At 41.5% G+C, this 56314-nt stretch carries 61 protein-coding genes and 3 rRNA genes (2 of these 64 running past the window's edge); 44 read left to right on the top strand and 20 right to left on the bottom strand.

What is annotated here, in order from left to right; translation table 11 throughout:
* Nucleotides 1–330, top strand: the 3' portion of a protein-coding gene (locus ACXADT_RS01575; RefSeq protein WP_270182662.1) for a flavodoxin family protein. The gene continues 222 nt to the left of window position 1, outside the view; 330 of the gene's 552 nt are visible here — the last part of the coding sequence; its start codon lies off the left edge, out of view; its stop codon occupies nucleotides 328–330.
* A 51-nt stretch (nucleotides 331–381) separates the two neighbouring features.
* On the opposite strand, the gene ytvA is transcribed toward ACXADT_RS01575, so the two are convergent.
* Nucleotides 382–1170: a YtvA family blue-light photoreceptor gene (gene ytvA, locus ACXADT_RS01570; RefSeq protein ID WP_270182661.1), complete on the bottom strand. Its 789-nt coding sequence runs from the start codon at nucleotides 1168–1170 to the stop codon at nucleotides 382–384.
* 237 nt (nucleotides 1171–1407) lie between these two features.
* Here ytvA and ACXADT_RS01565 point away from each other — a divergent pair, with 237 nt between their 5' ends.
* The 6 genes from ACXADT_RS01565 to ACXADT_RS01540 all read left to right on the top strand — a co-directional run bounded on the left by ACXADT_RS01565 (nucleotide 1408) and on the right by ACXADT_RS01540 (nucleotide 5703).
* Nucleotides 1408–2622 (top strand): EAL domain-containing protein, encoded by a 1215-nt coding sequence (locus ACXADT_RS01565; protein ID WP_270182660.1) that lies wholly within the window; start codon nucleotides 1408–1410, stop codon nucleotides 2620–2622.
* A 30-nt stretch (nucleotides 2623–2652) separates the two neighbouring features.
* Nucleotides 2653–3054, top strand: a complete 402-nt coding sequence (locus tag ACXADT_RS01560; RefSeq protein ID WP_270182659.1) for a secondary thiamine-phosphate synthase enzyme YjbQ — start codon at nucleotides 2653–2655, stop codon at nucleotides 3052–3054.
* Between the two features lie 2 nt (nucleotides 3055–3056).
* The gene (locus ACXADT_RS01555; RefSeq protein WP_270182658.1) at nucleotides 3057–3527 is read left to right on the top strand and encodes a low molecular weight protein-tyrosine-phosphatase; all 471 of its coding nucleotides are present in this window, start codon (nucleotides 3057–3059) and stop codon (nucleotides 3525–3527) included.
* Nucleotides 3524–4387, top strand: a complete 864-nt coding sequence (locus tag ACXADT_RS01550) for a fructosamine kinase family protein (RefSeq protein WP_474833024.1) — start codon at nucleotides 3524–3526, stop codon at nucleotides 4385–4387. Before ACXADT_RS01555 ends, ACXADT_RS01550 begins: the two co-directional genes overlap by 4 nt.
* A gap of 65 nt (nucleotides 4388–4452) precedes the next feature.
* On the top strand, nucleotides 4453–4854 hold the full coding sequence (locus tag ACXADT_RS01545) for a YtxH domain-containing protein (RefSeq protein ID WP_270182656.1): 402 nt from the start codon (nucleotides 4453–4455) through the stop codon (nucleotides 4852–4854).
* An 18-nt stretch (nucleotides 4855–4872) separates the two neighbouring features.
* Nucleotides 4873–5703: a YihY/virulence factor BrkB family protein gene (locus ACXADT_RS01540; protein ID WP_474833023.1), complete on the top strand. Its 831-nt coding sequence runs from the start codon at nucleotides 4873–4875 to the stop codon at nucleotides 5701–5703.
* 36 nt (nucleotides 5704–5739) lie between these two features.
* On the opposite strand, the gene ACXADT_RS01535 is transcribed toward ACXADT_RS01540, so the two are convergent.
* Entirely contained in the window at nucleotides 5740–7650 is a 1911-nt protein-coding gene (locus ACXADT_RS01535) for a heavy metal translocating P-type ATPase (RefSeq protein WP_474833021.1), read from the bottom strand.
* 301 nt (nucleotides 7651–7951) lie between these two features.
* On the opposite strand from ACXADT_RS01535, the gene ACXADT_RS01530 reads away from it, so the two are divergent.
* Nucleotides 7952–8749, top strand: coding sequence for a VLRF1 family aeRF1-type release factor (locus tag ACXADT_RS01530; RefSeq protein WP_474833020.1), 798 nt, complete (start codon nucleotides 7952–7954; stop codon nucleotides 8747–8749).
* Between the two features lie 37 nt (nucleotides 8750–8786).
* Here the strand turns inward: ACXADT_RS01530 and ACXADT_RS01525 are convergent, their stop codons facing one another.
* Nucleotides 8787–9959 carry a class I SAM-dependent methyltransferase gene (locus tag ACXADT_RS01525; protein WP_474833018.1) on the bottom strand — a complete coding sequence of 391 codons (1173 nt, stop codon included), beginning with the start codon at nucleotides 9957–9959 and terminating at the stop codon, nucleotides 8787–8789.
* Between the two features lie 101 nt (nucleotides 9960–10060).
* Here ACXADT_RS01525 and ACXADT_RS01520 point away from each other — a divergent pair, with 101 nt between their 5' ends.
* Nucleotides 10061–10522 (top strand): VanZ family protein, encoded by a 462-nt coding sequence (locus tag ACXADT_RS01520; RefSeq protein ID WP_474833016.1) that lies wholly within the window; start codon nucleotides 10061–10063, stop codon nucleotides 10520–10522.
* A gap of 33 nt (nucleotides 10523–10555) precedes the next feature.
* Here ACXADT_RS01520 and ACXADT_RS01515 read toward each other — a convergent pair whose 3' ends face one another.
* A complete protein-coding gene (locus ACXADT_RS01515) occupies nucleotides 10556–11014 on the bottom strand; it encodes a TlpA disulfide reductase family protein (RefSeq protein WP_270182650.1) in 459 nt (152 codons plus the stop codon).
* Between the two features lie 141 nt (nucleotides 11015–11155).
* Complete coding sequence (locus ACXADT_RS01510; RefSeq protein ID WP_474834624.1) at nucleotides 11156–12328, bottom strand: MFS transporter; 1173 nt, start codon at nucleotides 12326–12328, stop codon at nucleotides 11156–11158.
* A 133-nt stretch (nucleotides 12329–12461) separates the two neighbouring features.
* Between ACXADT_RS01510 and ACXADT_RS01505 the strand changes: the two genes are divergently transcribed.
* Nucleotides 12462–12848: an OsmC family protein gene (locus ACXADT_RS01505; protein WP_270182747.1), complete on the top strand. Its 387-nt coding sequence runs from the start codon at nucleotides 12462–12464 to the stop codon at nucleotides 12846–12848.
* 85 nt (nucleotides 12849–12933) lie between these two features.
* On the opposite strand, the gene ACXADT_RS01500 is transcribed toward ACXADT_RS01505, so the two are convergent.
* Nucleotides 12934–13356 (bottom strand): pyridoxamine 5'-phosphate oxidase family protein, encoded by a 423-nt coding sequence (locus ACXADT_RS01500; protein WP_270182746.1) that lies wholly within the window; start codon nucleotides 13354–13356, stop codon nucleotides 12934–12936.
* 172 nt (nucleotides 13357–13528) lie between these two features.
* Between ACXADT_RS01500 and ACXADT_RS01495 the strand changes: the two genes are divergently transcribed.
* The 5 genes from ACXADT_RS01495 to rlmD all read left to right on the top strand — a co-directional run bounded on the left by ACXADT_RS01495 (nucleotide 13529) and on the right by rlmD (nucleotide 19056).
* On the top strand, nucleotides 13529–14878 hold the full coding sequence (locus ACXADT_RS01495) for an MATE family efflux transporter (RefSeq protein WP_474833015.1): 1350 nt from the start codon (nucleotides 13529–13531) through the stop codon (nucleotides 14876–14878).
* Nucleotides 14879–15024: 146 nt separating this feature from the next.
* Nucleotides 15025–15819 carry a YfkD family protein gene (locus tag ACXADT_RS01490; RefSeq protein WP_474833013.1) on the top strand — a complete coding sequence of 265 codons (795 nt, stop codon included), beginning with the start codon at nucleotides 15025–15027 and terminating at the stop codon, nucleotides 15817–15819.
* An 82-nt stretch (nucleotides 15820–15901) separates the two neighbouring features.
* Nucleotides 15902–16690, top strand: coding sequence for a delta-lactam-biosynthetic de-N-acetylase (pdaA, locus tag ACXADT_RS01485; RefSeq protein WP_474833011.1), 789 nt, complete (start codon nucleotides 15902–15904; stop codon nucleotides 16688–16690).
* A gap of 98 nt (nucleotides 16691–16788) precedes the next feature.
* Nucleotides 16789–17652: a DNA-3-methyladenine glycosylase family protein gene (locus ACXADT_RS01480; protein ID WP_474833010.1), complete on the top strand. Its 864-nt coding sequence runs from the start codon at nucleotides 16789–16791 to the stop codon at nucleotides 17650–17652.
* Nucleotides 17653–17670: 18 nt separating this feature from the next.
* Entirely contained in the window at nucleotides 17671–19056 is a 1386-nt protein-coding gene (gene rlmD / locus ACXADT_RS01475) for a 23S rRNA (uracil(1939)-C(5))-methyltransferase RlmD (RefSeq protein WP_474833008.1), read from the top strand.
* A 298-nt stretch (nucleotides 19057–19354) separates the two neighbouring features.
* Here rlmD and ACXADT_RS01470 read toward each other — a convergent pair whose 3' ends face one another.
* The 5 genes from ACXADT_RS01470 to ACXADT_RS01450 form a co-directional block, all read right to left on the bottom strand.
* Nucleotides 19355–19522 (bottom strand): hypothetical protein, encoded by a 168-nt coding sequence (locus ACXADT_RS01470; protein ID WP_270182644.1) that lies wholly within the window; start codon nucleotides 19520–19522, stop codon nucleotides 19355–19357.
* A gap of 84 nt (nucleotides 19523–19606) precedes the next feature.
* Nucleotides 19607–19723 carry a YfhE family protein gene (locus tag ACXADT_RS01465; protein ID WP_270182643.1) on the bottom strand — a complete coding sequence of 39 codons (117 nt, stop codon included), beginning with the start codon at nucleotides 19721–19723 and terminating at the stop codon, nucleotides 19607–19609.
* Nucleotides 19724–19807: 84 nt separating this feature from the next.
* Nucleotides 19808–20362 (bottom strand): GNAT family N-acetyltransferase, encoded by a 555-nt coding sequence (locus tag ACXADT_RS01460; RefSeq protein ID WP_270182642.1) that lies wholly within the window; start codon nucleotides 20360–20362, stop codon nucleotides 19808–19810.
* A 216-nt stretch (nucleotides 20363–20578) separates the two neighbouring features.
* Entirely contained in the window at nucleotides 20579–21703 is a 1125-nt protein-coding gene (locus ACXADT_RS01455; RefSeq protein ID WP_474814897.1) for an amidohydrolase, read from the bottom strand.
* Between the two features lie 100 nt (nucleotides 21704–21803).
* A complete protein-coding gene (locus tag ACXADT_RS01450; RefSeq protein WP_270182641.1) occupies nucleotides 21804–22706 on the bottom strand; it encodes a TIGR01777 family oxidoreductase in 903 nt (300 codons plus the stop codon).
* A 135-nt stretch (nucleotides 22707–22841) separates the two neighbouring features.
* Between ACXADT_RS01450 and recX the strand changes: the two genes are divergently transcribed.
* Nucleotides 22842–23648 (top strand): recombination regulator RecX, encoded by an 807-nt coding sequence (gene recX, locus ACXADT_RS01445; protein ID WP_474833007.1) that lies wholly within the window; start codon nucleotides 22842–22844, stop codon nucleotides 23646–23648.
* Here the strand turns inward: recX and ACXADT_RS01440 are convergent.
* The gene (locus ACXADT_RS01440) at nucleotides 23635–24306 is read right to left on the bottom strand and encodes an SDR family NAD(P)-dependent oxidoreductase (RefSeq protein WP_474833005.1); all 672 of its coding nucleotides are present in this window, start codon (nucleotides 24304–24306) and stop codon (nucleotides 23635–23637) included. The two genes, recX and ACXADT_RS01440, sit on opposite strands and share 14 nt — an antisense overlap.
* Before the next feature lie 98 nt (nucleotides 24307–24404).
* Here ACXADT_RS01440 and ACXADT_RS01435 point away from each other — a divergent pair, with 98 nt between their 5' ends.
* Complete coding sequence (locus ACXADT_RS01435) at nucleotides 24405–24725, top strand: YfhH family protein (RefSeq protein ID WP_474833003.1); 321 nt, start codon at nucleotides 24405–24407, stop codon at nucleotides 24723–24725.
* A gap of 21 nt (nucleotides 24726–24746) precedes the next feature.
* Here ACXADT_RS01435 and ACXADT_RS01430 read toward each other — a convergent pair whose 3' ends face one another.
* Nucleotides 24747–24905 carry a YpzG family protein gene (locus ACXADT_RS01430; RefSeq protein ID WP_224885074.1) on the bottom strand — a complete coding sequence of 53 codons (159 nt, stop codon included), beginning with the start codon at nucleotides 24903–24905 and terminating at the stop codon, nucleotides 24747–24749.
* A 28-nt stretch (nucleotides 24906–24933) separates the two neighbouring features.
* The gene (gene sspK / locus ACXADT_RS01425) at nucleotides 24934–25089 is read right to left on the bottom strand and encodes a small, acid-soluble spore protein K (RefSeq protein ID WP_270182637.1); all 156 of its coding nucleotides are present in this window, start codon (nucleotides 25087–25089) and stop codon (nucleotides 24934–24936) included.
* Between the two features lie 137 nt (nucleotides 25090–25226).
* Here sspK and ACXADT_RS01420 point away from each other — a divergent pair, with 137 nt between their 5' ends.
* Nucleotides 25227–25496, top strand: coding sequence for a YfhJ family protein (locus tag ACXADT_RS01420; RefSeq protein WP_270182636.1), 270 nt, complete (start codon nucleotides 25227–25229; stop codon nucleotides 25494–25496).
* A gap of 45 nt (nucleotides 25497–25541) precedes the next feature.
* On the opposite strand, the gene ACXADT_RS01415 is transcribed toward ACXADT_RS01420, so the two are convergent.
* Nucleotides 25542–26522 (bottom strand): metal-dependent hydrolase, encoded by a 981-nt coding sequence (locus tag ACXADT_RS01415; RefSeq protein ID WP_474833002.1) that lies wholly within the window; start codon nucleotides 26520–26522, stop codon nucleotides 25542–25544.
* Between the two features lie 208 nt (nucleotides 26523–26730).
* Between ACXADT_RS01415 and mutY the strand changes: the two genes are divergently transcribed.
* Nucleotides 26731–27819: an A/G-specific adenine glycosylase gene (gene mutY, locus ACXADT_RS01410; RefSeq protein WP_474833000.1), complete on the top strand. Its 1089-nt coding sequence runs from the start codon at nucleotides 26731–26733 to the stop codon at nucleotides 27817–27819.
* 4 nt (nucleotides 27820–27823) lie between these two features.
* Entirely contained in the window at nucleotides 27824–28585 is a 762-nt protein-coding gene (locus ACXADT_RS01405; protein WP_270182633.1) for an SDR family NAD(P)-dependent oxidoreductase, read from the top strand.
* Between the two features lie 281 nt (nucleotides 28586–28866).
* Here ACXADT_RS01405 and ACXADT_RS01400 read toward each other — a convergent pair whose 3' ends face one another.
* A complete protein-coding gene (locus tag ACXADT_RS01400; RefSeq protein WP_474814323.1) occupies nucleotides 28867–29061 on the bottom strand; it encodes a hypothetical protein in 195 nt (64 codons plus the stop codon).
* Nucleotides 29062–29219: 158 nt separating this feature from the next.
* Between ACXADT_RS01400 and ACXADT_RS01395 the strand changes: the two genes are divergently transcribed.
* The 10 genes from ACXADT_RS01395 to nikC all read left to right on the top strand — a co-directional run bounded on the left by ACXADT_RS01395 (nucleotide 29220) and on the right by nikC (nucleotide 38972).
* A complete protein-coding gene (locus ACXADT_RS01395; RefSeq protein WP_270182631.1) occupies nucleotides 29220–29453 on the top strand; it encodes a gamma-type small acid-soluble spore protein in 234 nt (77 codons plus the stop codon).
* 116 nt (nucleotides 29454–29569) lie between these two features.
* Complete coding sequence (locus ACXADT_RS01390) at nucleotides 29570–30244, top strand: SOS response-associated peptidase (protein WP_474832999.1); 675 nt, start codon at nucleotides 29570–29572, stop codon at nucleotides 30242–30244.
* Nucleotides 30245–30341: 97 nt separating this feature from the next.
* On the top strand, nucleotides 30342–30560 hold the full coding sequence (locus tag ACXADT_RS01385) for a hypothetical protein (RefSeq protein ID WP_270182629.1): 219 nt from the start codon (nucleotides 30342–30344) through the stop codon (nucleotides 30558–30560).
* A gap of 197 nt (nucleotides 30561–30757) precedes the next feature.
* Nucleotides 30758–31285, top strand: coding sequence for a nucleoside tri-diphosphate phosphatase (gene ntdP / locus ACXADT_RS01380; protein WP_224885093.1), 528 nt, complete (start codon nucleotides 30758–30760; stop codon nucleotides 31283–31285).
* A gap of 98 nt (nucleotides 31286–31383) precedes the next feature.
* The gene (locus ACXADT_RS01375; RefSeq protein WP_474834621.1) at nucleotides 31384–33126 is read left to right on the top strand and encodes an ABC transporter ATP-binding protein; all 1743 of its coding nucleotides are present in this window, start codon (nucleotides 31384–31386) and stop codon (nucleotides 33124–33126) included.
* Nucleotides 33127–33312: 186 nt separating this feature from the next.
* On the top strand, nucleotides 33313–34317 hold the full coding sequence (locus ACXADT_RS01370; RefSeq protein WP_270182627.1) for an ABC transporter ATP-binding protein: 1005 nt from the start codon (nucleotides 33313–33315) through the stop codon (nucleotides 34315–34317).
* Between the two features lie 14 nt (nucleotides 34318–34331).
* A complete protein-coding gene (locus ACXADT_RS01365; protein ID WP_270182626.1) occupies nucleotides 34332–35312 on the top strand; it encodes an ABC transporter ATP-binding protein in 981 nt (326 codons plus the stop codon).
* Between the two features lie 27 nt (nucleotides 35313–35339).
* Nucleotides 35340–36959, top strand: a complete 1620-nt coding sequence (locus tag ACXADT_RS01360; RefSeq protein ID WP_270182625.1) for an ABC transporter substrate-binding protein — start codon at nucleotides 35340–35342, stop codon at nucleotides 36957–36959.
* Between the two features lie 96 nt (nucleotides 36960–37055).
* Nucleotides 37056–38060 carry an ABC transporter permease gene (locus tag ACXADT_RS01355; protein ID WP_270182624.1) on the top strand — a complete coding sequence of 335 codons (1005 nt, stop codon included), beginning with the start codon at nucleotides 37056–37058 and terminating at the stop codon, nucleotides 38058–38060.
* A 12-nt stretch (nucleotides 38061–38072) separates the two neighbouring features.
* Nucleotides 38073–38972 carry a nickel transporter permease gene (gene nikC, locus ACXADT_RS01350; protein ID WP_270182623.1) on the top strand — a complete coding sequence of 300 codons (900 nt, stop codon included), beginning with the start codon at nucleotides 38073–38075 and terminating at the stop codon, nucleotides 38970–38972.
* A 26-nt stretch (nucleotides 38973–38998) separates the two neighbouring features.
* On the opposite strand, the gene ACXADT_RS01345 is transcribed toward nikC, so the two are convergent.
* On the bottom strand, nucleotides 38999–40081 hold the full coding sequence (locus tag ACXADT_RS01345; protein WP_270182622.1) for an FUSC family protein: 1083 nt from the start codon (nucleotides 40079–40081) through the stop codon (nucleotides 38999–39001).
* A gap of 168 nt (nucleotides 40082–40249) precedes the next feature.
* Nucleotides 40250–41545, bottom strand: coding sequence for a glutamate-1-semialdehyde 2,1-aminomutase (locus ACXADT_RS01340; protein WP_474832997.1), 1296 nt, complete (start codon nucleotides 41543–41545; stop codon nucleotides 40250–40252).
* A gap of 132 nt (nucleotides 41546–41677) precedes the next feature.
* Between ACXADT_RS01340 and ACXADT_RS01335 the strand changes: the two genes are divergently transcribed.
* The 3 genes from ACXADT_RS01335 to ACXADT_RS01325 are packed head-to-tail and all read left to right on the top strand — an operon-like array spanning nucleotide 41678 to nucleotide 44264.
* Complete coding sequence (locus tag ACXADT_RS01335) at nucleotides 41678–42691, top strand: ABC transporter ATP-binding protein (RefSeq protein WP_474832995.1); 1014 nt, start codon at nucleotides 41678–41680, stop codon at nucleotides 42689–42691.
* Entirely contained in the window at nucleotides 42684–43475 is a 792-nt protein-coding gene (locus ACXADT_RS01330; protein ID WP_270182619.1) for an ABC transporter permease, read from the top strand. Before ACXADT_RS01335 ends, ACXADT_RS01330 begins: the two co-directional genes overlap by 8 nt.
* Nucleotides 43476–43478: 3 nt before the next feature.
* Nucleotides 43479–44264, top strand: coding sequence for an ABC transporter permease (locus ACXADT_RS01325; RefSeq protein WP_270182618.1), 786 nt, complete (start codon nucleotides 43479–43481; stop codon nucleotides 44262–44264).
* Between the two features lie 27 nt (nucleotides 44265–44291).
* Here ACXADT_RS01325 and ACXADT_RS01320 read toward each other — a convergent pair whose 3' ends face one another.
* On the bottom strand, nucleotides 44292–44843 hold the full coding sequence (locus ACXADT_RS01320; protein ID WP_270182617.1) for an RNA polymerase sigma factor: 552 nt from the start codon (nucleotides 44841–44843) through the stop codon (nucleotides 44292–44294).
* 169 nt (nucleotides 44844–45012) lie between these two features.
* Between ACXADT_RS01320 and ACXADT_RS01315 the strand changes: the two genes are divergently transcribed.
* From ACXADT_RS01315 to perR, 7 genes are all read left to right on the top strand, one after another.
* Complete coding sequence (locus tag ACXADT_RS01315) at nucleotides 45013–45822, top strand: DUF4397 domain-containing protein (RefSeq protein ID WP_474832994.1); 810 nt, start codon at nucleotides 45013–45015, stop codon at nucleotides 45820–45822.
* Nucleotides 45823–45845: 23 nt separating this feature from the next.
* Nucleotides 45846–46451, top strand: coding sequence for a class F sortase (locus ACXADT_RS01310; RefSeq protein ID WP_474832992.1), 606 nt, complete (start codon nucleotides 45846–45848; stop codon nucleotides 46449–46451).
* Between the two features lie 49 nt (nucleotides 46452–46500).
* Nucleotides 46501–46929: an ion channel gene (locus ACXADT_RS01305; RefSeq protein ID WP_270182614.1), complete on the top strand. Its 429-nt coding sequence runs from the start codon at nucleotides 46501–46503 to the stop codon at nucleotides 46927–46929.
* Between the two features lie 62 nt (nucleotides 46930–46991).
* Nucleotides 46992–47462, top strand: coding sequence for a thioredoxin-dependent thiol peroxidase (bcp, locus tag ACXADT_RS01300; protein ID WP_474814303.1), 471 nt, complete (start codon nucleotides 46992–46994; stop codon nucleotides 47460–47462).
* A 205-nt stretch (nucleotides 47463–47667) separates the two neighbouring features.
* A complete protein-coding gene (locus ACXADT_RS01295; protein WP_474832990.1) occupies nucleotides 47668–48618 on the top strand; it encodes a D-2-hydroxyacid dehydrogenase in 951 nt (316 codons plus the stop codon).
* A gap of 2 nt (nucleotides 48619–48620) precedes the next feature.
* Entirely contained in the window at nucleotides 48621–49175 is a 555-nt protein-coding gene (locus ACXADT_RS01290) for a cob(I)yrinic acid a,c-diamide adenosyltransferase (RefSeq protein WP_474832989.1), read from the top strand.
* 106 nt (nucleotides 49176–49281) lie between these two features.
* Nucleotides 49282–49716: a peroxide-responsive transcriptional repressor PerR gene (gene perR / locus ACXADT_RS01285; protein WP_270182611.1), complete on the top strand. Its 435-nt coding sequence runs from the start codon at nucleotides 49282–49284 to the stop codon at nucleotides 49714–49716.
* A gap of 61 nt (nucleotides 49717–49777) precedes the next feature.
* Here the strand turns inward: perR and ACXADT_RS01280 are convergent, their stop codons facing one another.
* Nucleotides 49778–50137 carry a YgzB family protein gene (locus ACXADT_RS01280; RefSeq protein ID WP_270182610.1) on the bottom strand — a complete coding sequence of 120 codons (360 nt, stop codon included), beginning with the start codon at nucleotides 50135–50137 and terminating at the stop codon, nucleotides 49778–49780.
* Between the two features lie 184 nt (nucleotides 50138–50321).
* Between ACXADT_RS01280 and ACXADT_RS01275 the strand changes: the two genes are divergently transcribed.
* The 4 genes from ACXADT_RS01275 to rrf all read left to right on the top strand — a co-directional run.
* Nucleotides 50322–51188 (top strand): nucleotidyltransferase-like protein, encoded by an 867-nt coding sequence (locus tag ACXADT_RS01275; protein ID WP_270182609.1) that lies wholly within the window; start codon nucleotides 50322–50324, stop codon nucleotides 51186–51188.
* 273 nt (nucleotides 51189–51461) lie between these two features.
* A 16S ribosomal RNA gene (locus ACXADT_RS01270) occupies nucleotides 51462–53011 on the top strand.
* Nucleotides 53012–53224: 213 nt separating this feature from the next.
* A 23S ribosomal RNA gene (locus ACXADT_RS01265) occupies nucleotides 53225–56154 on the top strand.
* A gap of 129 nt (nucleotides 56155–56283) precedes the next feature.
* A 5S ribosomal RNA gene (gene rrf, locus ACXADT_RS01260) occupies nucleotides 56284–56314 on the top strand (it continues 86 nt past the right edge of the window).
* The 16S, 23S and 5S rRNA genes sit together here, the layout of an rRNA operon.

Genomic DNA, 56314 nt, shown 5'->3' with positions numbered 1-56314 from the left:
TTCTCCACGCCAATTTATTGGTACGGCATGTCAGGGACGATGAAGAATATGGTCGATCGATTTTCGCAGGCAATGCGCGATGAACGGTTTGATTTAAAGAGTAAGCTAGCAGATAAAGAAGTTTATGTGGTGTCATGTGGCGGCGACAATCCAAGAATCAAAGGATTGCCTCTTATTCAGCAATTTCAATACATATGCGACTTTCTCGGAATGAAAATGGTCGATTACATCATCGGTCAAGCTGTTAAGCCTGGTGAGATAGAGGAAGACCACAGAGCGCTCTCAGATGCGAAGTCATTGAATGCATCTATAAAAGAAAGACTTAAGTAAGTCTGCTAAAAAGCTTTCGAGAAAACAATCTCGAAAGCTTTTTTCCTATTCTTATTGAATTGTTTTCAAGGCTTGTTTAACAGATGGAAAGCTTTGAATCGATGACAATGTTAAATCCGAACGTACACTTTCAAGAACAAATTCTGGCCGAACCCCAGACATCATTAGCGTAGCTCCCATTAATTTGATGAGCTGATCGAGTTGATAAATACCGTTGTGAAGTTGAGTTGTAAAGTGACTCACTCCAGAAAGGTCTAGGATCAAATACTGATCACCGCTTTTTTGAATGTGTCTACTCACGTTGTGATGCAGAAGCTCTAGTCGCTCATCATCGATTTCACCGACTAGTGGTACGATCGAAACACCTCTATCGATCGGAACGATCGGAGTAGATAGTGCTTTTACTTGTTGTAAATAATGATTGGAACGTTCTTCCGCATATTTACGTTTCGTTACGTCCTGTTGGACACCTACAAAATAGGACTGCTTTTCACTTTCAATGTAAACGGGGAAAATTTGCAGCTCGTTCCAAAATGGTTCTCCGTTTTTACGATAGTTTTTTACTTCTACTTTCATTTTTTCTTTCTTCTGAATGGCAGACTTAATCTGATTTAATACTGTTCTGTCCGTGTCTTCGCCCTGAAGGAACCGGCAGTTAAACCCGATGACCTCTTCTGCTGTGTATCCGCTCAATTGCTCAAAGCCTTTATTCGTATATATGATGGGGTTGTCAGGTAGTTCAGGGTCTGTGATGACGACTCCTGTATCGACGTACTCAATCGCAGTTCTGATGAATTCATTTTTCTTCATTCGTTTGATTTGTTCTTTATTAGCTCTCATTTTGTTCGCCCCGTGTCTGTCTTTCCCTCATTCAAATCATCACCTTTTATACTAATTGTTACTACTAGTATAAATCTCAAACTCATAAAAACCAATAATTAACCAATTATTCATAGGATTTATGCTTAGAATTAAGAGAGTAACTGACATAATTGGGAGGGGACAAGCCTCTAAAAAAGTTATATGTTCATGCTATAATAATAGTATTTAAATCGACATAGGAGAGGGGGATAAGCGGTGGATGCACTAGATGTCATGGGCAATAAAGAGAACGTGTTTCCATATTTTCAACCGATCATCAGCGCTGATAAAAAACAAATTATTGGATATGAAGTATTGGGAAGAATCCAAACAGAAAAAGGTGCTGAAGACCTTAGTTTCTTCTTTGAAGATACTTCGATACCAGAAGAGTACATATTGGAAATCGATACGATTGTTCGAGATTTAGCGATCGAGTATTACAGTAATTATGGGACAGGTGAATGTTTGTTTTTTAACTGCAATGCCAGTCATTTGTTGTTTGATCGAGGAGAGACGATCACGTCATCATTAGAGGGATATGCTAATCTCGGAATTCCATATGAGCGAATCGCGTTAGAGGTGTCTGATTATGATGTGGATGAAAGTGATTTAAAGAAGCTTCAACATCTTCTAACTTATTATAGAAGTCTCGGCGTGCAAATAGCTGTTAGCCATTCTGGAAATAAGATGAGCAATATCGAAAAGATTGCGATTTTAAATCCAAATATTATTAAAGTAAATCTTTTTAGTCTTAAAGATAAAGGCATGCCTCAAGAATATCGAGATGTGCTTTACGCATTATCGATGCTTGGGCGTAAAATTGGTGCTACCTTACTGTTTGAAGGAATCGAAGGACATGGTCAGATGAAGTATGCTTGGGAAAACGGTGGTCGCTATTATCAAGGTGATTACATTAAAGAACCAGGTCCAGAATTTTTAGAAAGAGATCAATTCAAACCACTGCTTTCTAAGGAGTTTCATCAGTTTATCAATCATGAACAAAATCGGCTTCTATCGCTTTATCATTTATCCAAAAGGTTTAATGAGCATCTACAAAAACAGGTTAAGATGATGAAGCAAAACGATTGGGATGACATTGTCTCACAAGCTTCAAGATCCTTGAATGACGCTTGCTTTAGAGGTTATATATGCAATGAGGATGGGAATCAGGTGTCCTCGAACTACTACCGTAACGATGATGGGAGCTGGGAACTTCAACCAGAGTATGTGGGGAACAACTGGAGTTGGAGACCGTATTTCTTAGAAAACATTATGAGAATGAAACATGAAGGGATAGGGAACCTCTCAGATATGTACAGTGATATCGAAACAAATGAATTGATAAGGACATATTCGTACCCTATTAACGAGACGCATTATTTGTTTCTTGATATTCCTTATTTGTATTTGTACGATCGAGACCATCATTGAGATTTTAAAAATCACTAGGAGGGCTCAGAGATGTTAAAGAAAACGACCGTTAACACAACACAGCGAGACGAAATGATCGATATTACGTCAACTGTACAGAACGCCATTGAAGAAGAAGGAATCAAAAATGGAATGGTAGTGGTGTTTTCAGCGCACACTACGGCTGGAATAACGATTAATGAAAATGCAGATCCTGACGTCAAACATGACATGTTGATGAGGCTTGATGAAGTATATCCATGGGAACATCCGAAATATCGGCATGCAGAAGGAAATTCTGCTTCTCATTTGAAGACGAGTACTGTAGGAGCTTCACAAACGATTTTAATTCAAGACGGAAAAATGATTCTTGGTACATGGCAGGGGATTTATTTTTGTGAATTTGATGGCCCACGAAACCGAACTGTGTACATCAAAACGATGGAGGGATAAGTATGATTCGAGTATTGTTTGTCTGTCTCGGTAATATTTGCAGATCTCCAATGGCTGAAGCGGTCTTTCGAGATAAGGTTGCACATGCTGGTCTTTCAGATATGATTAGCGTCGACTCGGCAGGTACTGGTGATTGGCACATCGGAGAGCCTCCGCACGAAGGGACTGCAGACCTTTTAAATAAGAAGAACATTCGTATGGATGGGATGCAGGCACGTCAAGTCAAAAAGAGTGATCTAGAGGAATTCCAATATATCGTCGCAATGGATGCAGGAAATTTAGGTGAATTGCATAAACTGGCGGGTCTGACGAATACGAGTTCAATCTCTAGGCTGATGGACTACGTAGAAGATTTTGAAATTGAAGATGTTCCTGATCCGTATTTCACAGGTAATTTTGATGAGGTTTATGAGATGGTAGAAAAGGGCTGCGATCAGTTACTTCAACACATTAGAGAAGAAAGCGGGCTATGATTTCTCAAGTGCGGTCCGCCCTTCAAGCTTATGGAGATGATGGGAAGATCGATCAGTGGGATCGTGTTACAGGTGGCTCCATCAACCATACGTTTTATGCAAAAACGAGTGAAAGGGACTATTTTGTTAAGTACAACCCTTCAGCTGGTCAAGAGTTTTTTCAGGCAGAAGTAAATGGGCTTACACTTTTAGGAGAAAATGGGGTCCCTGTACCTAAACCTCTTTATCATCATGATGGTGGAGTAGGAAATAACGTCCTTTTATTAGAATGGATTCCTCCATTTGAAAGCGGTGAAGCTGATAAAGAACTAGGTAGTGTCGTTGCGAATATGCATGCCCACTTTAGTAAAAAGGCGGGTTTAGAACATAATAACTTTATAGGGGAACTCCCACAAACAAACGAACGGAATGATTGGGTACAGTTTTATCGTGATCAACGGATAGGCTTCTTACAATCCTTAGCTGAAGAAAAAGGAGTCCTCACGAAAGAACGTAATCGACTTCTGACGAAGCTTAGAGACAATCTTCACTCTATCCTGAACCATACTCCAAAAAACTCATTGCTGCATGGTGACTTTTGGGGAGGAAACTGGATAAGTAGTAAAGAAGGACCTTTCTTGATAGATCCTGCGGTATACTATGGCGATCGGGAAGTGGATATCGCATTTACATATTTATTCGGAGGGTACTCAGAAGCTTTCTATAGAAGATATGAAGAAGAATACCCATTAGAGGATGGATACAAAGATCGTTTTCCGATTTATCAGCTTTATTATCTTCTTGTTCATCTTGTGATATTTGGGGAAAGCTATGGAAGTGCGGTAGACCGAATTCTTCGCCGCTACACCACTGCTCGTTAGGTTTGAGCGCACCTATTATAGGGAAAATAATCGCAACTTTGTGAAATTAAAGGAGGCAATTTTCAATGAATGAGACATATCAGAAGAAGAGTGAAAATAAACTTTTTAAAGCTGTCCTAATCGGTGGTCTAGCGGGGGCTCTTATTTCTCTTTTAGATCGAGGGACAAGGCAATCGATCAAAGAAGGATCGAAGCGTACTGGAGAGGTTCTTCGAGAAGTTAAGAACAACCCTTCTTATTATTCGAATAAGGTAAGACAAACGGTTGAAGATGCTGGTGATTTGATGAAAGAGGTCCAGGATGACATCACGACACTTTCTAAGAAGTTCAGCGGTTTAAAAGAAAGCTCGGTCGAAGCACTTAACATTGTGAAAGAAACGCAAAAAGATATTAAAGAAATTGGTTCTAGGGTTGTAGAAGCAGGTGAAGAATTAACGAAAGACCATAACCGCGAGATCACGCACTAGATTACTTCAGGAGGGTATATGGTGAACTTATCTCTAGTTAGTTTTAGTAAGCAGCTTTTCTCGAGTATAAAGGAACATCAGGTGACAGATTTAGCTGCGCAGCTCGCGTACTATTTCTTACTGTCGCTTTTTCCTTTCCTCATTTTCGCCATTACCCTTCTGGCTCATTTTGATTTCTCTAAGGATCAAATTCTTGATTTGATTTCTCAATATGCTCCATCAGAGTCTCTTATTACGATACAAGAAAATCTCATTCTTGAGGACGGCGCACGAAAGGGATTACTTTCGTTTGGAATTATCGCTACGATTTGGTCAGCTTCAAATGCCATCAATGCCATAATTAAGTCACTCAACCGAGCTTATAACGTGGATGAAAGCAGAAATTTCCTTCTTGCAAGAGGGCTGTCGATTTTATTGTCACTAGCAATGATCTTCGTCATCGTCGTTGCATTGATATTGCCTGTTTTTGGAGAAATGCTATGGCGATTTTTCGTTGATTTCTTTATGATTCCAGAGACCTTTAGCTTTATGTTTTCACTGATTCGCTGGCTGTTGAGTCTCACGATCATGATCATCGTTTTTATGTTTATTTACTATTACGCACCTAATAAGCGTTTGCACTATAAAGATGTAATCATAGGGTCAATTACAGCCTCGGTGTTATGGCAGGCCGTTTCTTTTGGTTTTTCATATTACATAAATAACTTTGGGAACTACTCTGCAACTTACGGTAGTTTAGGTGGCGTAATCGCATTGATGCTATGGTTTTACTTAACTGGCCTCGTCATTGTTGTAGGAGGAGAAATAAACGCCACTTCCAACTACTTCAGGAGGAATAAGTCTACATAAATAAAAACAGCAGTCTTGGACTGCTGTTTTTACTTATTATTTTAATAAACGTAAGCCGTTCAATATAACGAGGATGGTGCTTCCTTCATGACCTAGCACACCTAGAGGCAGCGTTAGGAACTGGAAGAAGTTAGATAAGATCAATACGAGAATTACTGCAATAGAAAAGGTGACATTTTGTTTTACGATACCATTCAATCGATTTGATAAGCTCACTGCACGAGTTAGTTTAGACAGGTCGTTCTTCATCAGTACAACATCAGCTGTGTCTAATGCCACATCAGTCCCCTGACCCATAGCGATTCCAACATCAGCTGTAGCAAGAGCTGGTGCATCGTTGATGCCGTCTCCAATCATTCCAACAGAGCCGCATTCTTCTTTTAACTGTTTGATCCTTGTTACTTTATCTTCAGGTAAACAGTTTGCATAGTATTTTTCAATTCCTACTTCATTGGCGATCGCTCTAGCCGTTTCTTCACTGTCTCCAGTAATCATGACAGGTTCGATGCCTAGTTTCTTTAATTCTTTCACAAGCTTAGAGGATTCTGCTCTTACTTGATCCTTTAGCGCGATCATTCCAGCAATACCTGCTTCATCAGCTGCAAGTACGATCGTCTTACCTTCTTGTTGAAGTTGCTTGTAACGTTGTTCAAAACGATCAAAACCAATTACATCTGAGAAAAATTCACGTTTACCGACTTTCCACTGTACTCCAGAGATTTTTGCTTTAACGCCCCATCCAGAATGGTCTTCCATTTCGTCTGGTAAAAACCAATTCGTCTCCCCAGCAAAATGAACGATCGCTTTCGCTAATGGATGCGTTGATTGTCTCTCAATCGAAGCGACGTTTCGGATCAATGTGTCTTCTTCGATGTCTTCCCTTGTAATTACATCTGTTACTTCTGGATTTCCCTGAGTTAGAGTACCGGTTTTATCAAGTGCAACGGCTCGAACGGTACTAAGCTGTTCGAGATGTATGCCACCTTTAAACAATATCCCGTTCCTTGCTCCAGCTGAAATAGCTGACAGCGTAGCCGGCATAATTGAAGCAACGAGCGCACACGGGGAAGCTACAACTAGAAAAACCATCGCTCTATAGATCGTTTCTTCCCACGTCCACCCAACGAGGTAATGGGGGAGAACCATAAGAAGAGCTCCCGTAAGTAATACGATCTTAACGTACCAGCCTTCTAATCGTTCGATGAACAATTGTGAAGGAGCTTTTTGATCTTGTGCTTCTTGAACGAGAGCGATAATTTTTTGGAAAACGGTATCTTCGTTCCGTTTCGTCATTCGAATCGTTAGATGGCCGGATATATTAAGCGTACCAGCAAACACTTCATCATCGATCCGCTTGATCACTGGAATAGATTCACCAGTAATTGCTGATTGATCGAGTGACGTTTGACCCTTCAAGATCACTCCGTCAGCAGGAACGCGTTCGCCTGGTTTAATTAGTATTGTACTATCGATCGTTAGCTCCGAAGCTTGAACAACTTTCTCGATTCCATCCTCTAAGATGGTAGCTGTTTCGGGTTGTATGTCCATGAGTGACTGAAGTTCCCGTTCACTCTTATTTAACGTATATGTTTCAAGTGCACCACTGACTGCAAAGATAAAGATTAGAATGGCCCCTTCTGTCCAATATCCAATGGAGCCGGCACCAATTGCAGCTATAATCATTAATAATTCCACGTTCACATCTTTATCTTCTAGCGAATCCTCAATGCCTTCTTTTGCTTTCGCGAATCCCCCAATAATAAAAGCAGTTATATAAAGCCCAGCTTCTATGGATGAAGAAAATTCGCCCTCCATCAACCACGTGAAAGCAATGATCAAGCCACTTACCAAGGCAGCAAGTAACTCGCTATGTCGTTTGAAAGAATTCCACCAAAAGGAAGTTTGAGTGGTATAAGTACTGTTTTGAACATTCAACTGTTGCATCATCATTCCTCCTTGTTAATTTCTAATTGAGAAAGATATTCATACTCAACGTTCTTATATGTCTCATTTCATGCTAAGAAAGATCGTTTGAAGCCCGAAAATACGGTTTTAATGACTTCTAAATGAGAATGCATTTCATTAAATTAGAATTATTATTATATTTTAATGATTTTATTCTATCACAAAGTCTTCATCGTTACTATCATAAAGAAATGAAATATGCTACATAATTTTATGTTTAATCCTTACAAAAAACAGGGAATCCATTTTATAAGTAACAAAAAGTGAAGGAGGACACGATGACATGCTATTAACTGAAAAACTAGATCAAATTAAACGAGCTCAAGTACAAAAGCCAGATAAGGTGTTTACTCTATACTTAAATACAGACCGACGTGATCCAGACCGTCAACATGGTGAGTGGAAGATTCAATTAAAGAATGGTTTCCGAAACTTTGAAGATTACTTAAAAGAAAGTGGCAATAAAGATGAGCAAGAGAATTTTGAAAAGGTAAAAGAAAAAGTGCAGGATGAAATCAATTCGATTGAAAATGACTTAAAACGGGGTCTCGTGATCATCGCTTCATCTGATGATCAAATCTGGTTCGTTGAACGTACTCAGGTACCGGTTAAGACGAATCTTTATTGGGAAGAAGAACCACAGCTTGACCAACTCGAACAATTAAGTAAGGATTATCCAAACACTGGAATAATTCTTGTGCATTATGATTATGTACGTATTTTAGAAACGGAACTTGGTTTCTTAACGAAGAGTGAAGAATACGCGTGGGACCCGGACGAAGATAATTGGAGAATTTATGAAGGTACGACTGGAAGCGAGAACACGCCTGGTAACGGAAGTACTGCACAAAGAGAGCTATACGAAGACAGAATTAAAGCGAATCGAGAAAGATGGTACAAATCGATGGCATCAAAACTAGATAAAAAGTCTAAAAAGCGCGAGTGGGAAAAGATATTTGTAGCTGGTGAAAAAGAGGAAGCAGAAGAACTAGCTAATCTGATGAATAAACAAACCGAAATTGTAGGCAAGAACTTCTCCGATAAACGAGATGACGAAGTACTAGAATCGCTCGTTTCGTAATAAGACGTAAGAAAAAGCACCTCTGAAGGTGCTTTTTCTAATTTAACCGTTCTGCTTTTACAGTGAACAGTTTAGGGATGCCACGGTCGTTGACCTTGATATTAGGTTCTTCTACGACTTGTTTTATGATGAGGTCTTCATTTGCAATACTTGTTAGAACTTCTCCAAGCGTCCACTTTCTTTGAAGAACGGCGTTGGTATTTTGTTGTTCGTTCAAGTGCTTTTTGTAAGCAACATTCGTTTCTTGAATCGTTGGATCAAAGTAGTTCCCATCTACTTTATGCTTTTTACCCTTCGATGTAATCAATTTAGTTGAGATCGGGTGAAACTCTTGAAGAATAAATTGACCTCCAGGTTTGAGAATGTGATGTACGATTCGAAATAGTGGATGTAGATCCAGGAAGTAGTGAAGGATACCAAGTTCCATAACCACGATATCGTATTTGCTATGATGCTCAGTCCCTAATTTTAAAATATCTGAAAGGTAATAGGTCAGATCAACCGATGCTGCATCTGCAAGTTCTTTTGCATAGCGCTCATTTTCATAAGAGAAGTCGATCACTGTGACATCTGCACCTAATAAACCCATGGCAGTTGCTTTCATTCCATGAGAGCCCATCAGGTTAGCAATACGTTTCCCCTTTAGATCTGGCAAGTAAGGAAGGAGAGATCTTAGTTTTCCATTAGGATTTAACTTGAGTTTGTCTGCTACCTGCTCGGGAGTTCCATGCCTATTTAGTAAGGCTTCGTAGTTTTGCTGGTTCCAGGCTTGCTCGTTTTGTTCCGTTATTCTCTGTTGTACCTTTCTTAGATGATCGTTGATCAGCGGTGCCCATTCTACGGAGCGTTGATAGTGATAAAGGGATAGAGTGGGAACCGTTTTGTTATTTAGAGAAACATCTATTAAATAGGGATTCGTTCTGATAACCGTGTTATATTCACATTCGATGGTTACTGGATTCCCATCTATTTCGTAGGTCGCCAAGGACTTTTCATCCGTATGTTTCGGTGTAGCTTGCCCATAATGGTTATTGAAATAAGAAATTACGGACTCAAAATTGTCCCACTGTACCGAAACAGTTATAGAATTACAATCATCTAATACACCTTGCAGCCATAAAGCGGTTTGGTTTATATAGAAATAGGGAATTGCTTGATCGTCTAGTGCTGATGATAGGGTAAGCACTGTGCTTGTTAATGTGTTGGGCATCTTACCACCTCAATTTAGTTACATGAACTTAGTTTGTATAGAATACTATAGCATAACGGTCGCTCGTAAGCATATGGAGGATAGGGAGAGATATAGGAATCATGCAAACCAAAAACGAAGACATTCAAACAGATAACAAGTGGATGAGAAGGGGCGGAACGTTCGCACTCTTTATCTATTTGCTCACTCTCTTTTACACGACTCTATTTATTTACAATTACTATCCATATGGAAAATCCGTCAATCTTGTATTGTTCGATAGCATTAAGTTGATGTGGGAGAGTGGGAGTTACTGGCTGATCATTAAGAACATAATAGGAAACGTTCTACTCTTTATGCCACTGGGCTTTCTCGTGCCTCTTGTGCACCGAAAGTGTAGGTCAGTTATTGTCATAACGTTAATCGGGTTATTGATCAGTACGAGTATCGAACTGCTTCAATACCTTGCTGCGCAACGAATATTCGATATCGATGATATTTTATTGAATGGTTTCGGTGCTGTAGTAGGGTATGGCGTATACAGAATTTGTTTCTTTATCTACAAAAAAATAAAGAGAAAATAAAAAGGCAGCTTATTGTAAGCTGCCTTTCGTTCTTTATTCTGCTTTTTTCGCTTTGTCTAGAAGCTTCGTGATACGCTTCGTTAACATTTTGCGTCCTTCGCCTCCAGCTTGGAAATGACGGAGTTTACCTTCTGAATCAAACACATAGTATGCAGGTACATATTGATTATCAAAAGCATCCGTTAATTTATGATCACTATCGACAAAGATTGGTTGAGAGATATCGTGCTGATCAGCCACCTGTTTGATTTCATCTAGATCAAGGTCTTTTTCAGAACGAGGCATATGAACAGCAATAACGTTCATGTCTTCTGCATATTCATCACGGAATTCATTCACCATTGGCATAGCTTCTTTACATAGGCCACAGCTGATGGACCAGAAATGAATAAGAGTAAGAGGCTTGTCTCCTACTAAATCACTTTTGGAAACTTCTCCATTAAACCAGGTTTTAGCACCTTCAAGTTCTGGCATTTCTTCGCGTAGTTTCATAAGGGGATCGACTCCTTTTATTGTAATTTGTTTATAATAATTATTAGTTAATCACAATTATCATTATAGTATATTCATATGATAAGTCAATAACGACGCTTTCTATATACTATTAAAGTGGCTTTAAAAGTTTCAGTTTACTCATAAATTAGTCGAATAACGCGGTTCGTTTTGTTGAGTAGTCGTATGAAGCGCAATTCCTACGAATAAGATGATTAGCATTCCGCTGATCACATAGAAGATACTTCCCTTTTCCAAAAGGTCGATAAACATCCCGCCGAGAAAAGGGCCGAGGATACTACCGACTCCAAAGAAAATACCAGCTAAGATATTGCCAGTTGGTAAGAGGTCAGTAGGGAGGAGGTCAGCTAAGTACGTGATGCTCAGTGAAAAAAGCGATCCAACCGTCATCCCCGAGATGAATAGTAAGATGAATAACATCGATAGTGACGTTGTGAAAATCGCAGCAGATAGACAGAGCCATCCACAGAAGATACTTATTAACAGAACGTTTTTTCGTCCATATTTATCACTTAATATTCCGAGCGGCATTTGAAAAACTAAGCTTCCCACAACAAACGAAGGAAGAAGGATGGAGACTGCATTAACATCAAGTCCAATACGTAACGCATATACCGGAAAGCTTCCATGCAAAGACGCTTCTAAAAATCCGTATCCGAATGAAGGGAGTAAAGCTGCCCATCCAATTTTCAGGACATTCCAATACTTTATCAGAACCCGATCTGAACCCGTATCGATGGAATCTGGAAATTCGTTACGTATTCTAATTAACAGTCCCCAGGTTATGAGTGCAAGCCCTGAAGCAAGTAAGAACGGAAGGTAAATCGATAGATCGACTAACCTTGTTGAAAGCGGACCTGCAGCAAAGCCAAGCCCAAACGAAGAGCCATAAATCGCGATGTTTCTTCCGCGCTTTTCTTTTGGAGTGCTCGTTGTAATCCATAGCTGAGTAGCGAAATGTAGGAGGTTGTCTCCTATGCCAACAATCACTCGAAGGATAAACCAAAACCAGAAGGCTTGCCAGATCGGTATAAGGGTGATAGAAATTGCTACTAACACTAATCCGAACGAGATGGCTGGCTTATATCCATATTTCCTAACCGGTTTTTCGATGAAAGGTGAGGCAAAAAGTATTCCTATATAGAGGGCTGATGCATTTAGACCGTTCATGCTCGATGAAACGCCAGCTTCTTCAAGTAAAATCGATAAGAGCGGTAAAAGCATGCCTTGAGAATAGCCAGATATAAAAACGATTGTAATCAATATTAAAAATCTGTAGCGGTATTGATTCATCAACTTCTTCACACTCCGTCAAGACGATCATATGAGTGCCATTATAATGGATAGGGCAGAAAAGAACCACCATTCGCATTTCGGCGAACTCTCATTTAAAATAAAGATATTGAACGTAAAGGGAGTGGAAAAGATGGAATTCAATATGAAAAAAGAAGAGACTGGTTTTACAGCGGACTTCGAATACGGAACATTACATATTTCTGGTGATGAGCAGTCCGGTTTTAGACCATATCAACTTCTCGTTTCTTCGATCGCAGTATGTAGTGGTGGAGTGCTTCGTCAAATTTTAGATAAAAAGCGCATGAAATATGAAGATATCCACATCAGTGCTGATGTTACGCGTAATGAAGAAAAAGCGAACCGAGTAGAGAAGATTCACCTTCATTTCACGTTAGAAGGAGATCTTGATGAGCAAAAGGTTGAAAAAGCTCTTGAATTAACGAAAAAACATTGTTCGATGGCTCAATCCGTAATCGATAGCATCGAGCTTGAAGAGACATTTGAAATTAAGAAGTGACACCAGATTTCTGGTGTCACTTTTCTTATTGGGAAGCCTAAAATATCGAGCTCCCTACACCAGGTACCTGGTGTCACTTCTATTGTTATAGTTCTAGCGTCTCTGGCGTATTTTCTCCCTCATTCATAAGACGAATGGTTTCTGGAGTAATTCTTAACACGATGTAGTTCGGGTCTTCGGGAGAATCGAACCATCTTTTTAACGTATCTCCCCAGATTTTTTCCTTTGTTTCTTTTGAGTCATCGATCTTAACGGTACCTTGAATTTCTACATAGCGGTCATGCCAACCTTCACCGTCATATCCAAGTAATACATGTACATTATGGTTTTCTTCAATATCTTCTACTTTATGTGTTTCTTTGCTCGTCGGAGTCATCAATGTAAGATCGTCATTAAAGAATGTCATGAAGCGAGAGTGCGGTTTGTTATCCTTTATCGTACTGAGTGTGCCTACATGGTGAGATTCTAGAATTTCTAACACTTTGTCCTTCAATTCTGTTTGAGTCATCGTCATCATCATTCTCCTTTCAATATCAACGCTAATCTTAATCTTCCTTTATTGAGCAATTCTAAAACAAGATAATATGCCATTATTTGCAAAGTGTGCCATTCTGTTTTTCAATGACGCTCCAGGGGTATACCATAAAGAGACTTAATTCAAATCAAAGAAGGTAATAAAAATGAATAACACCTATGATTTTACTCAGGGGAACATCACGAAACAGATGATTTTTTTCTCGCTCCCCATATTTTTTACCAACATGCTACAAACATCCTACCAATTTATTGATAGTCTCTGGGTTGGGAATTTACTCGGTTCAGATGCGCTTGGAGCAATCTCACTCGCAGCTCCTGTAATCTTTACCGTTTTATCTTTTATTATCGGTGTTAACAGTGCAACGCTTACTGTGTTATCTCAAAGAAAAGGATCAGGTGACGACGAAGGGTTAATCGAATCATTAAATGCTTTTGTAGTTGTTCTCACAGTGTTATCTGTAACGTTTGGAATCATTGGTTTTATATTTACAGACGCGATATTAACATTCTTAGGAACTCCTGAGGATATATTTGAGACGACGAAGCTGTATTTGCGTATCAACTTCTTAGGGATACTTTTTTTGTTTGGATACAATTTTATTGGGACAGTGCTTCGAGCATTAGGAGATAGTAAGACGCCAATTCGATTTGTACTTGCTGCTGTCATTTTAAACGCAGGATTAGACCCTTTGTTTATAAGTTACTTTGACTGGGGGATCGAAGGTGCTGCATATGCAACCATCATTGCTCAAGGAGCAGCATTCCTTTATGGTGTGATCTATTCAGTTTGGAAATCCAAAGTGCCTTTTACAGTGCCGCACTGGCCTGATGGTAAAGAGACGAAGCGAATCACGAAGCTTGGTGTGCCTGCAGGTCTGCAAATGATGACGATCTCAGCGGGAGTAACCGCCATAATGGCAATCGTTGCAAGTTTCGGTACTCAAGTTGTAGCTGGGTTTGGAGCAGCACAAAGATTAGACAGGGTAATCATGCTTCCTGCCTTTACGCTTGGAGCAGCCGTTAACAGTATGGCTGGTCAGAACATTGGTTCAGGGTTGTGGGATCGTGTTTCTGAAATAGCAAGAAATGGTATCATCCTTATTCTAAGTGTCTCGTTTACGATTAGTGCTATCATCTTCTTTAGTGCAGAAACGCTTGTCTCACTCTTTATTAATGATGCAGAAACGATCGCATTCGGAACGACATATTTAAAAACGATTGCGTTCTTTTACCCGTTTCTAGGTATTAATTTCGTTTTGAATGGGGTAGTAAAAGCTGCAGGTGCGATGGTCCAAGTATTGGTGTTAAATATTATATCGTTCTGGATTTTAAGAGTGCCGTTAACATACTTATTATCTGATTGGATTGGAGAAGAAGGGATCGCTTATGGCATCGGAATCAGCTTCGTTTTATCGAGCATCTTTGCCATTGGGTATTATAAGTACGGAAAGTGGAGAGATATTGAGATTTTTGAACAGGAAGTTGATAAGTAACGTAAGCTGCCGAGCATCGGCGGCTTTTTTTGGTAGTGTATGGGGTAGAAGATTTATGTGATGTTGGATAAAAGGACAACAACTTGAAAAAAATACTCATAAGAGTCTGCTGTATAAAAAGATACAGATAAAAGGAGAATCTAGAAATGAAGAAAATAGCTCTTATGATTATCCTTCTTACAGTCATCTTACCAATGAATACGATGGCGAAGGAAGCGACACAAGTTTCTAAAAAACATGCGATTCAAATACCGGATTCGGTAGTGAATATCTCTAAAGAAAACACTTATCCAAATCCGACACAAGATCAACCAACACTTCAACCGAGTGAGCTAACAAGAGAGTTAATTGATTCCACTGATATCAAAATCGAGAACCCTCAGCTTATTCAAATTCTAAATGATTCACATATCTCTCCGTCCAAAGTCGCGATCGGGTATCGTGCAAGTATTTATTTAGGGAAATGGCCTTTGATGTATGATTCACAAGAAACAAATGTTAATTGGCAGTACAAGCAAGCAAACGTTAACCGCTACGACAATAGAGGTGGAAAAGGCACTGCTAAGATGTCGTATCGTCAAGAAGAGGAGAAGAGTGTGAGTGGAGGGTTAACAGCTTCAATTCCTTCAAGTGATGATGTTAAGAAAATGATGCTCATGAAGGCATCAGAAAAAACGAAGCTTTCTCTCGCTTTTCAAACTATTATTGGAAAAGGTACAAGGAAAACAAACGTTTATAACATAGCTCCTCTACATTACGGTACGCTCTCGAGTTATGTGCCTGCTGTAAACGAAAAAGGAAAAGTAACATATGGAGAAGTGTACCTTGTACTAAAAGGTAGTGAGAAAGGCATTGAGGTAAGGAACGTAACCCAGCAAGGGATCGGGGCATGGATTCCGGTTCAAGATTATTTAAGCTTTGAGTTTAATACGCAAAAATAACCAGCAGAAATGCTGGTTTTTTTACAGAATAGAATCGTGATGTCCAAGCAAACTATAGAAAAGCGCACAAAAGGAGGGTAACATGAAAACTATTGCGGCTATAATAGCACTTGTGTTTGTCTTCATTTCTTCAGAAGCATCAGCAATCGATAATCAATCACATGACTGGTACTTTAAGAAAAGTAAAGACCATGCTCCAGCAACAACTGAACCTGAGTTCGAACAGATGCTGAAAAAGTATGGAGGGTACTTTATCGGGGATACAGACAAGAAAGAGCTTTACGTCACATTTGATAATGGCTATGAGAATGGCTATACCGTTCAAGTGCTGGATGTATTGAAGAGAGAAAAAGTCCCTGCTGCTTTTTTCGTAACAGGATACTATTTAGAAGATCAACCTGATCTTATTAAACGAATGGTGAAAGAAGGGCACATTGTCGGGAATCACTCATGGAATCATCCAGACATGACGAAGATCCCTGATGAACGAGTAAAGAAAGAACTGAAGCGAGTGAAGGAAGAATACACGCGCATCACCGGAGATAAAACGATGCTTTACTTAAGACCACCACGTGGTGTTTTTAGCGAAAGGTCACTCGCTATTTCTCGTGATGAAGGTTACATCAATGTTTTTTGGTCACTTGCCTATAAAGACTGGGAAACAAATAGGCAAAAGGGTAGTCAATATGCGTATGATTCCATCATGAAGCAAGTACACCCTGGAGCCATTCTTCTCCTCCATTCTGTTTCAAAAGACAATGCAGAAGCGTTAGAGAGTGTGATTAAAGATCTTAAGAAAGAAGGCTATACCTTTAAGAGCTTGGATGAATTAGTGTTTAAACGGACACTACCTAGCTTATTAGCACCTTAAAGCTGCCAGTAGGGTAGCTTTTTTTGTTTTATCTTGGTAGGTGGTATTGATTCCTTTTGTCTGCGATAATGAAGCTAATAAAAGACTGGAGGAATTTCATGTGGTCAGAAGTCGTACGTCCAGAAGCTCCATATGCTATTGATCGGTTGTTCGGTCGGCTACGCATGGATCCGCTTCAAGCGATTAATTCGAATGAGATTAAGGTGCCAATTACAATCGATCGAACAAAAGAGGTACTCACGATAAAAGCTGTGGGAGATGAACTCGACCCTTCCTTTCATGTTAGTGGGGAAATAGAGGATCTTAAACCAGTATCATTAAGAAAAGTAACCGAGATGTTTGATCTGAACATGGACACAGAAAGAATCAAGAGGCACTTTGAAGGCACGGAACTACAGGGTCTTGTAGAAAAATATGTAGGGATGCCGATCATTTGTGAGCCAGATGCTTACAGTGCCCTCATGAAAAATATTGTTCATCAACAGTTAAATATGAAATTTGCATACACGCTCACCTATCGGTTTGTAACAAAATATGGAGAACAAAAAGATGGGGCTTGGTTTTATCCTACTCCTGATGTCGTTAGTGAACTTCGAGTAGAAGAATTGCGAGAGCTCCAGTTCAGTAATAGAAAAGCAGAATATCTGATAGGTATCGCAAAGAACATTCAAGATGGAACCCTAGATCTCCATCGGTTGAATGAACTTACGAACCAAGAAGTGTATGAGACATTATTGCCTCTTAGAGGTGTTGGTCCATGGACGATCGAATGCGTCCTTTTATTTGGACTAGGGAGAAAAGATGTCCTGCCAGCTGGTGATGTCGGTATCCAGAATGCCATGAAGAAGCTATTTGATCTTGATACAAAGCCTTCAAAAGAAGAGCTTTATGAGTATAATAAGAGATGGTCCCCATACTCGAGCTATGTTTCGATGTACTTATGGGAGAGTTTGAGCGGATAGATATAAGGAGAGGTTCGATTGAAGAATAAAACAGAAGGGACAGCTCTTACAGAAGGGCAAACGGTTCCTCTTACAATAAAACGATTAGGAATTAATGGAGAAGGAATTGGCTTTTTTAAGCGAACGGTGGTATTTGTTCCCGGTGCTCTTCCGAATGAAGAGATCACTGCTGAAATCACACGCGTTTTTCCTAATCGTGCTGAGGCAAGAATCAAACGATTAAGGAAAAAGTCTCCTGAGCGTGTCGCGGCCCCTTGTCCCGTTTATGAAGAATGTGGTGGATGCCAGCTTCAGCATTTAAGTTATAGCGGCCAATTGAAAGAGAAGAGAGACGTTGTTGTTCAAGCGTTTGAGCGCTATTCGAAAAACAACTCAAAACTAACTGTTAAACCAGTCATTGGGATGGAAGATCCATGGAACTACAGAAATAAAAGTCAGCTTCAAGTTAGAAAACAAAAAGGGAAAGTCATCGCTGGCCTCTATGGCGCTGGGTCTCATGAGCTAGTCGAATTAACGAACTGCCTCGTGCAACACCCAGAAACGAATCGTGTGACAAAACAGGTTGTGAAGGTTTTAGAAGATCTAAATATCTCCATCTATAATGGCAAAAAAGGACTTGTACGGACGATTGTAACAAGGGTAGGATTCCAAACAGGACAAGTACAGCTTGTTCTCGTTACGTCTGAAGAAAAGATCCCAAGACAGTCCTTACTCGTTAAGGAAATCAAAAAGAGACTGCCGGATATTGTCTCGATCATGCAAAATGTGAATGGCAAGAAGACGTCTCTTATTTTTGGAGATGATACAAATCTTCTTGATGGTGAAGAAGTGATACAGGAATCATTAGGGGATTTAAACTTTGAACTATCTGCACGAGCATTCTTTCAATTAAATCCCATTCAAACCGTGAAATTGTACGATGAAGTAAAAAAAGCAGCAAAGCTATCAGGACGTGAAAATGTCATCGATGCATATTGTGGTGTAGGCACGATTGGTTTGTGGCTTGTGGATGAAGCAAAGGAAGTAAGAGGGATGGACGTCATCAAAGAATCGATTGATGATGCAAGGGAGAATGCGAAGAAGCATGGTTTTGCGAATAAAATGAAGTACGATGTGGGTAAAGCAGAAGATCTTGTACCTAGATGGATCAAAGGTGGATTCAAGCCAGATGTGATCGTTGTCGATCCACCTCGAACTGGCTGTGACGATAAACTGTTATCCACAATGGTAAAAGCAAAACCTGAACGAATCGTTTATGTGTCTTGTAATCCATCCACATTAGCTAAAAATGCCGATTTCCTTCAAAAGAGGGGATATGAAGTAGGCACGTTGCAACCCGTCGATATGTTTCCACATACCGCACACGTAGAAGTTGTCGCAGTTTTCGAAAAAAGTAAGAAATAAGTTTAGTGGAACGATTCCCTTTCTTTAGCGGAATCGTTTTCATTTTGCTTATGATACCTTTTATGAGTAATCAACACTTTCCACAGAGTTATGCACACCATAAAAGGTTATTTCATGCGTTATACACATGTTTATACACATTATCCACAAGTGAACCGGTGTTCATCCACAATGTAAATTGTTTATAAATTTTATTGAGCACACTAGATGATGGTGGAACTTATACACATTGTTAACAACCTGTTGATAAGTTGTTTCCACAAAGAGAAAAGGGACCTGTTGAGGTCCCTTTTATCAATTACTGCTGGTCTCTTTTTTCGCGTTGGTTAGCTTGTCTAGCTCTTTCAGCTGCTTTTTGATCAGCAGCGAATTCGTTAGCGAATTCTGCATCTTGGTTTTGAGCTTGTGCAGGGTTGTTCTGAGCTTGACGCTGTTGCTTGTTTTCTTTGTTTGGACGTTTTGCCATTTGAAATCAGCTCCTGTTAGTAAGTTTGGAGAAGGGTTTCTCCACTCATTATAATGGTTTAAAACAGTGAATTTTATTCATCGATTACGGTTTTTGACCAGCTCGGTCTGCTCTTTTAAATGCTTTTCCAAACAATACATCTTGTGTTTTTGTAAGAGACATTTTTGATTCTTTGTTTTCTCTTCCTTTTTTCTTATCCAAGCTCACATCACCCTTTTCTTTAGGATGGTATTAGCATTGCCATGTAAAAAACGATCTAAAACAAAAAAAGTTCCTAAAAAGGAACTAAGCTTCTAGCTGAACTTCAATTGTCTCTGTACGATCACGCATTGTATGCAATAAATAATTATCTCTTTCGATTTCATAAAGGTGATACGATTTTTCACCACTGTTGATTTGCTGATAGACACCTGGCCATTTCTCGTTCGCCAGTTCAACGTAAGGGATTTTTTCAGCAGCTTTCTGCGAGCGAACATTGTCTCGATTGATTCGAAGAAAAATGGTTTGAATTTGCTTTTCGTAAAAAAGTTCTTTAAAAAACGCGTCTTTTGCGATTTGATTATAACCTTTTCCATGATAAGGCGTTCCAATCCATGTGCCTAGAAAGCCTGCTTGATTTTGAATATCGAACAAATTAATAGTACCGATCGGTGCCCCCCATTCATCAAGGATTGTTCTTGAGATGAGCTCGCCTTGTTCTTCAGCTTCTATCGTTTGTTTTGTTAAAAACAAGTATTCTTCATATGAATTTGCTTTATGACGTACGAATGGGAAGACAGCTGGGTCAACCATCAAGTCAAAGAGAACATGACATTCCGACAGGTCACGATTTTTAATCATGAGTTTCCCTCCTGTCGAGGGCAGATTTCACCCCACCCTCGAATAATAGTATGTTGAATTATTATTCGGGGTGGGAATCGAACCCACTAGGACCAGTCACTTTGCTGGTGGCGCACCAATTGCCTTCCCATTTCAAATTATGAAGTTGTATTTAGTTTATTTTGGCTTCAAAAGTATCATACTCGATTTGTTCAGAAAATGATACTGTAAATATCACTAATTTCTATGAATAATTTTTCCATTTATCATGGTCCAATGTGGACGTGCTTCAAAGTGGAATGGGTGGTGCGACCATAAGACTAAATCAGCATCTTTCCCTTCTTCGATACTACCGATACGATCCTCTACGCCTAGGCTCTTTGCAGGGTTTAGCGTAATTCCTTCTAGTGCTTTTTCTTCACTTAAACCTTCTCTTACTGCAAGAGCCGCACATATATTCAAGTATTGAATCGGAACATACGGATGATCGGTAGTGATTGAAACTTCAATACCGTGGTTATTTAGGATGCCATAAGTAGCCCAGGTCTTGTTTTTGAGTTCAATCTTAGAACGTCTCGTCATTGAGGGTCCAACGGTGACCCGAAGGTTCTGTCCGCTTAGTTCATCTGCGATTAGATGTCCTTCAGTACAATGTTCGATTCGTACATCTAAATTAAATTCTCTTGCAAAACGAAGTGCTGTTAAAATATCATCTGCTCGATGAGCATGGATTCGTACAGGTATCTCTCTTTTTAAGGCTGCGATGATCGGAGCGACTCTTGGGTGCTCTGACGGCTGAGATTTGCTGGCGTTGTAAAATGCTTCGCGTAACAGTCCGGTAATTCCCATTCTTGTAATTGACTCGTTGTTTGATTGACTATGGACCCTTTTTGGGTTTTCACCTAATGCAACCTTAAGTCCTGCCGTTTTTCGAACGATCATTTTCTCAACATTCTTTCCATATGTCTTTAAGACTGTGGTAGTGCCTCCGATAATATTCGAACTACCTGGCATCACTTGCACAGAGGTTACTCCAAATGAAATGGCGTCCTTGAATGCAAGATCAAGAGGATTGACCCCATCTAGGGCACGAACATGAGGGGTGAGTGCTTCTACTGTTTCGTTGGCATCGTTACCTGCCCAACCTGTTCCCTCATCATATAGACCTACATGCGTATGCGCATCGATCAATCCGGGAAGAAGATGCGCTCCACTTCCATCTACGACCGTCATGTCAGGTTTTTCTTCAATTGAAGTGGCGACTCTCTCGATCAAGCCGTCTCGTACTAGAACATCTGCTTGATCTAAAATCGCGCTGCTTATCGGGTATACACGGGCGTTCTTAATTAAAATTGTCATGATTTATCACCTTATTTCAAGTTAGGTACAAAGAAAGAGTAGCTACTATATTATAGGTATGAAAAACATGAATTAATACGAGTTTGAAAAAAATCTGCTGGAATTAAGCCAGCAGATTCTCAAGAGCATCTTTAAGTTTTAAATATCGGAAAGGATAGCCGAGTTCCTTCGCTTTTTGAGGCAATACACATTGTCCCTTCAGAACAACGCCGCTCTTTTCGCCAAGAGCGAGCTGCACAGGTGCTTCAGGAACAGGAATCCAGTGAGGTTTATTCAGTACTTCTGCTAACGTTCTACCAAATTCGTTCATTCGTTTTGGTTCTGGTGCTGTCACGTTCAGTGGTCCTTGAACAGAATCATGATCGACAGCAAATCGTATCATCCCGACCACGTCTTTGATATGAACCCAAGAATACCACTGTCTTCCATCTCCGAGCTTACCGCCCATATAGAATTTATAAGGCAGTACCATAAGAGGGAGTGCGCCTTCTTCACCTAAGATGAGCCCAAATCTAGTCAGCACTGTGCGTACACCGTAATTTTGGGCACGCATCGCTTCTTTTTCCCATTTATATGTCACATCAGCAAGAAAATCAGACCCCGGGTTCGTGTCATTCTCCGTAAATGACTTGTCGAGAGAAGAGCCATAAAATCCTGTGGCAGATGCATTAACGAGTACACGTGGTTTATGGTCAAGTTTTTCTATAATCGAAACGATCTCTCGAGTTGCGGAGATACGGCTGTTCAATATTCTTTCTTTCTTGTCTTCCGTCCATCGGCCGCTATTGATCGATTCTCCTGCAAGGTTGATAATGGCATTCAGATTTTGTAGATCTTTTTCTGGTTCTGCATCATCTTTGAGCCATTTAACATACGTTACACCTGTTTGAGCAGGTTTGTTGTTTGGGTTTCGAGTTAAGATGTAGACGTGGTGTCCATCATTAACGAATGATTCAGTGAGAGCATTCCCAACGAAACCAGTACCACCAGCAATCGCTATGTTCATAACGTGGTTCCTCCTAGTTAATCCATTTCTTATAGTAATTATTTCTTTACCCGTAAAGAGAATCCTTTAATCCAATGCTCTAGGTTCATACTATTTTTTTGAAAATGATACAATGTGATGAGAGAGGTGAGCGTATTGGTTAAAATTACACGTATCACAACACAAAAGAACAACAGTGAACGGTTTTCGATTTTTATAGATAAAGGGAATGGAGAAGAATTTGGGTTCGGTGTGGATCAGGATGTGCTGATTCGGTTCGGTCTTAGAAAAGGAATCGAACTAAATCAGGAAACTCTAGATGAGATACAGTTTGAAGACCACATAAAAAAAGGTTTCAACTTGGCGCTTCATTATTTGTCTTATCGAATGCGATCTGAGAAAGAAATTATAGATCACCTTGCAACGAAAGAGATCGAGGAGGCAGCTTTCTCTTCTATCATTAGTAAATTAAAGCGCTATGGATACGTGAATGATCTTGAATTTGCACGCGCTTTTGTTAGAACGAAGGTGAACGCAGGGGGGAAAGGACCTTACATCATCCATCAAGAGTTGATTCAAAAAGGCGTTTCACAAGATACGATCGAAAAGGCTCTTGAAGAATATCCATATGAACGTCAATTTGAACGTGCCGAAGAGTTTGCTCTAAAAAAAGTGAAGAAGCTTAAAAACGTCTCATCGACTGAACTGAAACAAAAGCTTGGACAGGCGCTTACAAGTAAAGGCTTTGAAAGAGAAATCATTCAAGAAGTCATGAATGAGATCGATCATAAAAATCATGAAGAGGAGTGGGAAGCACTCCTGCTTCAAGCACAAAAAGCCGAACGCCGTTTCTCAAAATTGGATAATAAAGAGTACAAATATAAAATGAAACAATTTTTATACCGTAAAGGCTTTCCGTTTTCATTGATCAATCACTATTTAGATGAATTTATCGATCAATGAAAATTTCTTGTTGTCCTTCATCTTGATCGATAATTTGCTTTGCTTTTTCTGCTGGGGATTTCAATCTGGAAGTATCTTTAATGTGATCTGTGGAGTGCCAGAACGGAGTGTCCATACCTCCCATGTACACTGCAGTTGCACTTACCCCGGTTCCCTCTAGTTCCTTCCAGAGACTCTCAGTAAATCCTCTTATCGCATATTTGGATGCTACATAAACCGTTTCATGTTTTTTTCCTTTAAGACCAGCTGTTGAAATAATGTTCATGATTCGTCCTTCTGCTTGTTTTAAAACAGGAAGAAAGATTTTAGTTAGAAAAATGGTCCCTTTTACATTCGTGTCGATGACGCTATGTATCGCTTCTTCATCTATGTCTTCTAGCGAGCCGAATGCTCCCGCCCCAGCATTGTTTACAAGCATATCGATGGTATGACCATCATTAGTGATCTTCGAATACAGATCTATAGCGTCTGCGTAATTCGAAATATCACACGTATATGATGAACAGGATCCGCCTTGTTCTTGGATATCAGTGCAAACAGTCTCAAGTTTTTCTTTCGTACGACCAACCAAAATAACGTGCTTATCTAAACTTGCCCACCTTTTGGCAAGCTCAGCTCCGAGGCCTGATCCTCCACCAGTGATTACAATACTTTTCATATTACATACCTCCTATTTTGAAAGCGTAGCATATTTTTGTCATACATTGTGAAATGAACTATACTGAAGACATTAGGAACAGTTTTATGGAGGTTGTCATGGATAAACGGTTCAGTGAAATGAATAAAGAAGAATTACGAACTTCAATCGCACAGCTCAGTGAGAAAGCTAGAAGAGCTGAGCAAATGGGTATGGTAAATGAGTTTGCAGTACATGAACGAAGAATCGCTCTTGCGAAGTCTTATTTATTAAACCCGGACGATTTTACTCCCGGAAAAACATATGAACTTGAAGGTGACCCAGGATCCTCGTTCGTTATCGATTACATGAACGGAACGTTTGCATGGGGTTTTCGTAAAGGAAGCGAAGCTATAGAAGCATTTCCGATTTCAATGTTAATTGAGAAAGAGCAGCAATAACGCTGCTCTTGCTTAATCTTTTTAAGAACGTTTGCGGGTTTGAATCTGCAAAACGATATCATTATATGCCTGCTGAGTTTCTCCATTCACCTGGTGGTGAGCATGCTTCGGATTAGCACTGGGTGATTGAAATGGATCTTTATATTTCGGATGTAGCCTATCACGATTGTCTTTACCCATCTTTTGCGCCTCCTATCGTATGTGAGAATTAACCATGTCGATTGTTAGTTTGGTTAGAAGCTTTCATGCGTTCCTGAGGTTGCGTGTTTGTCGTTCCGTCCGCACGTTTAGAAGAAAATTCTTCCTTCGCGCGAGGTTCGCCTGAGAATTTAAGATCTGGATATTTAGAGACCTTCTTACGCATTTCATCGCCTCCCTTTTCGACAGTTTTTGTCTAAACAGGCACAATGTTAGTATGTGATTAGCTAACAGGCGTTATGTGAAGAAAAGATACAGAATGAACGGAAACCGTTGGAAGACAACATGAAAGGAGGATGCCTTATGGAAGATTTATTTGAAAGGCTTGCTCATAACTTACTTGAAAAGAATGACCAGTTGTCATATGGTCAGGCCAGAACAATGGTTGAACTACTCTGGGAAGATTTCGAATCATCCAGAGCAAAAGCTGGAAGAGAGTATAAAGGCGTAGACGTTACAGAAAAGATCGTTCAACAATGGATCGACTATTACGGGCCAGTTTTACACGATTTCATGGAAAATAATCCGAAATATAAAGGATATTTTGATGACGATCGAAGCATTAAGCATTAAACGATAAAGAAACCGGCTGACATATCAGCCGGTTTTCATATGGAATTAATCAATGGCAGGGTCCAATTTCTTCCTAAGCGTGTCTTCACTATACACCCAGCCTGTATATGAGCTTTTGATTTCTAACTGATCTTCCATTTGAACAACTGCAACGAATGGATAATGACCTTTGCTGCGGTATCGAAGGTCGATGAACCTCACTTCATATCCCTCTTCTGTCTCTTCAATCTCCCATCTATATACAGGAGAGAACGAAAGAAATGCGCTCAAGTTAGGGTCTTCTTTTGCAGTTTCTAGAACTGGTGTTTCAGGCACAGGAACACGGTCGAATTCATCTTGAATATGAATCGTAGTGCCTTCACCCCTCGCTACAAAGAACTGGGTTTCAGATTTAATGGCAATGTGCCACCTACTCCACCTGATCGTAGGTGATACGATGACTTCGACTGCATCTGGTATACGTTCTTTAACAGCGTTGATCAGCTTACGCTGTTCGTATATTCTCCATAAATAATAGAGCGCTAATATACCGTAGATGGTTAAAAAGGTATAACCAGGATTTGCACCTATATACCATAGTACAAGTCCAGCTATATGACTTAAAAAGATGAACGGGTCAAAGATGTTAATCACACCAAGAGCTACCCATCGGTTGGAGAAGGGTCTTAACGCTTGTGTACCATAAGCATTAAAGATATCTACAAACACATGAATAAACACTGCTAAAAACGTCCAAAGCCAAAGGTGGAGCCAATTTGTTTCTGGGTAAAACAGCATGATGCCACTGCTTATCAAAATTGGCCAAAGTAAGACGGCTGGGATCGAATGCGTTATTCCTCTATGGTGTCTGATGTATACAGCATTGTTTTTTAACTTGAGCACGGTATCAAAGTCTGGGGCCTGAGATCCAATCAGCGCTCCGATTAGAACGCTCTGAGCGGTGATTGGATCTTGAGCTACTGCTGGATCTAGTGTTGCGAGAGCTCCTAGCCCCAATCCCATGACCACATGTGTCCCAGTATCCATATGGTAAAGATCCTCCTTAGTAAAAAGCGTTTATGCCTTATTTTCTAAATAGAAAGCTTTGGTTTTATATAGTCTATAGTTTAGTTATACCCAATAATCGTTTATGTGAAAAGTTAAATGCTGTTTGGAAATGATAAGGTACGATATTATATGTATTAATTAAGCGAAGAGGAAGAACAAAGCAATTTAAGTATCGGAGAGTTGAACAATGACGAATGTAAAGGAACTTCTACACTCATTTGAAGAAGAACAATTTCAAAATGATTTAATCGATTGGTTCAGAAATGAACAAAGGATACTGCCATGGAGAGAAAATAAAGACCCTTATCGCGTATGGGTTTCCGAAATTATGTTACAACAAACGAGGGTGGATACGGTCATCCCGTATTTTCATCATTTTCTAGAGAAATTCCCTACTGTTGAAGACCTTGCGAATGCTCCACAAGAAGAGGTATTAAAAGCATGGGAAGGCCTCGGTTATTACTCGCGAGCAAGGAATTTACAAGCTGCGGTAAAAGAAGTGGCAGAAACATATGGTGGGGTGGTTCCAAATACACCAAGCGAAATTTCAAAGCTTAAAGGTGTTGGACCTTATACTGCAGGAGCCATCTTAAGCATAGCATATGGTGTTCCTGAACCTGCTGTAGACGGCAACGTGATGAGGGTGATTTCAAGAATAATAGGCATCTGGGAAGATATTGCAAAACCTTCAACAAGAAAAATCTTTGAAGAAGTCATCAGAGAAATCATCTCAAAAGAAGACCCTTCTTCATTTAATCAGGGCTTGATGGAATTAGGAGCAATCATATGTACGCCTAAATCGCCTTCTTGCTTACTTTGTCCAGTCCAATCTCACTGCAGAGCATACCATGAAGGTTCTCAAGAAGAGCTTCCGATCAAATCAAAGAAAAAAGCGCCTCGACCAGTACCTATAGCGGTAGCTGTTTTTCAAAATTCAAGTGGGAGGTACTTGATTAGAAAGCGTCCAGAAGATGGATTGTTAGCTGGACTATGGGAATTTGTAAATGTTGAGCTTACAGAGGGCGGGTTAAAAGAAAAACAATTGATCACTCATATTCGTGATGAATACGGTGGAACAGCCACTATTCAAGATGAATTGACAACATTCACCCACGTGTTCAGTCATATCAAGTGGTATTTAACAGTTTATAAAGGTGAAGTTGATGGAATTAACGAAACTGAAACCGTTCGTTTTGTAAATGAGAGTGAACTTGAAAAATTCGCATTTCCAGTTGCACATCAAAAGATTGTTAAACAAATCGTGAAAGGAGAATAGCGTAATGGAATTAAACTTAAAAGGGCGTAATGTTTTAATAACAGGAGGTTCGAAAGGGATTGGAAAGGCAATCGCTTCTGCATTTTATCATGAGGGAGCAAACGTAGGCATTTGTGCGAGGAACCGTGAGGAACTTGAGGAAACAAAAGCTGAACTAAATAACAACATCGCGATTTTTGAAGCGGATATTACTGATGATCATAAACGCGTGCACCTTATCGATTCGTTTTTATTAGAGTTTGGATCGATCGATATCCTCGTTAATAATGCAGGAGGCAGTAGCGGAACAACGATTATGGAAACGGATGTTAATCAGTTCCATAAAGCAATGGAACTAAATTTTTATTCAGCTGTTCACTTGAGTCAACTTGCGGCTAAAGAAATGCAGGAGAAGGGTTACGGTTCAATCGTCAATATCTCTTCCATATTCGGTAGAGAGTCTGGTGGAAAACCGACCTACAACAACGCGAAGTCTGCGTTGATCAGCTTTACCAAAGCGATGGCAGATGAAGTGATTCGTTCAGGAGTCCGTGTGAATGGCGTTGCGCCAGGGGCTATTCTTCATCCGACCGGAAACTGGCAGAAGAGGCTAGATGAGAACCCTGAAAAAATCAATGCTTTTGTTGATCGTGAAATACCAGGCGGTAGATTTGGGACACCTGAAGAAGTTGCTGACGCTGTAGTGTTCCTAGCATCAGAAAGAGCATCTTGGATCTCTGGAGCTACCTTAAACGTTGATGGTGGTCAATCTCGGTCAAACTTTTAGACGAAAAAACTTCCTGTATCGGAATACAGGAAGTTTATTCGCGCTGCACTAGAAGTGTAGCTGAATGAGTTAAAATTAATTGAACGGAAAATTCACTTGAAGTTTGCTCTTTCTAGTAGAAGTGAATACCGCTTGACTCCCCGGTAGAACGGGCGACCGAAACCCCGGACCGGACGTTGTTTGTCCGGGAGGAAATACGGGCGTTCTTCCGCAGGAAAGCAAACGGTATTCAAACCCCTACGATATTCGGAGCGCCAAAACCAACATCTTGTTAGTTAAACTTACCTCTTTTCCCCAAAAGACAATCCTCCACGATGTTCGATTTCTTTGATAATCTCCCTATGGATGGCTACGCCTTCACTATTTAGATAAGGAGCAATCTGTTGCAAGCTGTGATGAAAAAAGGCAAGCTCACCATTCTCCCAGTCACTTTTAGGCATCATGGATAGTTCAGTCATATCTCGCTTGTGATCCATCGATGAACCCCCTTTCGTTAGTTAGTGTGCAACAGGTGAGAAAAAGCTATCAAAAAAGGGGGTGGAAACAATGGAAAACTATCCTAAAAAATTTATCTCATTACGTACATATCTATTTTTTATCTGGATATTCTATTGTTTGTGGGAGGTGATAAGCCATGGCAAAGAAACCAGGACAAACACAAGCTGGTACAAGCATTCAACACGTGAAACAACAAAACCAACAGAGCAAAGGTTCTGCTGGTCAAGCTAATCAGCAGCAGTACGGTGCTGAATTTGGTCAAGAAATGGGAGCTCAGCAAGCTCAGCAACAAGCTCAGCAGCAAGCTCAACAGCAAGCAAAAGCTCGTCAAGCTCAGCCTGCTCAAAAACCAAACCAGCAACAACAATAATTGCTTCCCTAACGGGGCTGACCATGTCAGTCCCGTTTCATTATTTTAATATAATTTTATTGAACAAAGGAATAAGGGCATTCAACGAAGAAAATGTCATTAGGGAGGGAATGGTTATGTGTGGACGCTTTTCGCTTACAGCAGAGTTAGATGCTTTGATCGAACGATTTCAAATCGACCAAATTACAATTGATGATTATTCTGTTCGCTATAATATAGCACCTTCGCAACAAGTGCCAACCATCATTCGAGCGAATGATGAAAACCGATTAGGTACGCTTAGGTGGGGGTTAATTCCCTTTTGGGCCAAAGATGCATCTATTGCGAATAAGTTGATCAATGCACGTAGTGAAACAGCAGCTGAAAAGGCAAGTTTTAAACATGCTTTGAAAAAACGCAGATGCATCATATTGTCAGATGGGTTCTACGAATGGAAAAAGGATAAAGATCGAAAAGTTCCAATGAGAATACAAGTAAACAAAGGTGAACCGTTTGCAATGGCTGGATTATGGGAACAGTGGAAAGAAGGAGAAAAATCGATCTACACATGCACGATCTTAACCACTGAGGCAAACGACATGATGAAAGAGATACATAACAGAATGCCAGTTATATTGCCAAAAGAGCAAGAGCATGACTGGCTGGATCCATCTATTGAAGATTTCAGCATCTTGAAAGATATGATGGTATCGTATCCTAGTGATAAAATGAATGCGTATGAAGTTTCCACCCGTGTTAATTCGCCTAAGAATGAAGATGAGACATGCGTTCTTCCAATAGAAGAGATATGACAAAAGTTCCTATATCTCAACACATATTGAGAAAGGAAATTTCTTTTTCCTATTGAATTCTTTTTCGTAGACAGTATGAATGGGAAGGAGAAATTGAATGGATCGATTCGATGAACTTATTCAATTACAGCTTCAACTTGCCGATAAGATGATTCATACGAAGAAGGAAATACAATCAAAAGAAGAGATGTTATCTGCATCCACGTTAGAGCAGGGAGCGTTAGTAAAACAGAAACAAGAGCTGTTGAGAATGGAAGAAGACTTTAATAATTTGATTACCGAAGTGATCTCTACGTTTGAAAAGACGTCAGTTTAATGGACTACATGGAGTGCCATTCATTCGAATGGCGCTTTTGTTTTAACTTTCGGATGTTAAGCGTTATAATAGAGGGGAATTAATAGGAAGAGACGATTGATAAACTTTGTAGTGATCGGAAGGAAAGAAGGATGCTGTGAGTCTGCCTTACGTGAGGCATTCATCGTTTTCCGGAATTTCTTAGAAAGGAGAAGGAGATGAGTTTCCCAACGACCGGAACGAGAATTCAAATTCAAAGCTATAAACACCGTGGTACTCTACACAGAACATGGGAAGAGAGTATCGTACTTAAAGGGTCATCGAAAGAAATCATCGGGGGAAACGATCGTATTCTCGTCACTGAATCAGACGGTAGACAGTGGAGAACTCGTGAGCCAGCCATTTGTTATTTTAGTGCTAATCACTGGTTCAACGTTATCGGCATGTTGAGAACTGACGGAATTTACTATTATTGCAACCTTGGTACACCGTTTACGTACGATGAGGAAGCACTAAAGTATATTGATTACGATCTTGATATTAAGATATATCCCGATATGACTTATAAACTTTTAGATGAAGATGAGTATGAAGCTCATAAGAAAGAAATGAATTATCCAGATGCAATCGACCATATCGTTAAGGAAAACGTTAAAGAACTGATGAATTGGATACATCAACGAAAAGGACCGTTCGCACCAGGTTTTGTCGATCAATGGTATGAACAATTTTTACAATATAGGTGAGAAAACCTGTTGAATCATTTTCAACAGGTTTTTGCATGATAGAAATGAACCTGTTAGCACAACGATGCAAGAGGTAATGAAACAAAGGGTGATGTCATCTGGGCAGTATCAAGAGATATATGCGATTTGTTAGACCATACCGAAAGCAGATTGGAATTACGATCGGTATAGGGATATTGAAGTTTGGAATACCACTTTTGCTTCCGTTGATTCTGAAGTATGTGATCGACGATATCATTAATGCAGATGGTATGACGAGTGGTGAGAAATATGAACAGTTGCTGTGGTTAATGGGAGGGGCGTTCTTTCTATTTGTAATTGTAAGACCACCAGTAGAATACTTCAGGCAGTATTTTGCACAATGGATCGGAAGTAAAATCCTCTATGATATTCGAGATAAGCTTTTCTCTCATATTCAGCAGCTCAGTTTAAAGTTCTACTCGAACAATAAAGCTGGAGAGATTATTTCGAGAGTGATTCATGACGTTGAGCAAACGAAAACGTTCGTGATTACCGGGCTTATGAATGTATGGCTAGATATGATCACAATCGTGATCATTATTGTAATCTTGTCATTCATGAACGTATGGTTAACGGTTGCAGCAATTATTCTTTTACCATTGTATGGTTTTGCAGTTAAATACTTTTATAAACGATTACGCGATTTAACGAAGAACCGGTCTCAGGCTCTTGCTGAAGTTCAGGGTCATCTTCATGAACGCGTACAGGGAATGCCGGTTATAAGAAGTTTCGCTCTTGAAGATTATGAGCAAAAACAGTTTGATAAGAGAAATACAAATTTCCTTTCTCGTGCAATCGATCATACGAAATGGAACGCTAAAACGTTTGCGACCGTTAATACGATTACAGATGTGGCGCCACTCATCGTTATTGCATTTTCAGCATACCTCGTTATTTCTGGGGACCTAAAAATTGGTGAGATGGTAGCATTTGTAACCTATATGGATCGGTTGTATAACCCTCTTAGGCGTTTGGTTAACTCTTCTACAACACTCACTCAGTCAATCGCTTCAATGGACCGAGTCTTTGAGTTTGTGGATGAAAAGTACGATATCGTAGACCGTGAAGATGCTCGAGAGTTGAAAAATGTTCGAGGCGATGTAAATTTTAGTGATGTCTACTTCAAATATAACGATGAAGATCTTCCGGTTTTAAAAGGGATCGATCTTCATGTCCGAGCTGGTGAAACCATCGCCCTTGTCGGCATGAGCGGTGGAGGGAAGTCTTCTCTTGTCAGTTTGATTCCGCGTTTCTACGATGTGACGGGCGGTAAAATCGAAATCGATGGCACTGATATTCGTGACTATCATGCAAGAAGTGTTAGAAATAATATCGGTATGGTTCTACAGGATAATATACTCTTCAGTGAATCAGTCCGTATGAACATAAAGATGGGGAATCCAGATGCAACGGAAGAAGAAGTTATTGCTGCTGCTAAAGCAGCGAATGCTCATGAATTTATTAAAGATCTTCCTCAAGGCTATGACACACCTGTTGGTGAACGAGGGGTTAAGCTTTCTGGTGGACAGAAGCAACGGGTTGCTATTGCAAGAGTATTCTTGAAGAACCCAGCTATTCTGATTTTAGATGAAGCAACTTCTGCACTTGACTTAGAAAGTGAACACCTTATACAAGAAGCGTTAGGAGATCTTGCGAAAGATCGGACAACCTTCATCGTGGCGCACCGTTTAGCTACGATCACGCATGCTGATCGCATCGTCGTTATCGAAAATGGAAATATATCAGAAATTGGAAACCATAGTGAATTGATGAAATTGAAAGGTTCCTATCACCAGTTATTCCAAGTTCAAAACTTGTGATATTAACAACAATAGCACCCAAATCGGGTGCTTTTTTGTGTTTATTTGCACATGTTTGCGTAAAAGCGTCAAAAGATGACAGAAAATTTTTTATCTCTCATTGCCAAGTTTTCGATTTAATGTAATAATTATAAACAGATTTTAGTTTAATTAAAAAATTCAGAATTGGTTGAAAGGGGTGAGAGAGTGGAACAACCAGTGTTAAAAGTCAGCGGGTTAGAAACTCACTTTTTTACCGATGATGGTGAAATTCCTGCAGTAGATTCAGTTGACTTTCATGTCAACAAAGGTGAAGTGTTAGGAATAGTAGGAGAGTCTGGATCTGGAAAGAGTGTTACGTCCCTATCCATCATGCAGCTTATTTCAGCACCTGGAAAAGTCGTAGGTGGTGAAATTTCGTATAAGGGCGAGAATCTCCTATCAAAATCTGAAAAAGAAATGAGAAAGATTCGAGGGAATGAAATCGGCATGATTTTCCAAGAACCGATGACGTCTCTTAATCCGGTTTTCAAAATCGGGAATCAGCTCGTAGAAGGAATTCGAATACATAAGAAGTGGAACAAAAAGGATTCTTGGGCTCACGCGATTAAGTTTTTGAAGCTGGTAGGTCTGCCAAGAGCTGAAGAACTGATGAACGAGTATCCTCATCAGTTATCAGGCGGTATGAGGCAGCGGGTGATGATTGCGATGGCGATGGCTTGTGAACCTGATGTTCTTATTGCTGATGAACCGACAACAGCACTCGATGTAACGATTCAAGCACAAATACTTGAACTGATGAAAAAACTTAACGATGATACGGATACTTCCATCATCATGATTACGCACGACCTTGGGGTTGTTGCAGAGATGTGCGATCGAATCGTAGTAATGTACTCAGGCAAAATCGTTGAACAGGGTACAACGAAAGAGATTTTTGAATCTCCAAAACATCCGTATACAATCGGCCTGATCGAATCGGTCCCTGACGTTCGAACTCGAAAAGAGAGGCTATATTCGATTCCAGGTAACGTACCAAAGCCAGGCTCAATTAAAACAGGGTGTCATTTTGCCCCTCGTTGTAAGTTTGCTTTTGACAAATGTACAGAGGTTACACCTGAGTTAATCGATGCTGGTAATGGTCAGATGGCAAGATGCTGGCTTCATGAAGACAAAGAGAAAGCAACCTTGTTAGAGAGGGTAGAAAGCTAAGGGGGGCACCTAATTTGCAAGAAGCATTGCTCGAAGTAAAACAGCTTAAGAAGCATTTCCCGATAGAAGGCGGCGTGCTCAAACAGCAGGTTGGTACTGTAAAAGCCGTAGACGGTGTATCGTTCAAGCTACATAAGGGAGAAACGTTTGGCCTTGTTGGTGAAAGTGGTTGCGGGAAATCAACAACTGGAAGAATGCTTATGAGGCTTCTAGAACCGAGTGAAGGAGAAGTCATCTTTAATGGCGAGAACATTCTTTCTCTAAACAAGAGCAAGATGAGAAACCTTCGTAAAGATATTCAGATGGTCTTTCAAGACCCGTTTGCTTCACTTAACCCGCGACACACCGTTGAGAAGATCATTGAAGAACCGCTTATCGTTCACGGACTTGGGAATAAGGCTGAACGTAAAAAGCGTGTGAAGGAATTGTTAGATATCGTAGGGCTGAGTCCCTATCATGCGAGAAGGTATCCTCACCAATTTAGTGGGGGGCAGAGGCAGCGGATTGGAATTGCGCGTGCACTCGCGGTTAATCCAAAGCTAATTATTGCGGATGAGCCAGTATCTGCACTCGATGTATCCATTCAAGCTCAGGTGTTAAATCTCCTCGAAGATTTACAAAAAGAGCTTGGTCTAACATATTTATTTATCGCACATGACCTTGGGGTAGTACGTCACATCAGTGACAGGGTTGGCGTGATGTACTTAGGTCGAGTAGTCGAAATGGCTGATAGTGAAAAGCTTTATCTAGAACCAAAACATCCGTATACTCAGGCTCTTCTTTCAGCGGTGCCAGTACCTGACCCTGAATATGGAAAGGATCGCGTTATTTTAAGTGGCGATGTGCCAAGTCCAGCGAAACCACCTTCGGGATGTCCATTCCATACACGATGTCCAAAAGCAATGGATGTGTGTAGCACGGTCGTTCCGGAATTCAGGGAAATCGAACAGGGGCATTACACTGCGTGCCATCTTTATGAAGAAGACCAGGTATAAATAAATTCATAATCTAGGGGGAAAACGATGAAGAAAAAGTACATTTTATCATTAGTTTTTGTGATGTTGCTTTCCATTGGATTAGCCGGCTGTGGCGGATCTAATGAAACCAACGGCAACGGTGGGGGAGACTCCGACGGTGGCGAATCTGCTGATGGAGGAACGCTAATCTTCGGACGTGGCGGTGACTCTGTTGCACTAGACCCAGCAGCTGTAACAGATGGTGAGTCTTTCAAAGTAACAAAGAATATCTTTGATACGTTGCTTACTTATGGTGAACAAGATACAGAGGTAAATCCAGGTCTAGCTGAAGACTGGGAAGTTTCTGAAGATGGTAAAACATATACACTGATGCTTCGTGAAGGCGTAAAGTTCCACGATGGTACTGACTTCAACGCTGATGCTGTTGTGTTTAACTTCGACCGCTGGATGAATGGTAGTGAAGAATCTTTTTATTACTATAAATCTATGTTTGGTGGATTTAAAGGTGATGAAGGTCACGTAATCGAAAGCGTAACTGCAACAGATGAGAAAACAGTTGAAATTAAATTGAAAAGACCTCAAGCTCCATTCTTGAAGAACCTAGCGATGTCTCCATTCGCAATTGCAAGTCCTGATGCTGTTGAAAAGCATGGCGATAAGTTTGGTGAAAACCCTGTAGGTACTGGTCCTTTCGTATTTGATCAGTGGAGCCGTAATGACAAGATCGTTGTAACGAAAAACGAAGATTACTGGATGGATGGCTATCCAAAACTTGAGCGCGTTATTTTCAGAGCTATTCCTGATAACTCTGCTAGATTGAATGCGTTGATGGCTGGAGAAATCGATTTGATGGATGGATTAAATCCTTCTGACGTACAACAAGTTGAAGATGATGAAAACCTTCAAACGTTCTTCCGTCCTTCTATGAACGTTGGGTACCTAGGATTAACATCTAACCGTGAACCTCTAAATAACAAGAAAGTACGTCAAGCTTTGAATCATGCAGTGGATAAGCAAGCGATCATCGATGCTTTCTATGCTGGACAAGCAGAGCCTGCTAAAAACCCAATGCCACCTGTAATCAGTGGGTATAACGATGATATCGAACCATATGAGTATGACCTTGATAAAGCGAAAGCACTTCTAAAAGAAGCTGGTTACGAAGATGGATTCGATATGGAGCTATGGGCAATGCCTGTACCTCGTCCATACATGCCAGATGGTCAAAAAGTAGCTGAAGTTATTCAGAGCAGTTTTGCTGAAATCGGCGTTAATGCTGAAATCAAATCTTATGAGTGGGCAACTTACCTAGAAAAAGCTCGTAATGGTGAAGCTGACAGCTTCCTACTTGGTTGGACTGGTGATAATGGTGATGCTGATAACTTCCTTTACGTTCTACTAGACAAAGACAATATTGGAAGCAACAACTACACGTACTACTCTAACGATGAGCTTCATGACATCTTGATCGAAGCGCAGTCTACTCCTGACGAAGCGAAGCGTGAAGAGCTTTATAAGAAAGCTCAAGAAATCATCCATGAAGATGCACCGTGGATCCCTCTTGTGCACTCTAAACCAGCACTTGGTGGTTCTGAGAGAGTAAAAGGTTTCTCTCCACATCCGACAGGATCTGATACGTTGACGAAAGTTACTGTTGAACAATAAATGAAAAACAGGGGGGAGTGGAGCACTCCCCCTTACTATTCGGTTAAAGACGGAGATGCAATCATGAATCGTACATAAGGAAGAAGAGGTGAGTATATGCTTGCATATACAATTAGACGGCTGTTAATGCTTATACCTGTTCTATTTGGAATGACGTTGATCGTGTTTTTTATGATAAGAGCTATTCCTGGAGACCCTGCGCAAGTCATACTTGGTCAACAGGCTACAGAGGAAGCGATCGAAAGTCTCACCAAACGATTAGGGCTCGATCAGCCATGGTACATACAATATGTTGACTACATTAAAGGTTTGTTTACTGGAGACCTTGGAACATCATTACGCACAAGTTCAGAAATTAGCGGTGAAATTTGGCCGTACCTTGCAGCTACGCTTGAGCTATCTCTTGTAGCGATGGTCATTGCAATTTTCATTGGAGTAAATGCTGGAATCATCAGTGCATGGTTTCAAAACTCCTGGTTTGACTACACGGCGATGGTACTTGCTCTAGTAGGTGTTTCGATGCCAGTTTTCTGGCTTGGACTAATGGAACAGTGGGCATTTTCTCTTGAATTAGGCTGGCTTCCGTCCACTGGTCGAGAAAATGTAAGAAATCCGGTCGATGCGATCACCCATCTCTATCTTGTCGATACCCTTATCCAAGGTCGTATGGATCAATTCGGAGAAGTAGTGAAACATTTGATCTTACCAGGGATCGCACTCGGAACGATTCCGATGGCAATCATCGCACGAATGACAAGGTCGAGTATGCTTGAAGTCATGCGCTCTGATTTTGTTCGTACTGCACGTGCTAAAGGAACGAGAATGTTCTGGGTAGTATACAAACACTCTTTGAAAAACGCATTTATTCCTGTTTTAACGGTAATCGGTCTACAGATGGGGCTTCTACTAGGGGGCGCTATCCTAACAGAAACGATCTTCGGTTGGCCGGGAATCGGAAGGTATATTTACGATGCGATCAACTTTAGAGATTATCCTGTAATTCAATCAGGTATCCTTGTTGTCGCTGTTATTTTCGTATTCATCAACTTAATTGTCGATCTGCTCTATGCTGCAATTGATCCTCGAATCAAATACAACTAAGGGGGCTTCAAGATGGCTGAAATTGCTCCGCAGAAGCAAACAAATGTACCAAAACAACCAGACGAAGAAGTAATCTCACCATGGCGCGAAGCCTGGAAAGGGTTCAGGAGAAATAAGCTGGCAATGGTCGGCATGGGTATTGTTCTCTTCTTCATTCTTCTTGCCATTTTTGCCGGAGTGATTGCTCCGGAAGGTATCAATGAACAAAAATTATCCGAGCGTCTACAATCGCCTTCAGCGAGTCACTGGTTCGGAACCGATGACTTCGGAAGAGATATCTTATCACGTATTATATACGGAGCAAGGATCTCATTATGGGTAGGGTTCTTTGCTGTACTAGGTTCAGCTGCAATTGGAAGTTTACTAGGAATGATTGCTGGCTATTATGGCCGCTGGGTCGATACGATCATTTCACGTATCTTCGATATTATGCTTGCATTCCCTAGTATTCTACTAGCAATCGCTGTAGTAGCAGTACTTGGACCATCACTTCGAAATGCTTTGATCGCGATCGCAATCATCAACATCCCGAACTTTGGGCGGTTAGTACGGTCAAGGGTATTGAGTGTTAAGCAAGAAGAGTATGTGATGGCTGCACGAGCTGTAGGGATGAGGGATACACGGATCATCTTCTCTCATGTACTTCCGAACTCGTTAGCCCCTATCATCGTTCAAGGAACGCTCGCGATTGCAACAGCGATCCTCGAAGCGGCGGCGCTGAGTTTCTTGGGTCTTGGGGCACAAGCACCTCAGCCAGAGTGGGGTAAAATGCTTGCAGACTCTAGACAATATATCATCCAAGCACCTTGGACCGTTTTCTTCCCTGGTCTCGCAATCATGTTGACCGTTCTAGGATTCAACTTATTAGGAGATGGGTTAAGGGATGCGCTCGATCCGAAAATGAAGAAATAAAAAAATCAGCCGTTTGGCTGATTTTTTTATTTTGCGTGTAACTCTTGTATGTCGACTTCGTTATCTTCTTGGTGGTAGGAGTGGAAGCTGTCTACGAGTAGATCTAAATGTTCAAGATGATCATGATAATCGATAATCATACCGATCAATGGGAAGATCGTCATCCATAGGTCACGATTACACTCTCCGCCTTCATATAAATCTACGTACCTTTCCGTCAACGAAGACTCTCCATTATCTACTATATTTAACATCTCTTCAGGTGATTGGTGTCGTACTTTACCAATGTATTTCAGATGTATACGTTCATGGTAGTTTGTTAATTCGTCTAAGTGCGTCTGAATGAGTTTTCTTACCTCGTCAGGCATAATCAATATTTTCACGTCAAGCTGATCTAACATTTTCAAGATCGCAAAAGATTTTTCAGTAGTGGCGATCATCTGTCGAAAGAGAACCAACTTGCGTGCTTTTACATAATCTCTTTTCTTAAAGTATGTTCGTTCTTCCTTATATAGGAGGAAGTACTGATCACTTTTCACCGTATCTTCTTTAAGCTGGTTTAAATTTTCCTTCAATACCTTATGCTCCGCATCATTTCTAGTTGCGAGGCGAATCCATTGCGAAATGTATTCTGTGTTCCGTACGATTTTATGAAACAACTTCGTTTCGTATTTTGGAGGGAGAAAAATCAAGTTTACGAAAAATGAACTGATCACCCCGACCATGATAACAAGGAAACGGTTGGTTGCGAACGAAATAAATTCTTCTTGAGGTGCGTTCATAATCAAAATGAGCGTCACGATTGCAAGAGGAATTGTGCTTTCAATCTTAAGTTTAATGTTGATCGCAATGAGTAAGATCGCACCGAGTCCGATGACGATAGGCTGATTTCCAAATACAAGTACAAGCACTACTGCTAGAATAGCTCCAATGATATTTGATTGGATTTGTTCAATTACTGATTGATATGATCGATAAATAGACGGCTGGATCGCAAAAAGAGCTGCAACTCCTGCAAAAGAGGGTGGGTCTAGTTCTAGCCAAGTAGCAATATAAAGAGCGATCGTAATCGCAAGCCCTGTTTTAAAAATCCGGGCACCAAACTTCATTTTTGATAGATCCTTTCATGTAAAGCTTTTAGTATAGTGATTATCCTGTCTTACCACTTTTAAACATTACAGAATGTACTAGTTATACAATGGAATGACGAAGATAGCAAGCCCTTTTTTTACTAAAAGAAAGACAGAATAGCGTTTATTCTGTCTTTCTAATCTATTCTAAACGTTGCTCATCTGTTGGAAGACTCGTCCCACAGCATCAAGAGTGTCATCGATATCTTTGGTCGTATGTTCTGTTGTGAGGAACCACGCTTCATATTTGGAAGGTGCTAAGTTGATCCCTTCTTTTAGCATAAGTTTGAAGAACGTTGAGAATTTCTCTCCATCCGTATTTTCTGCTTGCTCATAGTTTATGACTTCCTCTTCCGTAAAGTAGACAGTTAAGGCGCCTTTCAATCGGTTGATTGTAATCTGGATGTTGTTTTCTTTTGCGAGCTTGTGAATACCTTCTTCAAGTCTAGCACCGATCTCATCGAGGTGCTCATAAACACCATCTTGTTGTAAAACTTCTAAACAAGCGATTCCGGCTGAAATAGAAGCTGGATTTCCTGCCATCGTACCTGCCTGATACGCTGGTCCAAGTGGCGCGACGCTTTCCATGATTTCTCTCTTACCACCGTATGCACCGATTGGCAAACCACCACCGATGATCTTACCTAATGCTGTCATATCTGGTTCAACGCCGACGAGGTTTTGAGCTCCGCCGTACATAAAACGGAATGCGGTGATGACTTCATCGTAGATAACGAGTGCCCCGTAATCATGAGTAATCTCATTCACTTGTTCAAGGAAACCTTCTTTCGGTTCTACGATGCCGAAGTTACCCACGATTGGTTCGACAAGCACGCCAGCGACCTCATCGCCCCACTTATTCATCGCTTCTTTATATGCCTCAATATCATTGAAAGGGACTGTAATGACTTCTTTCGCAATACTCGCCGGTACACCAGCAGAGTCCGGGCTACCAAGTGTTGCTGGACCAGAACCAGCTGCCACGAGAACAAGATCAGAATGTCCGTGGTAGCAGCCAGCAAATTTAACGATTTTATTTCGGCCTGTATAAGCACGAGCAACACGGATCGTCGTCATGACAGCCTCTGTACCCGAGTTCACGAAGCGCACACGCTCTAAAGATGGAATTGCATCTTGAAGCATCTTTCCAAAACGGTTTTCAAGTACGGTAGGCGTACCGTACAAAACGCCGTTTTCTGCCGCGTGCGTAATCGCTTGAGTGATATGTGGATGTGCATGTCCTGTGATGATAGGACCGTAAGCAGCTAGATAATCTATGTACTTATTTCCGTCTACGTCCCAGAAATAAGGACCGCGAGCTTTCTCCATAAATATCGGGGTGCCGCCTCCAACACCTTTATAAGAGCGGGAAGGACTATTGACTCCGCCCAGCATAATGTCTAGTGATTCTTTATGATGTTGTTCTGATTTTGAAATGTTCATAATTGCCTCCTTCTAAAACTAATTCCTGTTTCATTGTAGCATGATATATATAGGAAGAAACAAGCTCATTGATTGTACATTTATAAAGCCTCTTGTAAACTAAATTGGTATGTGTAAAAAGGAGGAAGGCAAATGGAAAAAGTCATCGATGTGCAGTCACTGCGCAAAGACTTTAAATCACACTCGAGCCGCTCTGGACTTAAAGGAGCTTTTCGAGATTTGTTTACAAGGAACTACAAAGTGATTTCAGCTGTTAAAGATATTTCGTTCACCGTTAATGAAGGTGAAATGGTTGGATATATTGGAGAGAACGGAGCAGGAAAATCAACGAGTATCAAAATGTTGACTGGCATTTTGACTCCGACGTCAGGTACAGTTCGCGTCAATGGAATGGATCCCCACAAAGAAAGAGAGAAATTCGTTCGTTCGATCGGTGTTGTGTTTGGTCAGCGATCTCAATTGTGGTGGGATATTGCTGTTCAGGAGTCCTTTCGCTTACTTAAAAAAGTATATAACGTTCCAGATGATGTGTATAACGAACACATGAACCATGTGATCGAATCACTCGACATTGGCCCTTTATTAGATAAACCGGTTAGAAAACTCTCACTTGGTCAGCGCATGAGGTGTGAACTCGCAGCAGCACTACTTCACAATCCTAAACTATTGTTTCTAGATGAGCCTACAATTGGACTTGATGTATTAGTAAAACTTAAGATTCGTAATTTCTTAAAAGAAATTAATGAAAAGTACAAAACGACTATTTTGCTTACAACGCATGATTTAACTGATATAGAAGCACTATGCGATCGAGTGGTCATGCTCGATGAAGGGCAAATCATCTATGACGGTAAGCTTGCGAAACTTCGTTCGAATTGGGGAGAAGGAAAACAGATCGAGTTTCAGTTTGGCGAGGATGTAAACAGAGAACAGCTTCTTCCGTTATTGAATGAGCTTGAAGCAGATTGGACGATAGGTGATCGCCCAAATGTTTTTGTTGCAAACGTTGTGAATGAAGAGCACGTTATTTCTGAAGTGATCGGTAGGGTCGTTGCGGCTCATCGTATTACGGATATAAAGATTCATGAAATTTCAACAGAAGAAATTATACGTAATATCTATGAAGAGGGAATGCTCAATGGGTAAGTATATCGAGATGATTCGAATTCGTTTCCTCATGATGCTTGCTTATCGTACCAATTATTATAGTGGTATCTTGATCTACAGCATCAACATTGGGGCCTACTATTTTTTGTGGAGTGCGATCTATGGGAACAAAGGAGAGATCGAAGGCCTCTCCGTTATTCAGATGACGACTTATATCGCAGTGGCCTGGATGGCTCGGGCATTTTACTTTAATAATATCGACCGTGAAATCGCTCAAGAAATTAAAGAAGGAAAAGTAGCTGTAGAGTTTATTCGACCGTATCATTATTTAATGATGAAGACGATGCAAGGATTAGGAGAGGGCATCTTCCGTTTGAGTTTCTTTTCGATACCGGGCATGTTCATCGTTAGCTTAATCTTTCCTATCGAGTTTTCAGCAGCAGCCTCAACGTGGCTTTTCTTTACGCTAGCAATTATTCTTAGTTTTATCGTCAATACTCAGATCAATTTGTTAACCGGCGTCCTTACATTCTTTTTCTTTAACAACGACGGCCTTATCCGAGCGAAACGCGTTGTTATCGATCTATTCTCTGGACTACTGCTACCGATCAGTTTTTATCCCGGGTGGGCGCAACAGGTAATGGACTTTTTACCATTTCAGGCGATCAGCTATATTCCAAGTATGATCTTTACTGAAGGTTTCCAAGGTGCTGCCGTTTATGAAGCACTTCTTTTTCAAGTGGTATGGGCAGCGATTTTAATTATTCCGATTCAAGCTCTCTGGATCATCGCAAAAAAACAACTGATCGTGCAGGGAGGGTAATATATGAAGCACGCAACTATTTTCTTTCTATATGTTTCACAATATATGAAAACGAGATTAACATATCGCGTTGATATGGCGATGGAAATCATGTCTGACCTATTGTTTCAAGCTGTAAATCTAATCTTTATCCTCGTGGTATTCGGACACACTAATATGCTGAGTGGTTGGTCGAGGGATGAAATCATCTTTATCTATGGCTTTTTCCTCGTTCCGTTCGCTATCTTCGGTGCCTTCTTTAACATTTGGGATTTTAATGAAAGGTACATCGTTAAAGGAGAAATGGATCGTATCCTTACTCGGCCGGTTCACAGTTTGTTTCAAATCATCCTTGAACGAATGGAACTAGAATCATTGTTTGGAATGATTACGGGGATAGCGGTTATGGTTTACGCAGGAAGTAGGTTGGATTTAACTCTATCTTGGTATGATCCGTTTGTCTTCCTTATGATGGTGATCGGAGGGGCATTTGTTTATGCAGGAATCTTCGTTCTGCTTGCTAGTATTAGCTTCTGGTCTGATAGCAGAACAAGCATCATGCCGATGATGTACAATATCGGAAACTATGGAAGATATCCAGTCGATATCTACAATAAAGTTATTCGCTTTATCCTTACATGGATTCTTCCGTTTGCATTCGTTGGTGTCTATCCTTCCGCTTATTTTCTAGGCCGTGAAGAATGGTACGGCTATGCATTTCTCACACCAGTAATCGGTTTTGCTTTCTTCGGTTTCGCCATATTCATGTGGAACATCGGTGTAACTAAATATCGAGGTGCAGGTAATTGATCGACCAGAGGGACTCCCTCTGGTTTTTTATTTAGAAGCTAAGCCAAGTTGAGACAGCGCAAGATTTTCTTTGAGTTTTTTAATTCCTAACCGAACGCGGCTTTTAACTGTACCGAGTGGAATTTTCTTTCTAGTCGCCACTTCTGATTGTGAGTACCCTTCAAAATAAATAAGTCTCATGATTTCTTGCTGTTCATGCGTCAATGTCGTTAATGCCTGATCGATCACATGGTTATCTTCTATATGATCATGTGTATAAGCTGTTTCGTTCACAGCACGAAAATCCTCCATCACCGTTTCTTGGAAGCTGCGCTGTTCCTTTTTGATTCGATCGATGGCACGATTCTTCGTAATCTGATTCACCCATGAAGAAAGTTTTCCTTTACTAGGATCGAATTGATTGCGCTTATTCCAGACCTCCATGTACACATCTTGAACGACCTCTTCAGCAATTTGTTGATCATTGACGATACGACGTGCGATGTTGATCAGCGTCTGTTGATTTTCGTAACAAAACCTCTGGAACAGCTCCTCATTATTCGAGCTCCAGTAACCGATCGCGAAGTTTTCTTTCTTCACGTTACGCAACTCCCTCTCTAGTTAATTTAGTAGGTTTATTCCCCTTGTTTCGAAATAAAAACAAATTAACTTTAAAAAAAGTGATCCATTCACACTCTTTTTGTCGTATTAATAGTTGAACATAGGTTATACAAAAGTATAACAAAAACAAAACAAGAGGAGTGGAAGCATGTTGAAGAAATTTATGGCGTCCGCAGTTGCACTAGTTATGATGTTTGGTCTTATCGGTACTCAGGCTTTTGCGGATGATCACGAAGCGATGGTTCGCGTTATTCATGCATCACCTGATGCACCGGCAGTAGATGTTTATGTTGATGGAGAAGCGGTTGTGGAAGGTGCCGAGTATAAGCAAGCGACAGATTATATGGCTCTACCTGCTGGAGACCACAAGATCGAAGTTTTCCCTGCAGGTGAAAACGGTGAAGGTGACCCAGTTATCAGTCAGAACGTAACACTTGAAGAAGGAATGAAATATTCTGCAGCTGCAGTTGGTAAACTTGATGGAATTTCTCTTTGGGCGCTAGGTGATGACGCGAAAGCTTCTGAAGGAAAAGCGAAAGTAAGAGTTGTACATGCTTCCCCGGATGCTCCTAACGTTGATGTAGCAGTAAAAGATGGAGATGTTCTTTTCTCAGATGTTGCTTTTAAATCCACATCTGACTATGCTGAAGTTGATCCTATGACGGTTGATTTAGAAGTTCGTCCAGCTGGTTCTGAAGACGTTGTACTTGAAATCCCTGGAGTAGAACTTAAAGAAGGATATGTCTATTCTGTATATGCAATCGGACTTGTTGAAGGAGAACAACCTTTAGAAGCTTGGCCGCTTGTAGATTCTTCAAACATGCCTTCTGATATGCCTCAGACAGGAATGGGTGGTACGGCTGATCAAGGAAACAATATGATTGCTTGGACATTGTTAGGTGCTGGAATTCTAGCAGCTGGAACAATCATCTTTATTCGTAAAAAGGTAACAGCATAATTCTTTAAAGAGGAGGAGCAGCGATGTCACTAAAGAAGGTGTTCAGTATCATTCTTTTAGGGGCAGCCATGGGCTGCTCCTCTTCTGATAATACTGAGCCAGAGGCGATGCCAGTTACTGAGAGTGCAGAAGTGGCTGTTACTTATGAAAGTAAATCAGAAGCAAAGACACCAATATATGAAGGGATTGTACCAGAACGATTGTCGATCCCAGAAATAGATGTAGATGCAAAGGTTGAACATGTTGGTCAGTTACCTAATGGTCAAATGGATGTGCCAAAAGATGATCAGAACGTAGGGTGGTATGAATTAGGCGCTGAGCCTGGAGAAGCTGGAAACGCTGTAATTGCTGGACACGTAGATAATAAAACTGGGCCTGCAGTTTTCTTTCATCTAGGCGATCTTAAACCAGGCGATGTCCTAACCGTAACGAGCGATATCGGAAAATCCTATGAGTTTACAGTCGAGAGCACATCTTCATATCCAAGAAATGATGCCCCGCTCGAGAAGATTTTTGGTATGAGTAATAAACCACGATTAAACCTTATTACCTGCACAGGGACTTTCAATCGAAGTGCCGGTACGCACGAAGAGCGGATGGTCGTCTATACCGTGCTATCTTCGCATTAGTTTGTCCTATTTCGTAATAATCCTCATAAAGTGATTATGAGGTGGTTCAATGATCATTGGATTGATAATTCTAGCCATGATAATCGCTACTTTAGGAATTGGGAAAAGTCTAGTCTCACTAATGAAGAGGACGCGTATACCAGGAAGTCTTCTCTCCGTTTACAAGCTAGTACTATTATTTATCGTATATTTTACGATGATTACAGCTTTTGCCTGCATCTATCTAGGGCTAATCATTCTTGAAATTCCTGTATTAAGAGAAGGTAGTATTGATATTTCCTTAATTCCTATGGATGCGTTGACTAGGGTGCAATCCGTTCTTTATTTTAGTGCAGTGACACTTTTATCAGTTGGATATGGTGACATCACCCCAATCGGGGTAGGGCGCTGGATCGCTATACTCGAAGCTTTGATAGGATACTTAATGCCAGCAGCATTCTTTGTGACGACGATCGTCCATTACAAAGAGGGGTCATGAGTTGTAAGTTTCTTCGTATTTCGGTACGCTTACTTTAGAAGTAATTATAAGGAGGCGTAACGATGAGTGTTGAAGTTGGTCAAAAAGCACCTGATTTCAAATTAGAAGCAAGTACTGGAGAAACAGTATCCCTATCAGACTACAAAGGTAAAAACGTTGTTCTTTATTTTTATCCTAAGGATATGACACCTGGCTGTACGACTGAAGCGTGTGATTTCAGAGATCATATCGAAGGTTTCGAAGAGCTCGATACAGTTATTCTAGGCGTTAGCCCAGACCCTGTTGAGAAACATAAAAAGTTCATCGATAAATATGAACTTCCTTTCCTTCTTCTAGCTGACGAAGATCATCAAGTAGCTGAAGCGTATGACGTATGGCAGCTGAAGAAGAACTTTGGTAAGGAGTACATGGGAATCGTGCGCTCCACGTTCGTTATCGATAAGGAAGGCAATCTTGTAAAAGAATGGCGCAAAGTCAGAGTGAAAGAACATGTGGAAACGGCACTAAACTATATTAAAGAAAACCTAGGCTAAAAGGTGATGCTTTAATGGCAAAAGACTATCCAGATCTAGTCGATATGCATAGTCTATCAGAAGATCATATCTTCAGTTTTGAGCGCAAATAGCGCTCTTTTTTATTGTGTTTATTCCGAAAATTCTCTTAACTCAAGGGTTTTCGTTTAAAGGGTCAACATAAATCAGCTATACTTGAATCATAATAATTCCCTGAGGTGAAACTATGAACATTGTATCTACAGCAAAACTTAAATCACAAATTAAAAGCGATTTGATAAGCGAATACCCAGAAGTTACATTCCAGTATTATCCATCTATGAGTGAAGCAGAGGAACACCTACATGATGCAGACGTACTGGTTACATATGGTGAGGACGTTCAAGAGGAGCATATCTATAAAGCGAAAAAGCTGAAGTGGATCATGGTCTTATCAGCAGGGGTAGAGTTGTTACCTTTTAATACGATAAAAGAGAGAGGGATATTCGTTACGAATGCAAGAGGAATTCATCGTATCCAAATGGCAGAATATACGGTTTGGGCGATGCTGATGACGGCTCGTAATACGAAAGAACTTCTTGCGAATGAAGCTTCTAATACGTGGAACAAGAGGATGCCATTAAATGAGATATCTGGGTCAACTCTCGGTGTAATCGGTACTGGAGCTATTGGTGGCGAAATAGGTCGAATAGCAAAAGCATTCAATATGACTACGATTGGAGTGAATCGTAAAGGGGAGCCATCTGCATATTTTGATCACATGTATTCTAACGACAAAGTGATGGATATGCTTCCGAAGTGTGACACTGTCGTCAACGTACTTCCAAGCACTCCTGATACGTATCAGTTCTTTAAAGGCCAACACTTCCGTGCGATGAAAGACACATCCGTTTTTATAAATATTGGAAGAGGCGATACTGTAGATGAAAATGCTTTGGTGAGTGCACTACACAATGAAGAGATCCACCATGCTGTCTTGGATGTTTTTGAAACCGAGCCGCTTGATAAAGAACACCCCTTTTGGGAAATGCCTAACGTTACTGTAACACCACATCACTCAGGAGTATCCCCGAATTATCAGCCTCGTGCAATCGAGATTTTCAAAAGAAACTTGAATGAATACATGAACGGTACGAACGATTTTCAAAATAATATTAATCTAGATAGGGGGTATTAATGATGAAGATCTATACTAAGACGGGTGATAAAGGAGAGACGTCATTAATCTATGGGAAGCGTGTCCCAAAAAATGATATTAGAGTAGAAGCTTACGGGACTTGTGATGAAGCGAATTCTCAGATTGGACTTGCGCTCAGCTATGTCGCAAAAGCCCGATTCGAAGGAAAAGAGAACTGGGATGATATTTTTCACAAAATCCAAACGTGGCTTTTTCATGTTGGTGCAGAACTCGCTACTCCTGATGGTAAAAATGTTGGGTGGAAGATAGAAGGTTCTCATATTGAAGAGATGGAAGCTCAGATTGATGTTTGGGAGAAACAACTCGATCCTTTGAAAAACTTTATTCTTCCAGGTGGACATCAAGCCGGTGCAGGTTTACATGTTTCAAGGACGATCGTACGAAGAGCAGAACGAAATGCAACTTTAGTAGATGGGGTCAATCCGCTCGTTCTTTCATTTTTAAATCGCTTGTCTGATTTTCTATTCGTAGCTGCACGTTATATTAATTATCATATGGGAGAAAAGGAATCTATTTTGCATGATGAAAAGAAGTGATTCCTTGCGCGAGTAGTAGATCATTGACAATTGATGGCTCTACCATGTACACTAATTATAAACATTATAATGTAAGAATGCTTGTTGGAAGAGAGGTGCATGACGAATGGCTGAAGAAAAACTGCATGGAGCGATAGAAGCAATGAAAAGCTCGGGTGTGCGTATAACCCCTCAACGTCATGCCATATTGGAACATTTGATCCAATCAATGGCCCATCCTACAGCAGATGAAATATATAAGTCGCTTGAAGGAAAATTCCCTAATATGAGTGTAGCCACTGTCTACAATAATTTAAGAGTGTTTAAGGAAATTGGACTCGTTAAAGAATTAACATATGGAGATTCTTCAAGCAGATTCGACTGTGTTACGACTGATCATTACCATATTATCTGTGATGAATGTGGGAAAATTGTAGACTTCCATTATCCCGGATTAGATGAAGTTGAAACGCTAGCTGAGCAAGTCACAGGCTTCAAAGTTGGCGACCACAGGATGGAAATATACGGTTCATGTCCGGAGTGTCAAAAGAATAAACACTAAAAAAACTCGCCTCAAATGGCGAGCTTTTTTTGTGTTAACAAAAAAGGAGCACAGCTGCTCCTTATTTATTTTTAGTCTTTTTACTATTATATTTCTCGTCGAACTCGACACCCTCTAAGCTTGGATCCATCGTCAATGGTTGTTTGCAGTACATACAAGCATCCACTCGCCCAAGAACTTTCGTCGTTCTCTCGCAATTAGGACAGGTGACCTGGACAGCTTTGGTCGATAGCATCCCAATCCAGAAATACACAACAGCACTAGCAATCGTTGCTAAGAAACCAATAATCATAAACAACGTCATTAAGAAGACGGATGTTTTAAAGAAAATACCTATATACATTATACCAATTCCGATAAAGACTAAGCTCAGTGCGAACGTACGAATTCTATTTATTTTGTTTGTATACTTTAATTGCATCACTTGTCCCTCCTGCAACCAAGTATAGCATATGGATTATCTGTAAGCACTTTCCTTACCATCTTCCATAAAAAGTTCAAAATTAGGATTGCTTAATTTATAACAGGATTTATAATATTGAATGTTGAATTGTTTAGACAGGTACGGGTCCAAGAATAAAAAAGTACTGCTGGAGGAAAGTCAGATGGAAAACCTTTTAAGGCCGATTTACCAGGAAAGAGCAAGTCACCCCGAAACCCTTGGAGTTATTGTAATTGAAAAAACAAAACCACATCATCCATTGACTGATAACTTTGATGTCGTTTTATTGATCATCGTTAATAATAATCAAAAGCCATGGCTTGTTAAGCATTATGAATTTGAGGACAAGAAAGCAGCGATGCATGTTGTTTCTGAACAACAAGTTCATGATTGGTTGCTTACAGGGAGCCATCGTCGTCTAGTGGCTTGGCTTGTTAACGGAAAGATCATTTTTGATCGAAATGAATACATAGCAGGATTGAAAGAGCGTATTCGTGAATTTCCATTAGAGGAACGTACTCGCAAGATCGGAGTTGAATTCGCTAAACTCATTAGAAGGTATATGGATGGTAAGGAACTGTTTGCTTCAAAACAATATATGGATGCTTACAATTTTATTTTGCATGCTTTGCATCATCTAGCACGTTTATCTGTCATCGAGCATGGTTTTCATCCAGAAATCACCGTTTGGAATCAAGTGAAACATATTGAACCTGAAATCTTTAAGTTGTATACTGAGCTTCTCACTGGTGAGGATCCTCTTGATAAACGCCTTGAATTGCTCCTTCTTGCTAATGACTTTTCACTTTCATCTAAATCTTTCAACGCTACTCTTCATATAAGGAAGGTTATGAATGAGCGCGATGGAGTTTGGACTTATCAGGAGCTGTTGGAGAACGATCAGTTAAAAGAGTATGGAATCGACCTAGGCGCTCTTCTAGAGTATATGGTAGAGAAAGAACTAATTGAAGTTCTACTATCTGAAACAAAAGGTAATGGAATTTATAGTCGTCAGTATCGAGCAAAATAGCAATTTAAAATAAACGGGGGAAAATATTATAAAAAGGGTTGACCATATTTTTGCCCCGTGATATATTATTACTTGTCGCCGCAAGAAAGCAACGCGGCAAACAAAAACTTTCAAAAATGTTATTGACTTCGAACGAGTTAATGTGTTATATTAATAAAGTCGCTGAAAACGACATTGAAAGAAACAAATCGATCTTTGAAAACTGAACGAAACGCCATGCAAGAACTTGTTTCTACGGAAACAAACATTGTTTTAAAGCTAGATTGAACTTTTCTATCGGAGAGTTTGATCCTGGCTCAGGACGAACGCTGGCGGCGTGCCTAATACATGCAAGTCGAGCGGAGAAATGGGAGCTTGCTCCCATTTCTCAGCGGCGGACGGGTGAGTAACACGTGGGCAACCTGCCCTACAGACTGGGATAACTCCGGGAAACCGGAGCTAATACCGGGTAATACATAGCATCGCATGATGCAACGTTGAAAGTTGGCCTTTGGCTAACACTGTAGGATGGGCCCGCGGCGCATTAGCTAGTTGGTAAGGTAACGGCTTACCAAGGCCACGATGCGTAGCCGACCTGAGAGGGTGATCGGCCACACTGGGACTGAGACACGGCCCAGACTCCTACGGGAGGCAGCAGTAGGGAATCTTCCGCAATGGACGAAAGTCTGACGGAGCAACGCCGCGTGAGTGACGAAGGCCTTCGGGTCGTAAAGCTCTGTTGTTAGGGAAGAACAAGTACCGTTCGAATAGGGCGGTACCTTGACGGTACCTAACCAGAAAGCCACGGCTAACTACGTGCCAGCAGCCGCGGTAATACGTAGGTGGCAAGCGTTGTCCGGAATTATTGGGCGTAAAGCGCGCGCAGGCGGTCTCTTAAGTCTGATGTGAAAGCCCACGGCTCAACCGTGGAGGGCCATTGGAAACTGGGGGACTTGAGTGCAGAAGAGGAGAGTGGAATTCCACGTGTAGCGGTGAAATGCGTAGATATGTGGAGGAACACCAGTGGCGAAGGCGGCTCTCTGGTCTGTAACTGACGCTGAGGCGCGAAAGCGTGGGGAGCAAACAGGATTAGATACCCTGGTAGTCCACGCCGTAAACGTTGAGTGCTAGGTGTTGGGGGGTTCCACCCTCAGTGCTGAAGTTAACACATTAAGCACTCCGCCTGGGGAGTACGACCGCAAGGTTGAAACTCAAAGGAATTGACGGGGGCCCGCACAAGCAGTGGAGCATGTGGTTTAATTCGAAGCAACGCGAAGAACCTTACCAGGTCTTGACATCCTCTGCCACTCCTAGAGATAGGACGTTCCCCTTCGGGGGACAGAGTGACAGGTGGTGCATGGTTGTCGTCAGCTCGTGTCGTGAGATGTTGGGTTAAGTCCCGCAACGAGCGCAACCCTTGATCTTAGTTGCCAGCATTCAGTTGGGCACTCTAAGGTGACTGCCGGTGACAAACCGGAGGAAGGTGGGGACGACGTCAAATCATCATGCCCCTTATGACCTGGGCTACACACGTGCTACAATGGACGGTACAAAGGGCAGCGACACCGCGAGGTGAAGCGAATCCCATAAAGCCGTTCTCAGTTCGGATTGCAGGCTGCAACTCGCCTGCATGAAGCCGGAATTGCTAGTAATCGCGGATCAGCATGCCGCGGTGAATACGTTCCCGGGCCTTGTACACACCGCCCGTCACACCACGAGAGTTTGTAACACCCGAAGTCGGTGAGGTAACCTTTTGGAGCCAGCCGCCGAAGGTGGGACAAATGATTGGGGTGAAGTCGTAACAAGGTAGCCGTATCGGAAGGTGCGGCTGGATCACCTCCTTTCTATGGAGAATTACGAGGCAACATTGGTTGCCAAACTTGCATGAGCGTTTCGTTTAGTTTTGAAAGAATGATTGTATTCTTTCACGTTCCTTGAAAACTAGATAGCACAAACAACGACATCCAATAATTATTATTTTTTGCGTTATAACTTAGTTAGTCACATCTAACGATGTGCATCGATGACGTTAGAACACTGTTTCTAGCGAAATCTAAGGTTAAGCTACTAAGGGCGCACGGTGGATGCCTTGGCACTAGAAGCCGATGAAGGACGGGACGAACACCGATATGCTTCGGAGAGCAGTAAGTACGCTTTGATCCGGAGATTTCCGAATGGGGGAACCCACCATCCGTAATGGGATGGTATTTACTTCTGAATACATAGGAAGTAAAAGGCATACCCGGGGAACTGAAACATCTCAGTACCCGGAGGAAGAGAAAGCAATCGCGATTTCCTGAGTAGCGGCGAGCGAAACGGAAACAGCCCAAACCAGAGGGCTTGCCCTCTGGGGTTGTAGGACGTCTCATTGGAGTTACAAAGGCACGGATAGACGAAGCGACCTGGAAAGGTCCATCAGAGAAGGTAACAATCCTGTAGTCAAAATCCGCTGCCCTCCGAGACGGATCCTGAGTACGGCGGGACACGTGAAACCCCGTCGGAATCCGGGAGGACCATCTCCCAAGGCTAAATACTCTCTAGTGACCGATAGTGAACCAGTACCGTGAGGGAAAGGTGAAAAGCACCCCGGAAGGGGAGTGAAAGAGAACCTGAAACCGTGTGCCTACAACTAGTTGGAGCCCGTTAATGGGTGACAGCGTGCCTTTTGTAGAATGAACCGGCGAGTTACGATCCCGTGCAAGGTTAAGCCGAGAAGGCGGAGCCGCAGCGAAAGCGAGTCTGAATAGGGCGAAGGAGTACGTGGTCGTAGACCCGAAACCGGGTGATCTACCCATGTCCAGGGTGAAGTTCAGGTAACACTGAATGGAGGCCCGAACCCACGCATGTTGAAAAATGCGGGGATGAGGTGTGGGTAGCGGTGAAATGCCAATCGAACCCGGAGATAGCTGGTTCTCTCCGAAATAGCTTTAGGGCTAGCCTCGCGGCAAGAATCTTGGAGGTAGAGCACTGATTGGACTAGGGGTCCCTACCGGATTACCGAATCCAGTCAAACTCCGAATGCCAACGATTTATCCGCGGGAGTCAGACTGCGAGTGATAAGATCCGTAGTCGAGAGGGAAACAGCCCAGACCACCAGCTAAGGTCCCAAAGTATACGTTAAGTGGAAAAGGATGTGGCGTTGCTTAGACAACCAGGATGTTGGCTTAGAAGCAGCCATCATTTAAAGAGTGCGTAATAGCTCACTGGTCGAGTGACGCTGCGCCGAAAATGTACCGGGGCTAAACGTATCACCGAAGCTGTGGATTGTCTTACGACAATGGTAGGAGAGCGTTCTAAGGGCTGCGAAGTCAGACCGAAAGGACTGGTGGAGCGCTTAGAAGTGAGAATGCCGGTATGAGTAGCGAAAGACAAGTGAGAATCTTGTCCGTCGAAAGCCCAAGGTTTCCTGAGGAAGGCTCGTCCGCTCAGGGTTAGTCGGGACCTAAGCCGAGGCCGAAAGGCGTAGGCGATGGATAACAGGTTGATATTCCTGTACCACCTCCTTTCCGTTTGAACGACGGGGGGACGCAGAAAGATAGGGAGAGCGCGCTGCTGGATATGCGCGTCCAAGCGATTAGGCTGGTGAATAGGCAAATCCGTTCACCGTGAAGGCTGAGTCGTGATGGCGAGGGAATTTAAGTACCGAAGTCCCTGATTCTACACTGCCAAGAAAAGCCTCTAGTGAGGAAAGAGGTGCCCGTACCGCAAACCGACACAGGTAGGCGAGGAGAGAATCCTAAGACGATCGGGAGAACTCTCGTTAAGGAACTCGGCAAAATGACCCCGTAACTTCGGGAGAAGGGGTGCTTCCTCGGGTGAATAGCCCAGGGGAGCCGCAGTGAAAAGATCCAAGCGACTGTTTAGCAAAAACACAGGTCTCTGCCAAGCCGCAAGGCGATGTATAGGGGCTGACACCTGCCCGGTGCTGGAAGGTTAAGAGGAGGGGTTATCCCTTACGGGAGAAGCTCTGAATCGAAGCCCCAGTAAACGGCGGCCGTAACTATAACGGTCCTAAGGTAGCGAAATTCCTTGTCGGGTAAGTTCCGACCCGCACGAAAGGTGCAACGACTTGGATACTGTCTCAACGAGAGACCCGGTGAAATTATAGTACCTGTGAAGATGCAGGTTACCCGCGACAGGACGGAAAGACCCCATGGAGCTTTACTGTAGCCTGATATTGGATTTTGGTACAGCTTGTACAGGATAGGTAGGAGCCATAGAAGCCGGACCGCTAGGTTCGGTGGAGGCGTCGGTGGGATACTACCCTGGCTGTACTGACATTCTAACCCAGCACCGTGATCCGGTGCGGAGACAGTGTCAGGTGGGCAGTTTGACTGGGGCGGTCGCCTCCTAAAGAGTAACGGAGGCGCCCAAAGGTTCCCTCAGAATGGTTGGAAATCATTCGCAGAGTGTAAAGGCACAAGGGAGCTTGACTGCGAGACCTACAAGTCGAGCAGGGACGAAAGTCGGGCTTAGTGATCCGGTGGTTCCGCATGGAAGGGCCATCGCTCAACGGATAAAAGCTACCCTGGGGATAACAGGCTTATCTCCCCCAAGAGTCCACATCGACGGGGAGGTTTGGCACCTCGATGTCGGCTCATCGCATCCTGGGGCTGAAGTAGGTCCCAAGGGTTGGGCTGTTCGCCCATTAAAGCGGTACGCGAGCTGGGTTCAGAACGTCGTGAGACAGTTCGGTCCCTATCCGTCGCGGGCGCAGGAAATTTGAGAGGAGCTGTCCTTAGTACGAGAGGACCGGGATGGACACACCGCTGGTGTACCAGTTGTTCCGCCAGGAGCATAGCTGGGTAGCTACGTGTGGAAGGGATAAGTGCTGAAAGCATCTAAGCATGAAGCCCCCCTCGAGATGAGATTTCCCACAGCGTCAAGCTGGTAAGATCCCTCAGAGATGATGAGGTTGATAGGTTCGGGGTGGAAGCGTGGCGACACGTGGAGCTGACGAATACTAATCGATCGAGGGCTTAACCTAAAAAATTGGAATACGATGTTGCGTGCTATCTAGTTTTCAGGGAATAAAATTTTCCTTGAAAAATGACAAAATATATTGTAATATATATCTTGTCGCTAGCAATCACACGAAAGTGCGAGCTGTTAGAAGTCTGGTGATGAAGGCGAAGAGGTCACACCCG

Source organism: Anaerobacillus sp. ABR4_321 (assembly GCF_056158505.1).
The sequence above is the reverse complement of the archived record's forward strand: the minus strand, read 5'-3'. Positions and strand labels throughout refer to the sequence as shown.

Bases quoted from the DNA above. Each gene is read 5' to 3' on its own strand.
- ACXADT_RS01355 (WP_270182624.1), top strand. From the start codon at position 37,056: ATGCTTGCATATACAATTAGACGGCTGTTAATGCTTATACCTGTTCTA.
- ACXADT_RS01560 (WP_270182659.1), top strand. From the start codon at position 2,653: ATGTTAAAGAAAACGACCGTTAACACAACACAGCGAGACGAAATGATC.
- nikC (WP_270182623.1), top strand. From the start codon at position 38,073: ATGGCTGAAATTGCTCCGCAGAAGCAAACAAATGTACCAAAACAACCA.
- ACXADT_RS01495 (WP_474833015.1), top strand. From the start codon at position 13,529: ATGAATAACACCTATGATTTTACTCAGGGGAACATCACGAAACAGATG.
- ACXADT_RS01295 (WP_474832990.1), top strand. From the start codon at position 47,668: ATGAACATTGTATCTACAGCAAAACTTAAATCACAAATTAAAAGCGAT.
- ACXADT_RS01335 (WP_474832995.1), top strand. From the start codon at position 41,678: ATGGAAAAAGTCATCGATGTGCAGTCACTGCGCAAAGACTTTAAATCA.
- pdaA (WP_474833011.1), top strand. From the start codon at position 15,902: ATGAAAACTATTGCGGCTATAATAGCACTTGTGTTTGTCTTCATTTCT.
- ACXADT_RS01530 (WP_474833020.1), top strand. From the start codon at position 7,952: ATGCTATTAACTGAAAAACTAGATCAAATTAAACGAGCTCAAGTACAA.
- mutY (WP_474833000.1), top strand. From the start codon at position 26,731: ATGACGAATGTAAAGGAACTTCTACACTCATTTGAAGAAGAACAATTT.
- ACXADT_RS01515 (WP_270182650.1), bottom strand. From the start codon at position 11,014: ATGAAACTACGCGAAGAAATGCCAGAACTTGAAGGTGCTAAAACCTGG.
- ACXADT_RS01500 (WP_270182746.1), bottom strand. From the start codon at position 13,356: ATGACTCAAACAGAATTGAAGGACAAAGTGTTAGAAATTCTAGAATCT.
- ACXADT_RS01480 (WP_474833010.1), top strand. From the start codon at position 16,789: ATGTGGTCAGAAGTCGTACGTCCAGAAGCTCCATATGCTATTGATCGG.
- perR (WP_270182611.1), top strand. From the start codon at position 49,282: ATGGCTGAAGAAAAACTGCATGGAGCGATAGAAGCAATGAAAAGCTCG.
- ACXADT_RS01330 (WP_270182619.1), top strand. From the start codon at position 42,684: ATGGGTAAGTATATCGAGATGATTCGAATTCGTTTCCTCATGATGCTT.
- ACXADT_RS01510 (WP_474834624.1), bottom strand. From the start codon at position 12,328: ATGAATCAATACCGCTACAGATTTTTAATATTGATTACAATCGTTTTT.
- ACXADT_RS01305 (WP_270182614.1), top strand. From the start codon at position 46,501: ATGATCATTGGATTGATAATTCTAGCCATGATAATCGCTACTTTAGGA.
- ntdP (WP_224885093.1), top strand. From the start codon at position 30,758: ATGAGTTTCCCAACGACCGGAACGAGAATTCAAATTCAAAGCTATAAA.
- ACXADT_RS01275 (WP_270182609.1), top strand. From the start codon at position 50,322: ATGGAAAACCTTTTAAGGCCGATTTACCAGGAAAGAGCAAGTCACCCC.
- ACXADT_RS01470 (WP_270182644.1), bottom strand. From the start codon at position 19,522: ATGGCAAAACGTCCAAACAAAGAAAACAAGCAACAGCGTCAAGCTCAG.
- ACXADT_RS01360 (WP_270182625.1), top strand. From the start codon at position 35,340: ATGAAGAAAAAGTACATTTTATCATTAGTTTTTGTGATGTTGCTTTCC.
- ACXADT_RS01460 (WP_270182642.1), bottom strand. From the start codon at position 20,362: ATGATTAAAAATCGTGACCTGTCGGAATGTCATGTTCTCTTTGACTTG.
- ACXADT_RS01290 (WP_474832989.1), top strand. From the start codon at position 48,621: ATGAAGATCTATACTAAGACGGGTGATAAAGGAGAGACGTCATTAATC.
- ACXADT_RS01430 (WP_224885074.1), bottom strand. From the start codon at position 24,905: ATGGGTAAAGACAATCGTGATAGGCTACATCCGAAATATAAAGATCCA.
- ACXADT_RS01280 (WP_270182610.1), bottom strand. From the start codon at position 50,137: ATGCAATTAAAGTATACAAACAAAATAAATAGAATTCGTACGTTCGCA.
- ACXADT_RS01390 (WP_474832999.1), top strand. From the start codon at position 29,570: ATGTGTGGACGCTTTTCGCTTACAGCAGAGTTAGATGCTTTGATCGAA.
- ytvA (WP_270182661.1), bottom strand. From the start codon at position 1,170: ATGAGAGCTAATAAAGAACAAATCAAACGAATGAAGAAAAATGAATTC.
- ACXADT_RS01315 (WP_474832994.1), top strand. From the start codon at position 45,013: ATGTTGAAGAAATTTATGGCGTCCGCAGTTGCACTAGTTATGATGTTT.
- ACXADT_RS01450 (WP_270182641.1), bottom strand. From the start codon at position 22,706: ATGAACATAGCGATTGCTGGTGGTACTGGTTTCGTTGGGAATGCTCTC.
- bcp (WP_474814303.1), top strand. From the start codon at position 46,992: ATGAGTGTTGAAGTTGGTCAAAAAGCACCTGATTTCAAATTAGAAGCA.
- ACXADT_RS01550 (WP_474833024.1), top strand. From the start codon at position 3,524: ATGATTTCTCAAGTGCGGTCCGCCCTTCAAGCTTATGGAGATGATGGG.
- ACXADT_RS01440 (WP_474833005.1), bottom strand. From the start codon at position 24,306: ATGAAAAGTATTGTAATCACTGGTGGAGGATCAGGCCTCGGAGCTGAG.
- ACXADT_RS01415 (WP_474833002.1), bottom strand. From the start codon at position 26,522: ATGGATACTGGGACACATGTGGTCATGGGATTGGGGCTAGGAGCTCTC.
- ACXADT_RS01340 (WP_474832997.1), bottom strand. From the start codon at position 41,545: ATGAACATTTCAAAATCAGAACAACATCATAAAGAATCACTAGACATT.
- ACXADT_RS01420 (WP_270182636.1), top strand. From the start codon at position 25,227: ATGGAAGATTTATTTGAAAGGCTTGCTCATAACTTACTTGAAAAGAAT.
- ACXADT_RS01505 (WP_270182747.1), top strand. From the start codon at position 12,462: ATGGAATTCAATATGAAAAAAGAAGAGACTGGTTTTACAGCGGACTTC.
- ACXADT_RS01395 (WP_270182631.1), top strand. From the start codon at position 29,220: ATGGCAAAGAAACCAGGACAAACACAAGCTGGTACAAGCATTCAACAC.
- ACXADT_RS01545 (WP_270182656.1), top strand. From the start codon at position 4,453: ATGAATGAGACATATCAGAAGAAGAGTGAAAATAAACTTTTTAAAGCT.
- ACXADT_RS01555 (WP_270182658.1), top strand. From the start codon at position 3,057: ATGATTCGAGTATTGTTTGTCTGTCTCGGTAATATTTGCAGATCTCCA.
- ACXADT_RS01385 (WP_270182629.1), top strand. From the start codon at position 30,342: ATGGATCGATTCGATGAACTTATTCAATTACAGCTTCAACTTGCCGAT.
- ACXADT_RS01525 (WP_474833018.1), bottom strand. From the start codon at position 9,959: ATGCCCAACACATTAACAAGCACAGTGCTTACCCTATCATCAGCACTA.
- sspK (WP_270182637.1), bottom strand. From the start codon at position 25,089: ATGCGTAAGAAGGTCTCTAAATATCCAGATCTTAAATTCTCAGGCGAA.
- ACXADT_RS01490 (WP_474833013.1), top strand. From the start codon at position 15,025: ATGAAGAAAATAGCTCTTATGATTATCCTTCTTACAGTCATCTTACCA.
- ACXADT_RS01310 (WP_474832992.1), top strand. From the start codon at position 45,846: ATGTCACTAAAGAAGGTGTTCAGTATCATTCTTTTAGGGGCAGCCATG.
- ACXADT_RS01435 (WP_474833003.1), top strand. From the start codon at position 24,405: ATGGATAAACGGTTCAGTGAAATGAATAAAGAAGAATTACGAACTTCA.
- ACXADT_RS01540 (WP_474833023.1), top strand. From the start codon at position 4,873: ATGGTGAACTTATCTCTAGTTAGTTTTAGTAAGCAGCTTTTCTCGAGT.
- ACXADT_RS01520 (WP_474833016.1), top strand. From the start codon at position 10,061: ATGCAAACCAAAAACGAAGACATTCAAACAGATAACAAGTGGATGAGA.
- ACXADT_RS01535 (WP_474833021.1), bottom strand. From the start codon at position 7,650: ATGATGCAACAGTTGAATGTTCAAAACAGTACTTATACCACTCAAACT.
- ACXADT_RS01400 (WP_474814323.1), bottom strand. From the start codon at position 29,061: ATGGATCACAAGCGAGATATGACTGAACTATCCATGATGCCTAAAAGT.
- ACXADT_RS01405 (WP_270182633.1), top strand. From the start codon at position 27,824: ATGGAATTAAACTTAAAAGGGCGTAATGTTTTAATAACAGGAGGTTCG.
- ACXADT_RS01345 (WP_270182622.1), bottom strand. From the start codon at position 40,081: ATGAAGTTTGGTGCCCGGATTTTTAAAACAGGGCTTGCGATTACGATC.
- ACXADT_RS01325 (WP_270182618.1), top strand. From the start codon at position 43,479: ATGAAGCACGCAACTATTTTCTTTCTATATGTTTCACAATATATGAAA.